Source organism: Vibrio sp. H11 (assembly GCF_004804295.1).
Taxonomy (GTDB): Bacteria; Pseudomonadota; Gammaproteobacteria; order Enterobacterales; family Vibrionaceae; genus Vibrio; species Vibrio ostreae.
The window spans coordinates 1-57,671 of record NZ_SSHN01000011.1 but is presented as its reverse complement, the minus strand read 5'-3'; the positions used below and the strand labels follow the sequence as shown (position 1 = coordinate 57,671).

Sequence of the window (57,671 nt, the reverse complement as noted above, 5' to 3'; positions counted from 1 at the left end):
ATTTGTCTCCGTCTTGCGCCACAAGGGATCCAAACCCTGCTGGTCAAGCGCCGCAACCCCAATCGCCCGGATTGCGGCAAATGGGCGGTACCGGGCGGCCTGGTGTACGATGAAGACATGACGGCATCCGGCGGCGAACCGGCCGATGAGGATTTTGAATCCGCCCGGCGCCGGATCTGCCGCCAGAAAGTGCACACCTTTCCCAACTTCATCAGTGACCCTCTGGTAGACGGTAACCCGAAACGCGACCCGGACGGCTGGAGTGTGAGCATCTCCCATTACGCCCTGCTCAACCCGTCCAATGTGCGTCAGATTGAAGACTTTGGTATCGACAGTGAGCGCGCGGGCTGGTTTGATTTAGCCCCGCTGCTGCGCGGCGAGAAAGAGCTGGCCTTTGACCATGTGGCGCAAATTCAGCATGCGTGGAAAAAACTGCGGGCCGCCGTGGAGTACACCTCGGTGGTGCTGTTTTCGCTGGAAAAAGAGTTTCTGGTCGCCGACATCATCGAAGCCTACGCTAAATTCGGAGTGGAAATGAACCGCATGACGGTCAAACGCCGCCTGATCGATACCGGAGTGATTGTCAGCGCCAATAAAATCGCCGCGTCCTGCAAAGGCAAAGGGGGCAAACCGGCCACCATTTACCGACTGGCGAGCAATGAAGTGATTTACTTTCAGACCTGCCTACGCGGCTGACGGAGCGCTGACTTTCCCACGGGCATTTCGCCTATCCGCTCTGATGCTGCTAAACTTTTGCGCAATACCTTGCTTAAAATTCAGCCCTTGACTATTGCGTAACTTAAAAAGCTTTGATAATGATCACATTCGTTGTTGAAGTTTTGATCACCATCCTAATTTAAGCTTCAACGACTGCAAACACGAAGCCGGATTCAGACACCAGGTCTCTTATTCTCCCGACTTTCCGCACTCAATCACATTAAGAACGCTATGACGCCTTTTATCGCCGCTTCCGGCGGCTGGCTGCTGATGATCAGCCTGGTAATCTCTCTTTGTGCCCAGATGACCGGGCTTATCAGCGGCTATTGGGCCGGCGTACCTATCTGGATCGCCGCCGCTCTGTTTATTCCTTATATTAAGCCCGCGCAAAAAAAACAGATTGTCCTGCTGCTGGTGATTGGTCTGGCCGGCCTGATTTACGGCATGAGCCACGGTGCCGATATGCTGTATGTCCGCAAAGCGCTGGAAGCAAACCAGAACGTGGTCACCATGCTGATCGGGGTCGGCTTTCTGCGCATTTTTGCGGTGCAAAGTGTACGCAGCGGCGAAACGCTGCCGCAAGGTAAATCCGCCCTGCTGCGTACTTTGTTTGGAACCCATCTGTTTGGCTCCGTCCTTAATATGTCTTCAGTGATCATTGTCGGCGATAAGATCGCCGCTCAGGGTAGGCTTTCCACCACCCAGGGGCTGGTGCTGCTGCGGGCATTTGCCGCCTGTGCATTCTGGTCACCGTTTTTCGCTTCCATGGGTCTGGCGCTGATCAGTGCGCCCGGTGCCCAGCTCAGTACTCTGGTCGCCTACGGTATTCCGGTAGCCTTAGTTGCCCTTGGCCTGAGTGCCTGGCACATCTGGCGTCAGCCTGACAGCGATTCACTGGCCGGTTATCCGGTCACCCTGTATTCACTATGGATGCCGGCCCTGCTGGCGGTGATCGTGATAAGCGCCCATGAGCTGTTTCCGCACGTCAGCGTGCTGTCATTAGTCACCCTGACCGCGATTACCTTTACCGCTGGCTGGCTGCTGTTGAAAAAGGGCAAACCTGGTGTGCGCATCGCGCGCAATCACATTAATGTCGGTATCGCCAGTTCGTGTGGCGAAGTGGTGCTGTTTGCCGCCGCAGCGATGCTGGCCTCCGGTGTCGCGGCGACGCTGATGGCGCTGGATATTCAGCTCGCACCAGCCCATTTCGGCGCCTTTGAAGCCTGTATTACGGTACTCGTACTGATTGTTCTGGCGATGACCGGCATGCATCCGGTCACCAGTGTGGTACTGGCCGGCAGTATCCTTGCCCCTTCGGTCACCGACCCGAATCTGCTCGGCATGACGCTGCTGATGGGCTGGTCGCTGGGTATTACTCTGTCGCCGTTTTCCGGTATTCAGCTCAGTATCCAGTCACGCTATGCAGTGGGCACCAAAGCGCTGCTGAACGCAAACTGGCGCTATATCGGGATGATGTATCTGGTGTGCAGTGCGATGATCGGCTGGTACAGCCTGTAACCTGTGTTGCTCTCATAGATACCATTTGACCCGAGCGCCCTGCGTGGCAGCCGCCACTGACAATCCACCGTCCACCACCCCGGCATCGGAAACGGCGCTCGCCTTGTCGCCTGTTGCCGTGATCAGCGCACCACACACATCGGTGTGCCAGCGATCGGGTCCTGATGGATTTCCGCATCCAGCTCAAACACACTGGCCAACAATTGCGGGGTCATTACCTGCGCCGGACGGCCTTCACTGACTATGTGTCCGTCCTGCATTACGATCAGATGATCGCAGTAACGACAGGCCTGATTAATATCATGCAACACAGTGACAATGGTTTTGCCCTGCTGATTTAAGCTGCGCATCAGCTTCATCAGTTCAACCTGATGGTTGATATCGAGGTACGTGGTCGGCTCATCCAGCAGAATAAAATCGGTGTCCTGCGCCAGGGTGAGTGCCAGCCAGACCCGCTGGCGCTGACCACCGGACAGATCTGACACCGCTTTATCCGCAAAAGAAGCAACACCGGTCGCCTGCATCGCCTGCTCGACTATCTGCTTGTCTTGGGCCGAGAGCTGGCCCCAGAAACCGGTGTAAGGACTGCGCCCGTAAGCCACCGCCTCACGCACTGTCACGCCTTCCGGCGGCTCCTGTGACTGCGGCAGCAGCGCCAGATGCTGCGCCAACGTACGCGATGCCACCTGTTCAATCGGTTCACCCTGCCACAATACCTGCCCGCTCTGCGCTTTGAGAATGCGTGACAACGTCTTGAGCAAGGTCGATTTTCCGCAACCATTCGGGCCGAGCAGTGCGGTAATTTTACCCGATGGAATATCGACATCGACGCCTTTCACGATCGGGCCTTTGCCGTAGCCGACAGTCAGATTTTCAGTACTTAAACGCATCGGTTATCTCATCTTAGTTAGCAGGTATAAAAAGTAGGGCGCGCCAATAATAGCCGTCATAATGCCGGCCGGCAGCTCAAGGGGCGGAGCAATGATGCGCGCCGCCAGGTCAGCGACCAGCAGCAGCAAAGCCCCCACCAGCATCGCGGTCGGCAGTAAGTTCTGATGCCGACCGCCGACCAGTTGCCGTGCCAGATGCGGTGCCACCAGTCCAAGGAAACTGATCGGTCCGCACACGGCAACCGCCGCCGAAGTCCAGATCACTGCCACCAGCAGCGCCGCAGCGCGTACCCGGTTGACCGAAATACCGAGGCTGAGCGCACGTTCATCGCCCAGAGTGAGCAGATTCAGGGCGTGACTGAGCCACAGCATGACAGGCAACGCGGCCCACCATGGCCACAACAAAGTGAGCTGATCCCAGCCGCGTCCCCATAAACTGCCGGTCAGCCACAGCAGAGCATTGTTGATTTCCAGTGGCTGGGTCAGGATAAGAAAGTCTATTCCGCTGCCGTACAAAGCAGCCAGTGCGACACCTGTGATGGCCAGTTTGACCGGAGCGGTCTTGCCGCCGCACACCAAAGCCAGCACCAGTGCCGAGGCCATACCGCCACACAAAGCGGCCAGCGGCAGCCAGTAGACTGACACCGTCGGCCATAAGGTCATCAGGGCCACCGCCGCCAAACCAGCGCCATGGCTGACACCGAGAATATCCGGCGATGCCAGCGGGTTACGAATCACGCCCTGGATCAGTACCCCGGCGCTGGCCAGCATAGCACCAACCAGAATCGCGATGACAATCCGTGGCAGGCGATAATCATGAATGGTGAAATAGTGCTCACTGCCGGGAAACAGACCGTCCCACACCTGCGGTAACGGAATATGTACCGCGCCAAGACTCAGGCTGGCCACGGACAGCACAACAATCCCGCCCAGCAGCAGGCATTGCGTTTTGATTAAGGAATTCATGCGCGATTTCTCACCAGATACAGAAAGCAAGGTGCACCGATCAGTGCCAGAACAGCACCGGCCGGTGTTTCGGTCGGAAACACCACCACCCGGCTGATGATATCGGCCAGCAGGGTCAGCATCGCACCAATCAGCATTACCACCGGCAACAGACGCCGGTGATCATAGCCCACCAGTAAACGCGCCATATGCGGCACAATCAGGCCGACAAAAGCGATCGCTCCGACCGTGCTGACACACAAGCCAACCAGCACCAGCACTGCCAGGCCAATCAGCACCCGCAGCAGAGTCAGATTAACGCCTAAGCTTTTGACCCGCTCATCGCCCATCGCCAGCACGTTAACCTTGGGAGCCAGCAGCATACTGAGTACCAACGCTGCGCTCAGGCCCGGCCAGCTCATCTGCCAGGTGTCCCAGCTGACATGAGCAAACGAGCCCGCCAGCCAGGCCATCACACTGGCGGCCTGATCTTCCTCCAGAATGACGCTGGCTTTGGTCAGCGCGCCACACAGGGCTGAAATTGCAATCCCGGCCAAAACCAGCTGACCGCGCTCTGAGCCCATTTTCCAGGCGCCACCAAGCAGCATCACTAACCCCCAAGCCGTGAATCCGCCGATCATAGCCGCCACCGGAGTCGTCAGAGCTGAAGACGCTGCAAATACGGTGCTGACCAGCGCCATACCCAGTGCCGCGCCGGCATTGACGCCAAACAGGCTCGGTGACGCCAGCGGATTGCGGGTCAGCCCCTGCATTAATGTACCGGCGCAGGCCAGACTCGCACCAACCAGTGCTGCCTCCAGCACCCTTGGCAGACGAATTTCGCGCACAATCATGTGCGCCATCACCTGCTCATCCGGCGCCCACAAGGCCGTCAGCGCTGCAGCGCCCGAGACCGGCACCGCCGAAAAGGCAAACAGCGCCCACCAGGCAACCAGCAATAAAAACACAACGAGCGTGGCAACCACGCTCGTCTGTTTTAGCTTGTCAGCCCGGCTCATCAGGAGTTAACCAGTTTAACCAGATCGGCCGCCATATATTCCGCCGCCAGGATACCGCGGCAACGCGCCCACAGGTTGCCGTCAACGTGCAGCAGATGCTTGGCGCGCACTGCATACAACAGTTTCCACAACGGTTGCTTTTCCCAACGGGTAATGATGCTGTTTTGGGTGTAATCTCCTACCACCAGATAACCGGGGTTGAGTGCCAGCAGTTGTTCCAGACTGATCTGACGCGACGCATTTTCGTTTTTCAGTCCGGCCGGAGAATCGAGGCCCAGGGCGTGAATCACACCGCCAGCGTAAGAGTCCGCTGAGTGAGCGTAAAAACCGTTTTCACGCGCGACACCAAACTGCACCACAGGCTGTTTAAGTGTCGACAACTGCCTGGCGTAACCTTGCATGGTCTGCTGGTGCTCAGCCAGACGTTGCTGCATCTGCTTATCTTTACCCAGCACTTGACCAATAATCGCTGCTGATTTGAGGTTATCCTGATAGGTTTCGCGGCGTGAAGGCAGCAGCAGCGTAGGCGCAATTTTCTGCAAATCACGGTACACCGATGAATGACGATCGACATCAGCAATAATCAGATCCGGTTTAAGCGACGCAATCACTTCCAGGCTTGGCTGGGAGCGGGTACCAACCGATGTCCACTGCGCTAGCTTATCGCGTACCGCAGGCAGCAGGCGATTGGGGTCATTATCATCGGCAATCCCGACCGGGCTGACATCCACCGCCGCCAGAGCATCAACAAAAGAAAACTCCAGCGTGACAACGCGCTGCGGTACATAATCTAAGGTGAATTCACCGTGACTGTCCGTCACGGTCACGGCAGAGGCCATAAAGCTCACCCAACATCCCATTAGCACCAGACTACGTGCTATCCAACAAGACCATTTCATATCTATTTCCTAATTTTCGTGATCATCAGCACCTTAATGCCGCTCTCGATTGTACTGATTTCGATTTCAGATGAAACGAAAATTGCAGTGAGAATTATTTTTAGTTACTCACTTAACTTACTCTTAATGAGCCACAAAAAAGTCCGGCTAATGCCGGACTTAGGTTAAAAATCGTAGCTTGCGGTCAGATAAACCCGACGCTGCTCGCCCGGGAAATGTCCGGTACGATCGATAAAGCCACTGACGGCATACTTCTTATCAAACAAGTTCTTTACGTTGAGCTGGAACAGCCAATCCTGCCAGCGTGTCTGCCAGGAAGCATCAAACACAGTATACGCTTTGACTATCTGGCCGCTCTGGTTGTACTGCTCGCTGACATGGTCGGCGCCGAAACCCACCGACGAATCGATCGCCGTCAGATCGTAACGGGTCCATAGCCCCAACTGATGGTGCGGCGCGTTCGCAAAGCGGGTTCCCACTGTGCCGCTGATACCATCGTAAGCCTCTTTGACCCGGGTATCGTTGTAGGCATAGCTCAGATTCGCAGTCCAGTTATCAGTGACATCGGCCAGCATATCCACTTCCACACCCTGGCTGCGCACCTTGCCAAACGCCACTGAGCGTGTATCGTCATCCGGGTCTGCCTGGAGAATGTTCTCTTTAGTAATATGGTACAGCGCCAGATTGACGTTTAGGGCATTATCGAACCAGTAACTGCGGACCCCGGTTTCAAACATCAGGCTTTCTTCCGGATCAAACGGACCACCGTTAGACGACGCCTGATCCGCGGCATCCTGCGGGACAAATCCGGTCGCGACCACGGCATACGGGTGCCATTGCGGGTTGATTTTGTAAGTCGACCCCAGACGGTAGGACATGCCAGAACCGGTATAGTGCTCTTCGGTCGAGTTCTTGATATCGTTCACTTCATCCTTAAAGCCGTCAATGCGCAGTCCGGCCAACACATTCCACTGCTCGCTAATCTGCCATTGATCTTGCGCATAGGCGCCATAACGTTCAGAGCGTGAATCGGTCTGTTTAGACAAACTTAAGGTATAAGCGGAAGTGTCAGCACCATACACCGGATTAGTCAGACTCAGGCCACCCACACTTTTGGCGCGGTAATAGACATAGTCTTCATCAATGCGGTAGTAGTCTCCGCCAAACAGCAGCGTGTGATCACCCAGTAGCGCAACGAGATTCGCCGATACCGAACCTGCTTTATTATCGCGAACCTGATCGCGGAACTGACGCTCGCTCCAGTCAGCCACGCCATCACCATCAGTATCTTCCAACCCGTTCGGCTCATGGTATTTCTGATCTTCACTGTTTTCATAGTAACGCAACGTTACATCACCGCTCAGCCAGTCGTTGAAGCTGTGGTCAAGACGCAACTGATATACCTGCGCTTCCAGATCCTGAAAATCGGACGCTTCGTTAGCGTTCCAGTCGATGTCAGCCAGAAAGTTACCCGCATCATCGGTCGGGATACCACGCAGACGGGCACCGCCGTAATGCTGGATAATATCGGTGAACTGAGCCGTGACCGTGCTGTCTTCGCTCATGTCCCAGCTGTAACCAAGATCAATGATGCGGTTGCGTACATCAGTATTAGTGCGGGACGGATTTTCATGATCCTGGTAAATCGCCACACGATAGCGCTGGCTGGCATCATCGTTAACCGGCCCCGACAGCTCAACGCCGCCACTGACAAAATCCTGGTTGCCCGCCGTCACAGAAACACGGCGCTGGGTAGTATAAGCCGGTTTCTTGGTGACATAGTTCATCACCCCGCCCGGTTCGCCACTGCCCATCACAGCAGAGGACGGACCTTTCAGCACTTCCACCCGTTCGATATTAAACAGTTGTGGAATGGCAAAGCCGTTAAACGGGTCTCCGCGCACACCATCATAAAGAATTTCATCCTGACGAAAACCGCGGAACGTCACCCCGGAATAGGAATACTGGCTGACACCACTAACAGAGCGATACAGATCCGTTATCTGACGCGCGCCCTGATCTTCGATCAGTTGTTGCGGCAATACCTGAATAGATTGCGGCGTGTCGTCAATCGCGGTCGGCGTTTTGGTCGCCAGGCTGGTTTCATTCGCCCGGTATAAAGAGAGCGCACGACCATAAACCGTCATAGTGTCTTGATCGGCAGAGCTGGTTTCAGCATCGGCAGAAGAAGTCACAGGCTGTGTGGCAAGCTCGATTGAAGTTGCATTATCTGCGGCAAACGCTGCGGTGCCCAATCCTGGCGCACCTAACCCGGCAACAATAGCCAGGCAAAAAGGATGAAGTTTTGTTGGGGCTTTCATTAAATTTATTATGATGTGGTTCGCAAAAACAGGGCAGGAATGTAACTAATTTTCATTTGCATTACAAATGGTACATGCATTCATCATGGGCATTATTTCGCCGTGCAAAATAGAAATGCTGATTATTTGTTCGATATTTTTGAAGAAGTCGGACAACTTTATCTTATCGATAAAAGTGTGACGTAGATCTAATATTTCTTCCAAGCACTACGGTGCTCAACAAACTTAAATCAAGAGGAAATGAACCATGACTAAAGTCACTTCAATCATCACAGCTACTCTTCTTTCAACCACTTTTGCCGCTGGTGCAATGGCTGCCGATCTGAGCATGGATGTCGCTACTCAAGATAACCTGGCAAAGGTATCTCTGACTCAAAATGGTCAGGCTGTGGCAAACTACCCGGTTCAAATTCAAGGTCAGACTTACCTGACTTCTGAAGATGGTACGCTGACTTACAAAAACTACGCACCAACTGCACGCACGCTGAAAATCGTCGCGGAAGACAGCGCAGGCAATCTGATTGTGAAACAGGGTTTCGTTGCTCGCGATGACGGCTAAGCCGATATTTATGAGAAAAATGGAAGGAATATTCAATGGATTTGAATAAGACTATTTATCTTCGGCAGCGGAGGACTTCCCGGTCCGGCTGCCGATTTTCTCCCCCAAGCCGAAATTTCACCCCGGCTTTCATGTCATTATTTGGCATCCCATCAATAAAATCATTTCCCTTTCACCCAAGACTTCAATCTGATTCAATGCGTTAATGCTGCTGGTTAGCGGCAACCTGCTCACGTTCCTCCACTCGGTTGGTGCTTTCCTTTTGTGCTGGCAGTGGTTAAATTGGTTGTCTGATCCTTGGCATTGAATTCGCGATGAAAATTATCATATTGCACGGTTTGTATATGCATGGCCTGGTTATGCAGCCACTGAGCCAGCGTCTCACCAAACTCGGCTATACCACTCAAGTGCTCAGTTACAACAGTGTGGCCATCGATGCAGGTAAAGTGTTTCGCGCTATTGATGCGGCACTCGATTGCAAGCAGACAAATATTCTGGTTGGCCATAGTCTGGGTGGCTTGATGATTAAACATTATCTCGCTTCACGTCAGCCTTCAGCACAACAGATTAGCCATGTGCTGGCGATTGGCTCCCCCCTGCAAGGCGCGTCGATCGTCGCTAAGATTCAGCAACTCGGTTTGGGTGCTTTGCTTGGCAACTCAGCCCGTTATGGTCTGCAAGCTCATGAGGATAAGTGGCGATTTCCGCAGAAGCTGGGCAGCATTGCGGGAACTGTGCCTATCGGGATGCGCCGTTTGCTGATGGGCAATGAGCCGCTGTCGGATGGGACGGTCACGGTGGAAGAGACTAAAATCGATGGCATGACCGACCATATTGAAACCCGCACTACCCACACCAGTATGATCTATAACGACTATATCGCGCGCCAGATCGATCACTTTATACGCAGCGATACATTCAACCCAGACCTCTAGCACTTTCCTAAACACCAAAAAAAACCGGATAAGCGAGCATGGAGTGAATCGCTTATCCGGCAACCAGGTGATTGGCTTGCGCCTTATCGTCTAAAAAAGCTAAAGCGCCAATATCTGTGGCGCAAAAAGCCTGCTGTCACCGCTAATCAAGCTCGGACGACGATATTCATCCAAGGAAAAATAGTCACTTCCGAGCAACAACCACGGGCATAGGGCAGTGCGAACCATGTGTCCGGCAAAGAGCAAACGGCTATCAGTGTTTCGCTGTCAGCACTTTGCGGACTGGAACAGCGGCAGTTATGACCTCTGCTGCTGTTATCAATGGACCCCGCCACTATAACCCTCTTCAAGCGGTCAGGCAGGCTGCTTTTGGCTATTACTCTGATAGAGAAAAACGATAACGCCGCGGGTGAATACACGGGTGCTTATCGATAAGGAGACACATAGGTACGGTGGTATAAACGACCTTAGTGCCGTACAGCACGTTTAACTTAACGTCGCGTGATAACCGTCCACCAGCCAGTTCTGGAGCAGATCGAGCATGGGATTATCACTCTGCTTGGGAAACAGAATCGAGTAGTTGTAGCCGGACGGCACCGCATCACTAAAAGGTGAGACCAAGCGGTGCATCGCCAAATCCTGCGCGGCCAGTGTTACATCCCCCACGGCAATACCGAAGCCTTGCTGCGCGGCATTCATCGCTTGGTCCAAGGTAGAAAAATGCTGGTTACTGCGGCTTGATAAGCCGCGCTGACCATGATGGGCCAGCCACAACTTCCAGTCACTTTGCTCACTGTTAGCATGCAGCCAGGTCATTTTGGTCAGCTGTTCTAACGACAAGGTCTCCTGCCCTTCGGCAAGCAGTTCCGGCCGGCAAATTGGCGTCAGCCGCTCTTCAAACAGTAACTGGCTGACCAAATTTGGCATCTTAGTCGCTTTGCCATACAAGATTACCGCGTCATACCGATCAAAGTCAGGCTCAGGATGATGCTTAATGGTTGAGGTCAATGCCACATCAATTTCAGGATGCGCTTCCTGAAACGCCATCAGCCGCGGCAGCAACCACGAAGTCACACAGCTCGGCGCATTGAGTTTAATACTCGACGGCGTGCTGGAGACATCATCAATCGCCATACGCAAGCGGCGCAAAATATCTTCAGCGTGCGGGACAAACTTCAACCCCTGCTGAGTGAGGCTCAACCCGCGCGCATGACGATAAAACAGTTTTACTCCCAGCAACTCTTCCAACGACTGGATCTGCCGGCTGATCGCCCCCTGGGTCAGATTCAGGGCGTCCGCAGCTCGGGTAAAATTCAGGTACTCAGCCGTGGCCAGAAAGGCCTGCAGGGTTTTGGTAGAAGGAAGATGCATAGTTCGCCTTTAGCCATGATTTTTTATCATGGCTAGTATGTGTTTATTTCGATTCCTTTTACAAATACTTTTTGTTTGAATGAATCATCTGTTGATTAATTTGCAAATAAAATCACTTTAAATGCAATTAACAGCATAAAAAATCATTTAATGCGACTAAATAATAGCAGCCAGAGGGCATTCATGTCATCCATCGCATCTACACTGGCACCAGAGGCCATAAAAAAATTAATACCTTACCAGTCTGCTCGCCGGATTGGTGGCGCGGGTCGGGTCTGGCTGAATGCCAACGAACTGGAGCACGCAGTGCACTACGGTGAATCGTCACAGAATTTCAACCGTTACCCGGATTTCCTGCCGCACGACATTGCCAGGGCTTATCAGGATTACTGCCAGGTCACTTCACCTGTGGTTGCCGTGCGTGGTGCCGATGAAGCGATTGATCTGCTGATCCGTACTTTCTGTCAGCCAGGCAAAGACAAAATCGTCGTCTGCTCGCCGACTTATGCCATGTATGAATTCTGTGCCGATGCACTGGCGATTGAAACCTTGCATGTACCGCTGGTTGGCGATGCATTTGAGTTGGATACCCAGGGCGTTATCGCTGCGGCTAAGCAGGCCAACCTGGTTTTCCTGTGCTCACCAAACAACCCGACCGGTAATCCGCTGTCGCAACAAGCGATCATCGAGATTCTGGAAGGCACGCAGCAAGATGCCCTGGTAGTGGTTGATGAAGCCTATATTGAGTTCGAAATTGACCAGAGCGTGGCAGCACTGATTGCGCGTTACCCGAACCTGGTTGTGATCCGTACGCTGTCAAAAGCATTTGGCCTGGCGGCGGTACGCTGCGGTTTTATCATCGCCGATGAGAGCGTCATGGAATACGTTGCCAAACTGATTCCACCGTATCCAATGCCGGATTCAAGTGCCACTATCGTACTGGACGCCCTGTCCGAGCAAGGCCTGCATAAAATGCGTACCGTAACCAATCAACTGATTGAAACCCGCGATTGGTTTATCAGCCAACTGGGTCAGTACGATTTTATTGAAAAAATTTACCCGTCCGCGACCAACTTTGTCCTGCTGCGCACTCGCGCCGGAGAAACTCTGTTTGCGTATCTGCTCAAGCAAGGTATCGTGACCCGTAATCAAAGTCATGATCCAGCGCTGAGAGACTGTGTGCGTATCACTATAGGTAGTCAGCACAGCATGCAGGAAGTTGTTGCCGCACTGAACGAATATTCGTCACAATCATAGATGTACAGAAAAGGAATTTACTCATGAAAAAATTTGCTGTTGGCCTGGCTTGTATTGCCACCCTGTTCTGCTCTGCGAGCTTTGCTAAAGAAGTTCGCCTGGCATCCGACTTCACCTATCCGCCGTTTAACTACAAAAACAGTGAAGGTCAGCCGGTCGGTTTTGATATCGAAATCGCCGATGCGCTGTGTAAACAAGCTCAACTGGAGTGTACCTGGGTATCACAAGGCTGGGATTCCCTGATCCCTAGCCTGCTGGCACGTAAGGTTGACGTGATTATGGCGTCGATGCGTATTACCGAAGAGCGCAAGAAGAAAGTCCTGTTTACCAACAAGTATTACCAGACTCCGGCCCGCTTTGCCGCCAGCAAAGACGCGACCTTCACCATTGATAAAGAAGGTCTGAAAGGTAAGGTGATCGGTGTACAACGTGGTACCACCGTTGACCGTTACGTCACGGACAAATTTGCCGATGTGGCAGAGATCAAACGTTACGGCGGCCAGGATGAAGTTTACATTGACCTGCAAAACGGTCGCCTGGATGTGACTATGGCAAACGCCGATCAACTTGGCCTGGCGTTCCTGGACAAACCAGAAGGTCAGAGATTTGAGTTCAAAGGCGAAGCAGTGACTGATCCGGCCTACATTGGCTTCGGTACCGCCCTGGCGCTGAGAAAACAGGACCAAGCGCTGGCAGAGAAGTTTAACAAAGCGATCGCGGAGATTCGCGCCAACGGCACTTACGACAAGATTGCGGCCAAGTACTTTAACTTCGATATCTATGGCGCAGACCTGTAACCGCTGCGGCGCCAAAGAACCGCTTATAAGCACAAGTTCACTGCATAACTAAGCGTATATTGACCTGATCGATGATGATTAAGCCACGCACTGCGTGGCTTTTTTTATTTCCCTTCAGCAATGCTTATTCATCACCCCGGCCAGATTTCAGCCCAAACCACTTATTCTGCATGCCAATTGGTCTTACTTTTTATTGTGATTTTACTCACAAAATATTTACTTAGCAGGCTAACTAAATTATATTACTTAGCCTGCTAAGTATTTAAGGCCCATTATGATCCAAGACATCAACAATCTGTATGAATTGACTCTGGCCGAAAAGCTCGCCCGCGTCTCCCGCCTGTGGAAGATGGTGGCAGATCGCGAACTGTCTCCTTTGGGGTTAACTCACCCGCGCTGGACCGCTTTATGGAAGCTACAGCGTCTGGGGGACAACATCAGCCAGAAACAATTGGCGGATTCCCTCGAGATTGAACTTGCTTCATTAATGCGTACTTTGAAACAGCTCGAAGAGCAATCACTGATAACCAGACATCACTGCATAAGCGACAAACGGGCACGCATCATCTCGCTCACCGATGAAGGCCGTTTATTGATTCAGCAAATGGAGACGCGCATTCTTCAGGTCCGCCGCCAACTGCTGAGCGAAATCAATGACGATGAGCTGATGAAGTTGAGCCAGATCCTGGAACAGATCTCTGAAAACGCTCTCGAAGCCCTTAGCACTCTGTCAGACCAACCTTCAATTTAAGAGACATTTAATTCTATGACACCCGATCAAAAATTCGCTCGCTGGATCAAATACTCCTGCATTGGATTTGTTTTCGTCTTCGCGTATTTTCTTATTGCCGACCTCACCATGCCGTTGACGCCACAAGCCTTAGCGACCCGAGTGGTGACTAAAGTGGCTCCGCGTATCAGCGGTCAAATTACGGCGATTCACGTGGAAAACAACCAAGTGGTGCACAAAGGTGACATCTTGTTCGAGATCGATCCGCAGCAGTATCAACTGGCCGTTGACCAGGCTCAGCTCAACCTGGAACGCGTCATGCAGGATAACGATCAGCTGGATGCTTCTATTATCGCCGCCAAAGCCGATGTGGATGCCGCTAAAATCGTGCTTGAACAACGCGAACGTGAATACCGTCGTTTAAACACGCTGTTATTGCGTAACGGGACATCGCGTCAATTACGTGATGACGCTCTGAGTGCCGCGACCGCGGCTAAAGCCAACCTGGCGGCAAGTCGTGCGCGTCTTAAAGAACTGGAAGTCAGCCGTGGTGACATTGACGATGACAAAAACGTCAATATCCGCGTCGCGCAAAACCAACTGGCTCAGGCAGAGCTCAATCTGTCTTATACCAAAATAATCGCAGACAATGATGGCATCGTAACCAACCTGCAACTGGATACTGGTACCTACGCGGCGGCCGGTAACCCGCTGCTGGCACTGGTGGATAACCAAGTGGATGTGATTGCGGACTTTCGCGAAAAGAGCCTGCGTCATTTCGGTCACAACAGCCAGGCAATGGTGGCGTTCGACAGTAAACCGGGTCAGGTTTTCACTGCTGAAGTTGGTACGATTGACGCTGGTGTAAGCTCAGGCCAGTTTGATGCCGACGGCCGTCTGGCAACCCCGACCACATCAAACCGCTGGGTACGCGATGCGCAGCGTATGCGCCTGCACCTGATCATGCACGATGAAGAGCTGCAGAAACTGCCCGCTGGTGCACGTGCGACGGTACAGTTGCTGCCAGAATCTCCGGTTCTGAACTTACTGGCGAAAGCGCAGATCCACTTTCTCAGCACCCTGCACTACATCTATTAATCGGGAGATGGTATGAGACTTTGGGATCATCCATTATCAGGAAATGATTTGCGCCAGTGTCTGCGTATCGCGACCGGCGCCACGCTCGGGTTTACTTTTAATAAAGTCATGGGCTGGGATAACGGGGTGTTTTTTACCGTTACCCCAATGCTGCTGCTCGGTATGATTCCAGTCATCAGTGCCCATGCCGCACGGCAGGTGATGGCTTCTGCCGTGGTGTGTGGCCTGGAGGTCGGTATCCTGGGCGGCCTCTTTGGCGGTCACCCGGGCATGATGACCATCATTGCGTTCTTCCTGTTCCTGAGTAAATTTGCCTGCATGTCCAAGGGGCCGCTGTTCCTGTTTGGTGCCAACAGTGTGATTAACCTGAGTATCATGCTGCATTTTGCCAGTTACCCGACGACCGATCTAAATGTTCTGATCACGGATAACATCGTAGCCTGTTTCCTGTCAGTACTGATTGCCTATCTGGTGACCTTTTTAATTCCGGATCTAGAACCGCGTCAGCCACCCCCACGCCCAGCCGAACCGAAAAAGTCGCACCGTCTGCGCCATGAAGCACTGATGGGCTCGGTAATGGCAACACTCTCATTTGTGGTGTTTCAGATTGCCGATCTGCAGGACTCACTGTCTGCTCAGGCCACCACGGTTCTGATGCTGTTTCCGATGCACTGGAACGGCGCTATGGGTTACGCACGTAAACGAGCAATGGGTACCATCATGGGTGTGACCTTTGGTCTGATAAGCCAAATCTTACTGTATGACTGGTCAGATACCCTGCTGTTCGTGATCCCGCTGCTGTGGATTGGCCTGATGATTTTTGGTTATATGCACTGTAAAGAGTCGAGTGGATCCGGTGCCGGTTTCGGCGGTATGACCACGTTAGGCATTCTGTTCGGGCAGTACCTGGCTCCGGATGGCGATTTGGTCTTCAGTGCCCTGTACCGGGTCAGCAGTATTTTTGGGGCGATCGTGATCACCCTGACGGTTGCCTACGCTGTACACCGTATTCTGAACCGTTTTGAAGCGACCCGCTTTGGTCCGGTAGAAAGTTAGACTGAAAGCAACGTAGCGCCAAACATCCCCATGATGCTCTGCAGCCTGTGTTCAGAGCATCATTTTTTTGCGCCCGTTCAGCCTTCTTTATCCGCCATTGGCATCTTAAAACCGTGCTCAGCTATACTAGGTCTTCTATTCCGATGACCAACAAGGATCCCGGTTCGTCATGATGCATCCGACCCAAAGCTTCGTGGAAGCTGGCGTGCGCTATACGCCTCACACCTTTTCTGTCCCTCTGGACTACCAGCAACCGAAAGCGGCTCAAATCCAAATCTTCGCCCGTGCGGTGACCGCCGCCAATGGCAGTGATGAGAATAAACCCTGGCTGGTTTACTTTCAGGGCGGGCCAGGCTTTCCTTCGCCTCGCGCCAGTGCCAGCAGCGGCTGGATGAAACGTGCTCTGCAGCAGTTTCGCGTCTTGCTGCTCGACCAACGCGGTACCGGGCTGAGCAGTATGGTCAATCATCAAACCCTGACTGGCCTCAAACCACGCCAGCAAGCTGACTACCTAAGTCACTTCCGCGCCGACAATATCGTGCGTGATGCCGAATTCATTCGTCAGCAATGGAAGATTGAGCGCTGGGCAATATTAGGCCAAAGCTTTGGCGGCTTCTGCTCCCTAACGTATCTGTCGCTGTTTCCGGACAGTCTGCTACGCAGCTATATCACCGGTGGCGTACCTTCATTGTCACGCCATTCCGACTGCGTTTACCGCGCTACTTTTCAGCGTACCAAAGAAAAGAACGCCGCCTTCTTCACCCAGTTTCCCGAGGCGCAGAAGTTATGTCAACGCATCGCCGATCACCTGCACGATCACGAAGTACTGCTGCCAAATGGTCAGCGTTTTACCGTCGAGCAATTCCAGCAACTCGGTATTCGTTTCGGGATGAGTGACGCGTTTATGCCCACTTACTTCAGTCTGGAAAATGCATTAATTGAGGTTGATGGTAAACCCACCCTGCGCTACGAGTTTCTACAACAGATGATGATGGAGCAAGGGTTTCACACCAATCCTATCTACGCCATCCTGCATGAAGCGATTTACTGCCAGGGCTTTGCATCAAGCTGGTCCGCCCATCGTATGCGCGATGCTTTTGCTGAATTTCACTATCAGCCGGGCAAGCCTTTTCTTTTCACCGGAGAAATGGTGTTTCCGTGGATGTTTGAGCAGTACGTCAATCTTAAGCCACTGCGTAAAGCCGCTAATCTGCTGGCAGAAAAAACTGACTGGGGCCATCTATATAAAGAGGAGGTACTGGCGCATAACCGGGTTCCGGTCAGTTGCGCGGTCTATGCGGATGATATGTTTGTCGACATGGATCTCAGTCGGGAAACATTACGCCAAATCGCAAATTCGCGCGCCTGGATCACTAACCAGTATGAACACAATGGGTTACGCGCCGATGGCGAACATATTCTGGATCGACTGATTGAAATGGGCGAACAGACGGCCGCGAATCTCAATCTCGATTTGCTGTAATTGGTAAACAGAGAAACTATCCTCTGCCGGTCACTATACAACTTAGAGTGCAGCCAGCACCACTGCCGCTTCAAGTAGGAAGGGGATAATATGGGAATAGCTATTTAGCGGTATCAACTTCGCGCCAGAGGATCACATAAATATTTTTTCGTCCTGCAGAAATCTGGTTAACACTTATATAAGGCGGCTCCCTATCCGGGAGCCGCGCCGGGAACCAGAGGAGGAAACCATGGAACAGGTATCACTGACCCAGCAGCTCTACTTATCGCTGATGCAACTGGATGATTTATTGGCGATAATGGATATCAACAGCCCGCAATACCAACAACTTTGCCAACAGCAGGCGGTGTTACGCAGCCAGTATTCGGAGTTGGTGGTCAGTGCCGTCAACGATACCAGCCGTATTGAGGAGCTGTTGCAGACCATGGAATGTCTGTGTGACGAAAGCCATCGGCTATGTGGTCAGCTGCATCACCGAAATATACAATGCCCGAATATCAATACTATTATCCAGTACGCCGATCAGGTCAGCGAAAGCCTCGATAGTATTACGGTATAGCCCACTCCCTTGCGGCTCGACTTCTCCCCGCCAACCGACCTGATTAAGCACCTCAAATACATCGATCTCATCAATAGATGAGGTCTTTTTATACGCTAAATAGCCGAAATCAGTGATGCCAATCGATTTCAATCGCAGATTGCTGTTTTTATCAGCACTCCAATCCACTGATAAACCAGCTAAAAATAACTCATCGGCGACAAAAAACTCCGCTTTCCCGCAGTGAAAATTGTTGCATTACTAAACTTATATGTTAACAGAAGGCGATTAGTTGCATTTTTTAACTGCTTATTTGTTATATCCCAGTAAAAAACACTGCACCAAAGGTGATACAGATCACGCAAAGGGGGCATTATTGTGAAATTGCTTTTTTATTTTCACTTCTGGCTGCTACTCTCCCGCTCGCTTTGAAATGATGTCGAAGTGGATAACTATAAGGAGTGTTCTTAATGAATACCAAGAAACCTATGTCGCTGACTGCCAGAGTCATTCTGGGTATGGTCGCGGGTATCTTGACCGGGTTTGCGATTCGCGCCCTATTTGCTGACAACGGATTTGTCGACGCATATATTGTTAACGGACTATTTGACGTTGGCGGCAAGATCTTTATTGCCAGCCTGAAAATGCTTGTCGTGCCACTGGTGTTTGTGTCACTGGTGTGCGGAACAAGTTCACTAAAAGATCTGTCAACGCTGGGCCGCATGGGCGGCAAAACACTGGCGTTTTATATCACCACCACTGCCGTGGCAATCACGCTGGCTCTGACTATGGGTGCCATTTTCCAGCCTGGTTCCGGTGCAGACCTGACCGCAGCAAGCAGCTTTAAATCTGCCGATGCGCCGTCACTGGGTCAGGTGATCATCGATATGTTCCCGACAAACCCTATCAATGCGATGGCAGAAGGTAAAACTCTGCAGGTCATCGTGTTTGCGGTTCTGTTCGGTATCGCTATCAGTGCTGCCGGTAAGCCGGGTGAGCGCATCGCGGCTCTGTTTGAAGACCTGAATGCGGTCATCATGAAGCTGGTTGCTCTGCTGATGAACATCGCGCCTTACGGTGTGTTCTTCCTGATGGCAAAACTGTTCACAGGTTTAGGCCTGGGCGCGATCATGAACCTGGCGGAGTACTTCGTGGTTCTGACGGCGACACTGCTTATCCACGGTTTCGTGACTTACGGCGTGATGCTGAAGAGCTTCTCTGGCCTGAGCCCGATCACTTTCTTCCGTAAAATGGAAGATGCGATCATGTTCGCGTTCTCAACCGCATCATCTAATGCCACCATTCCGGTGACGATGGAGACAGCGAAAAACCGTTTTGGTGTCGATAACAAAGTGGCCTCGTTCACTATCCCGCTGGGTGCAACCGTCAACATGGACGGCACCGCAATCATGCAGGGTGTGGCGACCGCATTCATTGCTCAGGCATTCAACATTGACCTGTCGATGGGTGACTACCTGACCGTCATTCTGACTGCGACGCTGGCTTCTATCGGTACAGCCGGTGTTCCGGGTGTGGGTCTGGTCATGCTGGCCATGGTTCTGAACCAGGTTGGCCTGCCGCTGGAAGGTATCGCCCTGATCATGGGTGTTGACCGTCTGCTGGATATGATTCGTACCGCCGTTAACATTACCGGCGACAGTTGTGTGACCTGTATTGTGGCGAAATCAGAAAACGCGCTGGATGAAGCCCGTTTCAACGACCCACAAGCTGGCGTCAAAGAGGAGCAGGTTCACCTTAAAGGTGCCTGATCGCTCAACGCAAGTTGATCTCTCAAACCCCGCATGCGCGGGGTTTTTTATTGCTTTACATCAGACAGATAGAGCTATCTCACACTCACGCTGAAAATTTGCTTCTAAAATTTGGTTACTTTCTATCAGTCGGAGAGCTGCCATGTCCCTTTTCAGACCGGTATTGATTCTGTTGACACTCCTGTTCTCTGCGCAAAGCCTTGCCTCCACCGAACCCGGCGCTTCCCTCGCCCTCACTCAATCCGGGATTGGTTATACCGCTCTGGCGCTGTTTACCGTCGCGTATATTCTGGTGATGCTGGAAGAGTACCTGCAGCTGCGCAAATCCAAACCTGTGCTGCTGGCCGCAGGAATTATCTGGGCCATGATTGGCTATGTATACCAACAGCATGGCGCGACAGAAGTCGCCCAAAAAGCACTGGAATACAACCTGCTCGAATATGCCGAGCTGCTGCTGTTCCTGCTGGTCGCTATGACCTACATCAGCGCAATGGAAGAGCGACGCCTGTTTGATGCGCTGCAAGCCTGGATGACCAGCAAAGGATTTAACTTTCGCGCCCTGTTCTGGCTCACCGGTTGGCTCGCCTTCTTCATTTCACCGATCGCCGATAACCTGACCACCGCCCTGCTGATGTGCGCTGTGGTGATGAAAGTGGGCGGACAAAACACTCAGTTTATCAACCTCGCCTGTATCAACATCGTGATCGCGGCCAATGCCGGTGGCGCATTCAGCCCGTTTGGTGACATCACGACCCTGATGGTATGGCAGGCCGGTCACGTGGCGTTTATGCAGTTTATGGATCTGTTTCTGCCTTCGGTCATCAACTATCTGCTGCCGGCGCTGGTGATGTCCTGGTTTCTGCCAACCGGCATGCCAGATGTTATCCATGAGCATGTCGAACTGAAACGCGGCGCACGTCGCATTGTCGGGTTATTTATTCTGACCATCATCACCGCTGTCAGTTTTCATGCCCTGTTCCACTTCCCGCCGGTGATGGGCATGATGATGGGCCTGGCCTATCTGCAATTTTTTGGTTACTTCCTGCGTCAAACGCTGGCCGGTTCATTGGCTAAAAAAGCCAAACGGGCCATTGCCAACGGCGATGAAGCTGCGTTGCGGAGGCTGGGCTCAGTGGTGCCGTTCGATGTATTCCGGCGTATCTCCCATGCCGAATGGGACACCCTGCTGTTTTTCTATGGTGTGGTGATGTGTGTTGGCGGCCTGAGCCTGCTCGGTTATCTGGGGCTGATCTCGGAGCTGATGTACAGCCAGTGGGATCCGATGTGGGCCAATATCAGTGTCGGGGTACTTTCCTCGATTGTCGATAACATTCCGGTCATGTTTGCCGTCCTGACGATGGAACCGACCATGTCGATCGGAAACTGGCTGCTGGTAACGCTCACGGCCGGTGTGGGCGGCAGCCTGCTGTCTATCGGTTCCGCGGCCGGAGTGGCCTTAATGGGCGCTTCGCACGGCAAATACACCTTTATCAGCCACTTAAAATGGTCGCCGGTTATTGCGCTGGGCTATGTAATGAGCATACTCGTGCATTTATGGCTTAATCAGGCGCTGTTTGCCTGAACATTGCCAGCTTGCAGTTGGGTGATCAATGCCCTCTAACTCGAGCAGATACGCTTTGCGCTCCACACCCCCGGCATAACCGGTCAGTTTGCCGTTTTTACCAATCACACGATGACACGGTACAATAATCGAAATCGGATTTTTGCCATTGGCCAGCCCGACCGCCCGTACGGCTTTCGGGTTATCGATCGCATCAGCCAGTTGCTGATAACTCCGGGTCTCGCCAAAAGGAATGGTGCCCAGTGCCTGCCAGACCGCGCGCTGGAACGGCGTTCCGGTCGCCGCCAGCGGTAAATCAAACTCACGGCGCTGGCCGGCAAAGTATTGATCGAGCTGACGCATGGTTTCCACCAGAAGAGGAAATGCCGGATTACACTCGCCCAGCTCATCCGGCTGAGTGGTCTGGGTACTAAACCAGGCACCGAGCAGTCCCTGCTTAGAGGCTTGCAATGTCATCGTCCCAAGCGGACTTTGATAATGGGTATATTGATGCATATTACGGCTCCTGCCATCAGATAAAATGAAACAATCACTGGTTCCAGCATTGGAAAGTGGCGTAGCTGCCCCAGGGGGCAACCCGCTCCGCGGTCAATCCGGGGTGCAATGCCAGCGCTTTTTTGACAATCAGGTCCCCGCTCAGAAAGCAGTTAGTGTCGGACTGGCCACGTAATCGCGCATAATCCACCGTCCAGGGACCAATGCCTTTCAGGGCCAGCCATTCATCGACGGCTGCGTGCGGATTTTGCTGCACAAAGCCAGCTAAACGGGAAAGCGTCTCTTTGCGACTTTGCGGCATACGCAGGAAACTTAAATCTGCACTGGCCACTTGCTGTGGGTCTGGAAAATACCACGGACGCGGCTGACGGTAATTGAGCGTTCTCACTAGCAGGTTGAGTTGACCGATCGCCGCTTTAATAGATACCTGCTGCCCCAGAACGGCACGCACACCGGCTTCCCAGGGACTCCACACGCCGGGTATCCGCAGTCCAGGGTGAATCACTAACTCAGGGGCTGCCTTAGCAAGCTGGGCTTCAATCGCCACCATATCCGCATTGAGATCAAACACCCGCCGCCAGATACTGACCAAATAACGCAAATCCCGCAGCGATTCGAGTTCAAATTCAATCTCCATATGGGTATCGGATGCACAACGCGCGGCGAACCAGGCGCGGCTGCCATTGAGCATGACATGGCGCTGATAACGATCAGCCTGCACTTGTTCGATGCCGTCTATCGCCCGTAGCTGATAAAACGCCAGCATATGCTGCCAGTCAAACGGACCACGGTAAGCCAGTGACACCGTATTGGTGGCACTGGCGCTGCCCGGTTCACGCCGCACCTGACTCGGCGTCAGGCGCAGACACTTCTGAAACGCATCATTAAAGCGCCGCGTGCTGTTAAAGCCACAGGCAAACCCGATATCTGTTACCGACAAATGGCTGTGATGGAGCAACTGCTTGGCAAACATCAGTTGCTGATACTGGGCATACTGTTTCGGTGACATTCCCAAATAGGTTTTAAACAACTGGCGCAAATAGCGTTCACTGATGCCGAGCCGTTCCGCTAAATCTGCCAACGATTTGCCCTGCAACGCGCCATGATCAATCAGGCTGACCGCACGCTGGAAGGTCGTTTCGGTTCCCTTCCACGCCCATGATGCGGGCGCGCTATCCGGGCGACAACGCAAGCAGGGCCGGTAACCAGCCTGCAGAGCCTGTGCCTGATGGGCAAAATATTCCACATTCTCTTCTTTCGGCAATGTTGCCGGGCAAATCGGCCGGCAGAAAATACCGGTCGATTTCACCGCGATATAGAAACGACCATCAAAACGCGCATCGCGGCTCATTCGCGCCCGTTGGCATTGCTGAGGCGTCAGTTTAGTTTGGCTGTACAGAGTCATGATTCGGCTTCCTGATACGATATGTCCAGTGTACGACGCACCACACGGAAAACTAGCCATTTTCGGCACTGAATGATCAAAACGGAAAATAACCGATCTCACCCGCAATCTATTAGCCACTGAAAGTCATTCAATTTTTTTGAACTAGTATGTCGATCTAAAGCCACTATCAAAATTGCCTGGCTCATCTAGAATTACTCCATCGGCACGCAGAAAGACTTGAGCGCTGTACACACTTATTTCACATTATCGAATGTTAAGGAACACGACAATGAACGCACTATTAAAAAAACTGATGAGCACTAATGCAGGTTTTGCCCCACTGGCACTGCGTATCCCAATCGGGATCATTTACATGGCCCACGGCTCACAAAAACTGTTTGGCTGGTTTGGTGGTTACGGCCTGGAAGGTACAGGCCAGTGGATGGCTTCAATCGGTATCGAACCTGGTGTTCTGATGGCGTTTCTGGCCGGTAGCGGTGAGTTCTTTGGTGGTCTGTTACTGCTGATCGGTCTGCTGACCCGCCCTGCCGCGTTTGTCACTGCCTTTGCGATGATTGTCGCTATCCTGAGCGTTCACATTGGTAACGGTCTGTTTATTGCCAACAACGGCTACGAATTTGGTCTGGCTCTGCTGGCAGCAAGTGTATCACTGCTGATTTCAGGTGCCGGTAAAGCGAGCCTAGACTCAAGCATCAGCCAAAAATAACGCTGGTGGTGAAACTTCGCGTTGGCACGGGGTTTTATGTTTCTAATCCTTGTTGTCTAGCTGAATAATAAGAAACGGGGCGAGTTGTTAACTCGCCCCGTTTTTCTATTTACACGTTTTCTTTTTACCCATCAATCGGGCTTAATTCACTTCACCCGCTTTCTGCAAGCTGAATGCGGTCAGCGGATCAATGTTTTTAACCAAACCTTCAACCTGAGTAATCGCGTCAACCGATGAACTATTTTTACGGTAGCTCAGGTAGATCGGACGATGCCAGTCTTCGACCCCGGCGACACGATGCAATTGGCCTGAATTCAGGAACGGTTCCACCACTGAAGCGGGCATGTAAGCACTGCCACCTTTTTCCAGAATAAAATCCAGTGCAATGCGCGCCGTTGAGGTGCGCAGAAACGGTGCAGGCGCTTTGGGGTGCCTGTCAGCGTGTTCGGATGCAAAACGTGAGCCCCAGTCGACATAGACGTATCTGTTGTTAAACACGCTGTCTGCGGTGTCCGGACGGGTCGAAACCATCACCAGCACCAAATCGGCGACTTTCTTGCACTGTAGCTCTTCTGCTTTGATCTGGTCAAACGCAAAGCCCATATCCAGGGTACGTTCCAGCAAATTACGGCTCAGCTGCTCACGCCCCATCACTTCAGCCATAAAGCCATAACCGCTGAAAGCGTCAGTGATCACGCTCAAGCAGTTTTGCAGATAAGCATCCCAGATGTTGGGCGTACCGCCAATCGTCAGTTGCAGCGCTTTACCGTTATCCAGCGACAACTCAAATTTTGCCTGTTGCAAGGTCGCGACCATCACTTCAGCGTAGCTGACCAATCGTTCACCTGCCGAGGTCAGTTTGATGTTGTTCCGGTCACGGGTAAACAGTTGGGTATCGAAATAATTTTCGAGTTGTTTAATTCGCGCACTCACCGCCGCCTGAGTCAAATAAAGATTCTCTGCGGCCCGGCCAAAATGGCGTACTTTGGCCAATTCAAGAAAGGTGCGAAAGACTTTTACGTCCATATTGAATCCTCTGATATTCCTCGTGAAGATTAACAAGGAAGTACAATAATGACGATAAAAAATTTTTGTTTTTCTTTTCTGGATTTTACGCCTAACTTTCGCCGTGAACCACGGCAACGTAATGGTAGCCAATAGACACACGAGGTTGACATGTCTGAGACAGTATTTCGTCTAGGAAAAAAACATTTTTTCGATACTAAGAAATTCCCACGAGGCTTCGCGAAATCTGGTGATTTCACTCTGGGTGAAGAAACCCTTCTGACCCAATATGGTGACACCATGCTGGGTCTGGAATCCGGCGTATTACAACCAGAAAACGCCGAAGAGCAGCGTTTCCTTCAGGTACTGGATAATCCGGATCTGGCCGAAAGCAAAATTGAAAAGGTATGGATGAAGTATGTCCGTCTGTCGCGCGGTCGTAAGCGTTTCCACACGCTGAACGGTCGTAACAAGCCAGATGCGGCAGACGACTATACCGATGATGAGCCAAGCCTGACTGAAGAAGACTAATTTAGCGGGGCTTTGTCGTTACCGCAGCCCCTGTTTCTCACTGACGTTTTCTCACTAACGTTGACGTCTTCTTTAAGGGTCACCCATGGCCAACCCGGTTTCTAAAGTTTACACTTTGGAAGAGATGCTCTCGCTGATTCAGCGAGGGCAACCTTTTTCCGGCGAGCTCGACTCCGCTGGCTGTTTTATCAAGATAGAACAATATCTGCCGGTGGTGTGCACCGCCATTCATGCAGGTAACCGCCTTCGCGCCGAATTGCAGCCCCTGTGCCAGCTTTCCGCTGCGCAGCGTCGTCTGGAAGAGGCGCCGTTTTCCGACCAACTTATCGCCTCCCAGCCCATCACGCTCTGGAGTCTCGACTCGCGTTTTGAGTACGACCTCAATCGTGCCCGCACGCTGAGCACACGCTATAAGTCGGCCTGGAAGCGACCACTCAATGATCGTCAGCGCACCATCAGTCACGAAAAGCACGCCCAGTTTTACCGCCTGTATGAAGCGCTGATTGCCAAGCTGGAATCCATGTTTGGTATGGTGATTGTGTTCGACCTTTATACCTACCAGCCGACGTCGACCGAGCCGTCCGCGCCGGTATTTAATATCGGCAGCGCACAAATCGATATGCAGCGCTGGGGTAATGTGGTCAAACGCTTTACCAGCGAGCTCGGCAAAATCCAACTGCCGCACATCGAGAGCGATGCGGCAGTTGATGCGGTGTTTGAAGGGCGCGGCTATCTGATCGCGCATACCAATGCCCATTTTGACCGCACTCTGGTTTTGCCGACCGAAGTGAAAAAAGTGTTTCTTGATCCCGACAGCGGCACCGTGTATCCCTTAGTACTCGATGCAATGAAAAGCGGCCTCAAGCAGGCATTCAGCGAAACCAGCGCCTATTTCCAGCGCCGCCATAACCGGCGTCGTACCACCAAAGCGAAAATGCTCAGCTCGTCGATTGAACCGGCGGTACTGGCTATCGACAAAGCGCTGTCCAAGCTGACGCGTAAAGTTGAGACACTCAAGTACATCAACCCGACCAATATGACCAGTGAACGTAAACGCTTTGATGCGGCGCCAAGCCGCTACCAGCCGGACTTTCGCTACAAGCAGTTACCAATTCACGCCAATGAGTTTAAACACAAGCTCTATCAGTTGCCGATCGACACCATTTCCGATCCGGATCTGAAACAGCTGTACAGTTCAGTGGTGAATAAACTCAGTGAAAAGATAGATCTGCTGACCAGTATCGGCCAGGACAGTTTTCTGTATAACTCGCTGCGTTTCTATGGCCGGCCGGATGCCAATGCCATCAGTAATGCCCAGTTCCTGCTCTATGCCAAAACGCTGCCGGAAGAAAAAGGCCCGCAGTATAACGCAGAGCAGGCCGCCGAAGTCATGCTGCAGGCCGCAAAAGCGTGGGGCATGAAATGCAATGTCACGCCGACCGCCTCGCTCGCAGCGCGTGCCATGGTAAGCGGTCAGAAACCGCCGACCCTGTATCTCAACAGTAAAGTGACCTTCTCGCATGCTGAAGTACAGCGTCTGATTCAGCACGAATTGGGCGTACATATGGCGACCACATTCAACGCGCGCAGCCAGCCTTTGCGTATTTTTTCGATTGGTCTGCCGGGAGCAACGGAGTCGCAGGAAGGTCTGGCGATTTTAGCAGAGTACAAAGCGGGCTACATGTCACATGATCGACTGCAAACACTTGCTACCCGCGTGCTGGCAGTGGATTCTATGCTCAAGGAGCAGAATTTCTATCAGACCTTTGATTATTTGGTCGATGAACTGGGCCAGGATCGTGACAGTGCATTTGTCACCACGACACGGGTGTATCGCGGCGGTGGCTTTACCAAAGACCACCTGTATCTGGAAGGATTTCTGCATACCCTGTCCCAGTCACAAAAACGCAGTATAGATAACTTGCTGGTGGGTAAATGCAGCCACGAATATCTGGATTTGATTGATGAACTGGTTGAGCGTGGCTGGTTACTAAAACCAAAACATCGCTACGATGATAAAGGCGTGGAGCCGGAACCGATTCTCAAGTATCTGATTGACTCGTTGCGCCACCGTTAATCCCTGCGGCTGTTAAACGCAGTTAAGCAGCATACCGTCAGGCATCATCACCGTGTACCGAATCTTTCTCCCAAAGCCCCGCAGCGCAAAGTGCCCGGGGCTTTGTTTTACTGCGCACAACCCATTTTTGCTTCTCAGAACAAATGCCGCTCCGCTTTACGACTTCGCATCACTTTCCCAGCATCGCGACTTTCTTGAGGAAAGAGTCACGCAAATGCTCCTGATCGTACTCAAGATGATAGGTATTGTGGAATCCGACTTTCAGCTCTACCCCGTTCCCGCGCAGGTAGACGTTATAGCCGTCATAATCTGAGAACGCTTCAATACCCTCATAAATTTTGCCATATTCGGTCGGGGTCCCGTTCGCCATAACCTTTTCATAAGCGTGCAAAATTTTGGTCGGGTCTAGTTCATTTTTCATCGCTACCGCTCCGTTATTCTGGTTCATATCAAGTATGGATAACGATTGTGTGCTTCGCCAATCCAACCCGGCAAAACAGTCACAACACGCACATTTAACCGAACTTATTTTTACTTGTGAAATTTCACACACTAAAAACAAAAGTTAATGCAAAAAAACCGATGGACAGGTTCAACAACGTGCTATTTACGAGCAAAAAGGTAAACATGAAAACATTAATGACAAATTTCGCCTAAAAGGATAGCGAAAAACCAATACTTTTTTTATACTGTGAATTAACCAAGTTCATCACAGCTAATTTTTGCAGTAAGGGTTACAACATGAGACTGATTCCATTAAACAACGCTGCCCAGGTCGGTAAATGGGCTGCCGCACACATTGCGAAACGCATTAATGATTTCCAGCCGACAGCGGAGCGTCCTTTTGTTCTCGGCCTGCCAACCGGTGGCACACCACTACTGACTTACCAGGCACTGATTGAGCGGTATAAAGCCGGCGATGTCAGCTTCAAACATGTGGTGACTTTCAATATGGATGAGTATGTGGGTCTGCCAAAAGATCATCCTGAGTCATATCACTCATTCATGTACAACAACTTCTTCAATCATGTGGATATCCAGCCACAAAACATCAACCTGCTCAACGGTAATAGCGATGACCACGATCTGGAATGTCAACGTTACGAAGAGAAGATCAAATCTTACGGCAAAATAGATCTGTTTATGGGCGGCGTGGGTAATGACGGTCACATCGCGTTTAACGAACCGGCTTCATCGCTCTCTTCACGTACCCGGATCAAGACCCTGACCCACGATACCCGTATCGCCAATTCACGCTTTTTTGACGGGGATGTCTCACAGGTACCTAAGTATGCGTTGACTATCGGTGTCGGCACGCTGCTCGATGCCAAAGAGGTGATGATTCTGGTGACCGGCCATAACAAAGCGCTGGCACTGCAGGCCGCGGTTGAAGGCTGCGTCAACCACTTGTGGACCGTATCCGCGCTGCAACTGCACGCCAAAGCTATCATGGTCTGCGACGAACCGGCGACTCAGGAACTAAAAGTAAAAACGGTAAAATACTTCTCTGAGCTGGAAGCGGAAAACATTAAGGGCTTTTAAGCCGGATGGATGACAAATACACCAAGCCCCGCCAAAGCGGGGCTTGTTTTTATCAACCTTCTGCAGCGACTTTAACTTCGCTGATGTCGACCAGCTCAGCCACTCTCGGCTGGGAAGCGGAGTGGGTAACGCCATTAAAACGGCCGCCCTGTTCAATACTGAGATCATCGCTGTAAATATGGCCGTTGACACGTCCTTTGCTCAGGATCTCAATTTTGTCAGCATGACAGGTGCCCTCAAACTCACCATTAATGATGACATGTTCGGCAATGATATCGCCGCTGACATAGCCACACTCACTGATGACCAGGGATTTCTCAACCTGGATCTGACCTTCGATTGAACCATCAACCTGAATATTACTTTCTAACCGGAGTTGTCCACTAATTGAGCAACCCTTTGCGATGAGAGTTGTAGCTGAGTGCTGACTCTTAGCTCGACTTTGTTTACTAAAGATTCCCATCGGATACCTCTTACTTTGCTGAAGACCGACTCGAACTCATTGACGCCCCAATCGACAAAAGGTCTTGGGTCTAATGAGCGGCCGACAAATCGAATTTCATAATGTAAATGCGGACCCGACGAGAGGCCGCTATTACCGGAATAACCTATCAGATCACCTTTCTGGATAAACTCCCCGCTTTGCACGGCAAACTTACTCAGGTGTGAGTAAGAGCTGGTAAAGCCATAAGAATGTTGCAGACGTAGAAAGTTACCCGAGCCTTTATTGCTCGGCCGGGTGACCAACACCACGCCATCCGCCGGCGCATATACCGGAGTGCCGATGTTGACCGCAAAATCCTGGCCACGGTGAAACTTCACGTTCCCCGTTACCGGATGAACCCGTTTACCATATCCTGACGAAATTCTTGCATCGTTAACAGGCGCACCACTGGGGATTTGGGTTAACATCACCATTCTGACTGAAGAGGTGATCGCGGCGGCATCCAGGCGTGATTCCAGCTCGGCACCGCTGTCATCAACACCAAGGACTTTTTCCAGTTCGCCGAGACGATCAGACACCAGCTGCATTTTTTCTTCACGTTCCAGCAGGTCGCTTTCCAGATTGTGTTTGAGCGATTTGAGCGAGACGACTTCTTCATTGAGAGACATCGACTGGCTTTCCAGCTCCTGTTGTTTCAATTTGGCAAAATCGACTTCGCCGACCAGATAGTAAATCGCACCGCCGGTCGCCAACGCGCCACAGAGCAGAGCGTAACCTGCCCCTTTGAGGCAGTGTCGATACCATTTGCCAAGATGAAAGTGTCGTGTTCCGTGAATAGACGAAACCGAAACAATGACGTTTTCTTTCATGTGCAAATTCTAATTGTCATTATTGAAAGTGGCAGAATACTAGCAAGGAACGGTCATTGACTGAACTCTTTACCCCTGGCGCACTGCGCCACTTCCGCTGTTATTGTTCAGTTTGAGAAGCAGCGCAAAAACCGTTCACACCGTCAACCAAACCCTTTAAATTCAGATTAATAACTGATTAACACTCTTACTGATCTCACAACCCGCTTCCTGCCCGTTCAACCGGCATTGGCTGGTTTAGGGTTCGTGGTGCATCGACTAAGCAGAGCTTGCGGCCACTCTTTTACAGGCGACCCATTTCCGGCACCGATTTAATCGCCTGCCGATACAGGCAAGCGAGCAGAAGATGAGCCAAAACCGTTCCACACCTGCAAACAGCCTCTCGCTTTTTGCTCGCTGTGCTCATGCCGCGCCCAGAGCCTGTCATAGGCCATTGATGGATTAATGAACACATCAAGTATGGTGGTTGCGATCGCTGTAACTTGCCTGTCGTAATTTCGTATCTAAATTACATTTTCATCAACAGGATTATTGCCTATTTATTTCGACTTTTGAAATAAATAGTAATGAGTGATGTAGATCACTTAGCGTTTTTAACCAAGCTAATAAACAAATCATTTCGTGATCTTTGTCACTTTATTTTTATTTTATAAAATATCATAAATGTGACATCAAGCATCAAAAATACATTGCAAAACTTAATTACAGTGTTTTGTAGCAAAATTACATCATAATTAAATGATCATGATCACTAAAAAAGAATTTGGATAACCCTAATTTGGTGATCCTTATCACTAAAAACCCGCCCTACATTCCGACTGAAATTTGTGTGTTAGATTAATTGTGTACTCATTAATCAACGGTTTTTGGCGAAACCGTTACAACAACAAAATTTCATCAGAACATCGAACGGGGAAAACATATGTTATCACCAGAAGCGAAGGTCAAGGTACAGAATTTTGGCCGGTTCCTGTCCAACATGGTAATGCCGAACATTGGTGCGTTTATCGCCTGGGGTTTCATTACCGCATTATTTATTCCAACGGGTTGGTGGCCAAACGAAACACTGGCATCCATGGTTGGTCCTATGATCACTTACCTGCTACCACTGCTGATCGGTTATACCGGCGGTAAAATGGTTGGCGGAGATCGCGGTGCGGTCGTCGGTGCTATCACCACTATGGGTGTTATTGTAGGTACCGATATCCCTATGTTTATGGGTGCAATGATTGCAGGCCCTCTGGGCGGTCTGGCGATCAAAAAATTCGATGCGGCTATCCACGGTAAAGTGAAAAGCGGCTTCGAAATGCTAGTCAACAACTTCTCAGCAGGCATCATCGGTATGCTGTGCGCGATCATCGCTTACCTGGTTATCGGTCCTGCGGTGAAAACGCTGTCAACCGCACTGGCTGCGGGCGTAAACGTTCTGGTTGATACTGGTGTCCTTCCTCTGACTTCCATTTTTGTAGAGCCAGCGAAGATTCTGTTCCTGAATAACGCGATCAACCACGGTATTTTCTCACCACTGGGCATCCAACAGTCTGAAGAAATGGGTAAATCTATTTTCTTCCTGATTGAAGCAAACCCGGGTCCGGGCTTAGGTCTGCTGCTGGCTTACATGATGTTTGGTAAAGGCAGTGCGAAACAATCCGCTGCAGGTGCTTCTATCATCCACTTCCTGGGCGGTATCCACGAAATTTACTTCCCATATGTTCTGATGAACCCGCGTCTGATTCTGGCCATGATTGGCGGCGGTATGACCGGTGTATTCGTTAACGTGATGTTCAACTCTGGTCTGGTTTCACCAGCATCACCGGGCTCTATTTTTGCCGTGCTGCTCATGACGCCTAAGTCAGCCTTCGTTGGTGTGATTCTGTCGGTTATCTGCTCTGCAGCAGTATCGTGTGTGATTGCCTCTCTGCTACTGAAAACTCAGAAACAGACAGCGGACGATGACGACTCGCTGGAAAAAGCGACCAACCAGATGCAGGGCATGAAAGCGACGTCGAAAGGTCAGAGCGCTCCGGTAGCAGACATCGATATGGCAAACGTACGCAAAATCATCGTCGCGTGTGACGCAGGTATGGGGTCAAGTGCAATGGGTGCCAGCTTGCTGCGCAAGAAGGTCCAAGCCGCTAACCTGAACATTGATGTTACTAACCTGGCGATTAACAGCCTGCCTGGCGATGTGGACATCGTTGTTACCCACCGCGATCTGACGGACCGTGCCCGCCAGCATGCCGCCAACGCGTACCATATTTCGCTGACCAATTTCCTCGACAACTCCCTGTACGACAGTCTGGTTGCCAAGCTGATGACAGCCATGGACAGCGGTAACAAGCAGGAAGAGGTTGTGCAAGAAAGCGCAGCTGAGCAAGGCGGAACACTGAAACTGTCCAACGACAATATCTTTCTTGGCCTGCAACCAAAGAGCAAAGAAGAAGTGATCAAGTTTGCGGGTGAGCAACTGGTGAAGCTGGGCAACGTCGAGCCTCAATATGTGCAAGGTATGCTGGAGCGCGAAAAACTCGTGTCGACCTACCTGGGTGAATCGATTGCGGTCCCTCACGGCACTATCGAAGCCAAACAGTATGTGAAGAAAACCGGCATTGTTTTCTGCCAGTTCCCGGATGGCATCCAGTGGGGTGAAGAGGAAGACGATATCGCCAAAATGGTGATTGGCATCGCCGCTCAGGGTGATGAACATATTCAGGTTATCACTGCCATCACCAACGCACTGGATGATGAAGAAGCCGTCGAGTTACTCAAGAGCACCACCAATCCGGACGATGTGCTACGGATTCTGAATGGCTAACTCCTAACCACAGCCATGCTCCTTTAAGACGAAGGCCGGTCTCCCCCGACTGGCCTTATTTATTAGATTGCTAATTTTATTGGGTGGAAGAACAGTTATGAAAGCGTTACATTTTGGCGCCGGCAACATTGGCCGGGGATTTATTGGTAAGCTACTGGCAGACGCAAATATTCACGTCACCTTTGCCGATGTCAACGACGTGGTGGTTCAGGCACTGAGTGAGCGTCACGAATATCCGGTCAAAGTGGTGGGTGAGACTTGCGTAGTGGAAACCGTGACCGGTGTGGATGCGATTAACTCAACTGACGCAAAGATTGTCGACTCCATTGCAGAAGTTGATATCATTACCACCGCTGTCGGGCCGACCGTGCTGAAAATCATTGCAGGCACCTTGGCTCAGGGTCTGGAAAAACGCCTCAGTCAGGGTATCACTACGCCGCTGAATATCATCGCCTGTGAAAACATGGTACGTGGTACCAGCCAGCTGAAAGAGGCGGTGTTTGAAAAACTCTCCGCACAAGCACGAGCCGACGTTGAAAAACGGGTTGGCTTTGTCGATTCGGCCGTAGACCGCATCGTACCACCGGCAGAAGCCGGTGAGACCGATCCGCTGGCCGTGACCGTTGAAACCTTCAGTGAATGGATTGTCGACGAAACTCAGTTTAAAGGTGAGATTCCGGCTATCGCAGGCATGGAACGCACTGATAACCTGATGGCCTTTGTTGAACGTAAGTTGTTTACGCTCAATACCGGCCACTGCGTTACCGCCTATCTTGGTTGCCTGAATGGTCATAAAACCATTCGTGAAGCGATTGAAAACCCGCAGATTCGTGCCGAGGTTAAACAGGCAATGCAGGAAAGCGGCGAAGTGCTGATTCGTCGTTACGGCTTTGATAAAGACAAGCATGCCGCCTACATCGAGAAGATTCTCGGTCGCTTTGCCAACCCTTATCTGGTGGACGAAGTGGACCGTGTAGGCCGCCAGCCAATCCGTAAACTGGGTGCCAACGATCGCCTGGTGAAGCCGTTACTTGGCACCATCGAGTACGGCGTGGACAACCAAACATTATTAAAAGGCATTGCGGCCGCGCTGAAATACACCAACGACAGCGACCCGCAAGCTGTAGAGTTGCAGCAATCTATCCGTGATCAGGGTGTGCGTAAAACACTGGCACATTACACTGGCCTGGATGAACACAGCGTGGAAGTAGAGACCGTTGAGTCGTTATACAACCAGCTTTGATGATGCAGCTAGATTGGAGGGCAGTTTGCCCTCCTTCCTGAGACGTAGCTTAGAATCATATATGGTAGATAAAATTAACGAAACTGAGATCCTGGAACGACTGAACGATGCACCATCAGTACGGGGTTTTTTCATCCAGACCGTCGAAGTATTCAGCGAAGCCATTGACGCCCTGATGCAACGCATCTTTCGTAAAGATAATTTTGCGGTGCAGTCAGTCGTCGGGCCTTTGCTGCAGGACACCGGCCCGCTGGGCAACCTGTCGGTACGTCTCAAATTATTGTACGGTCTGGGCGTTATTCCGGACGATGTTTACCATGATATTGAAAGTGTTATTAAACTGCGCAACCAGCTCAACAGCGATGGTGCCGAGTACAGCTTTACTGATCCCAACATAGTGGCTGCCATTCAGGCGCTCAATCTGGTTAAAAAGATGGGTATGGTCCAACTCAGCCCACTTGACGAGCCGGAAGATGACATTGATCTGGCCTTCTATAACCTGCATCTGCAACGTCAGCAGCAAATCATCAAGTCAGGAATGTCACTGGCGATCATTGAAATCTGTAATACGCTCAATCGTGACAGCCCATTCTGAATGAGTCAGCTCATCAGCCTTCATGGCCGTTCTCGCGGTCACCATTCCGGGTTACATGCGTGCCTTACCGTGGATCATTGACCTAATTTCTCTGTGTTGATCTAAGATCCCAGTGTTGACATAACACCTTCCGGCCTGCTGAACACTACGTCTTTTTCACCTTGTATCGAGCTCTCTCAAGCGTTAGCCTTGATTTTGTTATCAATTCTCAGAGAGCTCATCATGAAAATCGGCCTGATCGGTCTGGGGGATATCGCCCAGAAAGCTTACTTACCCGTTATCGCCCAGAAAGCTTACTTACCCGTTATCGCCCAGTGGCCTGGCGTCGAAGTCATTTTTTGTACCCGTAACACTCAGACTCTGGCCGAGCTGGCCAGTCGCTATCATGTGACACACAGCTGCACTGACTACCGACAGCTCATCGACATGCAGGTCGATGCGGTGATGATCCACGCTGCGACAGCGGTCCATCCCGAAATCGCGGCATTTTTCCTCACCCATGGCATCCCAACTTTCGTGGATAAACCGCTGGCAGACAGCGCTCACGCCTGTGAAACCCTGTATGAAGTCGCCGCTCAGCACCGCCAGCCTCTGTATGTCGGCTTTAACCGCCGTCATATCCCGTTGTTCAATCAGCACCTTGCCGGCGTGCAGAGCGCCGCCCGTGACGATCTACGCGCTCTGCGCTGGGAAAAGCATCGCTACAATCATAGCGGTGATGTCCGTACATTTTTGTTTGATGACTTTATCCACCCGCTCGACAGCGTCAACCTGTATGCCAAAGCGGACATTGAGGATGTGTACATCACCCATCAGCTCAATGCGACGAAACTGGCCCGGGTGGATGTTCAGTGGCAACACGGCCAAACCCTGTTGCATGCCTCAATGAACCGCCAGTTTGGCCAAACCAGCGAGAGGGTCAGTGCGCAGTTTGTCAATCAAGGCTACGAATTTGACTCTTTTGTCGCCGGTAAGCACTGGCAGGCCAACCAGGAGACCACACTGGCGTTAAAGGACTGGACGCCGATGCTGACCGCAAAAGGCTTCGCCCCTATGATTCAGGACTGGCTGAACGTGGTACAAAGCGGCAAGCTCGACAGCGCCGTCGTTAATCGCAACATTGCCAGCCATCAACTGGCGGAAGCAGTATGCCAGAAAATACTCAACCAGATGCGCTGATCTCGATTGCGATGTGCTAACCCTGCTCAGAGAGACGGTCCTGCTGATGCCCGGCCCCAATCGGCTGGTGTCGCCTATACTTAGGTTGCTGTTGATGTCCAACACTCACTCAAGGAGACGGTATGGAGCTACGTAATAAAGCCGGTCAGGTCACTCATCTGGCTGACAACCTTACCCTGAAAGAGGTGCGTGATATGGGATTTACCATCGACCTGTGCGATGAAACATATGATCGCGAGGAGCATTGGCGCACCCAATCTACCCCGCAAGGTCGTCAGAGAGACTATCCCGACCAATCCTGACCAGCGGCCAAGTTAAAAACGGGGATCACCAAGCCGGGTATAATGCCCGGCTTGTTATTACAACCCAGTTTATTTCAACCCAGTTTATTTCAACCCTGTTTATTGCAACCCTGTTTATTGCAACCCTGTTTATTCCAACCCAGTATAACGGTTTGGTTGCATGCTGATGTTTCTTGGCTGAATCACTATTAGCAACACTAATAGTTTGAGTAGTAATCCGGTTTGTTTGCCATGTTTCAATAGTGTTAAATCCTTCTTAACGAAAGGGGAGAAGCATGAACATTATTGAGGTTTTACAGCCTTGGGTCGCTGAGACTATTAGCATTCGCCATACTATCCACCAGCATCCTGAGCTGGGGTTTGAAGAAAACCACACCCAGGCTCTGGTGGTGGCTGAGCTGCAAAAATATGGCGTGGATGAAATCTGTACCGATTTTGCCAAAACCGGCGTTGTCGGTGTGATTTATGGCCAACTGGGCGACGGCAACACCATCGGCCTGCGCGCCGACATGGATGCGCTGCCCATTCATGAAGAGAACACCTTCGCACACCGTTCCAGCCATCACGGTAAAATGCACGCCTGTGGTCACGACGGCCATACCAGCATGCTGCTGCTGGCCGCACGCTATCTGGCGTCCACCCGCCAGTTCCGCGGTAAAGTGGTGCTGATTTTCCAACCGGCGGAAGAAGGACGTGGCGGTGCGGAAACCATGATTGCAGACGGCTTGCTGCAACGTTTCCCGCTCGATGCCTGTTACGCTCTGCACAATATGCCGGGCCTGCCGGAAGGCCATTTCGCCTTTAAAACCGGGCCGATCATGGCCAGTTCCGATCGCCTGTTTGTCACCATAAACGGCCAAAGCGGACACGCCGGACTGCCGCATACCACCCAGGATCCATTGCTGGTTGCCACCCATATTTATCAGGGCATCCAGGGCATGGTCAGCCGCCGTTATGATCCGTTCGATCCGATTGTTGTTTCCGTCACCCAGTTGCACTGTGGTGAAACCACCAACGCGATTGCCGATCAGGCGCATATGAATGGCACCTTTCGTACCTTGCGTCAGGAGACGCGTGATAGTCTGGTTGACAACCTGACACAGTTGGTCGAATACAGCGCCAAAGCACAAGGAATGAGCGCCGAGTTTAAACTGGGCCCGATCTCTCATCCGCCGACGGTCAATACCCCGGATGAAACGACGCTGGCAATTAAGGCCGCTCAGGCCGTGGTCGGCGCCGATAAGGTCAATCCTGGCTGCGAAGCCAAGCTGACCAGCGAGGATTTTGCTTTTTTCCTCGAGAAAGTTCCGGGCTGTTATGGCTTCCTTGGCAATGGTAGCGGCGAACACGGCACCCGTTGCGTTGGCCTGCACAACAAAGGCTACGATTTTAACGATAATTTATTGCCGATTGGCGCGGCCTATTTTATTCAATTAGTCGAACAGCAATAGCAGGCTTCAATCATAGTCAATTATTTAAATATCAATCAATTATATAAATAGCAGTAAAATGGACCATGGGGGAATGATTCCCCCATTTTCACACAGGAGTGTACTGACCATGTCGACCGCAATTTCTCAAAAAACGGCGTCGCGGACGTCGATGATTGATCGCATCGAGCGATTCGGGGATAAGGTTCCCCACCCGTTCTATCTGTTTATTTTTCTCTGTCTCGGCGTGATGGTGCTGTCCTGGCTGCTCTCGATCAACGGTGGCAGCGTCACTCACCCGTCCAGCGGTGAAGTGGTGCAGGTTAAAAACCTGCTCAGCGGCGACGGACTGGTGTATATCCTCCAGTCCACAGTCAATAACTTTGTCTCATTCAAGCCTCTCGGCTTGGTGCTGTGCATGATGCTGGCAGTGGGACTGCTGCAGGAAGTAGGCCTGGCCGACAGTGCCATTAAGCACTCCCTGCTCAACGCGCCGCGCCAGTTTGTTACCGCCTCCATTTTTATTACCGGCATTATCGGTAACCTGGCGTCCGATGCCGCTTTTATCCTTATCCCACCGCTGGCCGGGCTGATTTTTGCCGCCACTAACCGCAACCCGATTGTCGGGATTGCGGCCGGTTTTGTTGCGGTCGCAGCAGGCTTTACCGCCAATCTGTTCATCGCCGGCACCGATGTGCTGCTGTCCGGCATTTCAACCGAGGCGTCAAAAATTGTTGAAGCGGTAGAAGTCAGCCCGGCGGCCAACTGGTACTTCATGCTGATTTCAGTGCCTATTCTGGTGGTGACCGGAACCCTGCTGACCGACAAATATATCGAGCCACGTTTTGCCCACAAAATGCCGGCCAAAGCCGACAATGATGAGCTCTCCTTTACCGTCACCGAGCAGCAGAAAACCGCTCTGCGCTGGTCCGGTATTGCTTCGCTGCTCTTTATCGCGGTTTTAGTGGCCCTGATTTGGCCGGAAGACTCTGCGCTGCGTAATGCTGAAGGCGGTCTGGTACCGTCACCATTTCTGAAAGGAATTATTCCGGTCATTATGGCGTTCTTCATCATGAATGCGGTGGTGTACGGCTACAAAGCGGGCACGATTAAAAGCGCCAGTGATGTGCCGGATTTGATGAGCAAAGCGCTGAAAGGGGTCGGTGGCTATATTGTGCTGGTATTCGTGATTGCTCAGTTCATCGCCTGGTTCAAATGGTCGAATCTAGCGATTTACATCGCGGTCAATGGCGCAGAATGGATCTCGTCAGTGGATATGCCTAAGCTGCTGATGATGGCCGTATTTATGATTCTGGCCGGGCTGATGAACCTGATCGTATTCAGTGGTTCGGCACAATGGGCGATTATGGCGCCGGTGTTTATCCCGCTGTTTATGCTGTTGGGCGTTGAGCCACAAGTAACGCAGATGGGCTACCGGATTGCCGACTCCACCACCAATATTATCTCACCGACCAATCCGTATATTCCGATGGTGCTGGCGTTAATCGCCAAATACAACCCCGAGGTGAAGTTTGGCACCTTCCTGGCCATGATGGTGCCGTATGCTCTGGTCCTGTTCTCCGTCTGGGGCGCCTGTTTCCTGCTCTACATGGTTTCCGGTCTGCCGGTCGGTCCGATGTAAGCGACCGGCGACGCAAGTTCAGGCCACTAGCATAAAATGGGGGCATCTTCGGATGTACCCATTTGCGGATCCGCAGCCAGTAAATTGGAATCGCCGACATGCTGTTTGAGGATCAGGGTGAATTCATCCACCAGAGCGCGTTGCATCTCTTTGCGCGTAATCAGCCCCACCAAACGATACTGAACCGGTTTAACAATCGGAATAAAGCGAATATCCGCACTGTGATTTAATCCGCCGATGGTCGATGACAAAATCGCACACCCCAGCCCGCTGGCGATCATGCCCAGCAGCGTTGACGTATGCGACGCACTGAATTCCGGATCGTAAGTCAGACCAATGCGTGAAAACGCCTCGTCCGCCAGGGTACGCAGGCTGTTGCCCGGACTGACGCCAATCGAGGCAAACTGATGCGCCTGCTCCCAGCTGATGGCATCGAGCTCAGCCAGCGGATGGTCCTGACGACACACCAGGCACAGATAGTCACGAAACAGGAGATCAAAATTGAGATCGGGGTGATTGGGATTGGTGTTAATGCCGATATCGGCCCGTCCTTCCAGTACCGAGTGCGTGATATCGTCGACCCGCTCTTCGATCAGACGAAAAGTAAAGTCCGGGTAACGACGCTTGAGATCATTGAGTGTTTTCGGCGCCAGTGAGGCACACAAAGTATAGAGTGATGACACCACCAGAGACTTGTTGTAGCCATGCTGACGGTCGTGATTCTCCTGCACCAGTTTATCGAGACGGTTAACAATAAAACGCGCCTCCTGATAGAGGTGGTTACCCGCTTCCGTCAGCTCGATTTTACGCCCCTTACGCTGATAAAGTTCGCTCGCCAGTTGCTGGCTCAGCTTCTTCATCATCTGGCTCAATGCCGATTGGGTAATGTGCACCTTTTCAGCGGCATAGGTAAAATTCTGCTCTTCAGCCAGCGCAATAAACGCTTTGAGCTGACGATAACTGATGTCCATATTCGGTCGCTGTCCCTTCCTCTGTGCAAGCCCGCTATTATACCCGATTTTACCGTACACACGGGCACCATAATTGAGAACAGTAGCAGATCAGTCGAGCACTTCAACCGCACCTCCTGTGAGAGAGGAATAAAGTCTCATACCAAGTATTAAAGATTCATACTAAAATGGCAGCGATCGCAGTCGATACGCTACCATTCTTAAATCGAAATGCCCCAAAACTGTTTAGCTCAAGATTCCTGACCACTTTCTCATGTCATTTCTTGACCTACATATACTAATAGCTGATTATGAGCCTAGTTGAATTCTTATGATTATACAGACATGTTCTGCAATTTATGAGTGGAAGGAAGAATAAGACCTATAGAACAGTATGTTGCTTCTTTGGTTTCTGTATTTTCTGAAAATATTATAAAGACAATGTCTGCTGAAAAGACACTGTTATACAAACGGAGGTAACTGTGAGTTTAGAAGAACTTAATCTCGAAAATCTTCCCCTTCAAAATGAGCTGGTTAAATCTGCTTGTTCTGCGTTTATTTCCGAAGACAACGTGGTTGCCGCAGTGTTATTAGGCTCATTGGCTGCAGGTAAGGGTGACCGAGTATCTGACGCTGACATTTTGATTCTTACTCAAAATGAATTCCATAAATCCACACAAGAGTGCTTCTCGGCTTTTGAGCGTGGTAAAGAAATTTTCTATCGTAATCAAGGCTTTCATAACGAGAATGCTTACTTTACAAAATACATTTTCACGGATTTAACCAGCACAGAGATTCATTGCCTAGATCTAAGCGAGCCTTTTGATATCTCCAGACCTTTCAAAGTACTATTTGATAAAATGGGTGCTGTGGAGTCAAGATTAACCGATGCTCCTGCACCAAAGCACGAAGACTTTCTTGTATATACAAATGGTGACCAAGGACTAATCTGGGAACTGCTAGAGTGTATAAAGTGGTTAAGTCGAGGTAAAAATGAACTAGCCAAATCTTACCTTAAGAAATTAGCGGATAAGCTGTAACAGTTTGTATAACAAAGTATTTAAGAGTGATTCGCAACGCTTGGCGTTTTCGCTTCGCTCAAGTATAGCCAAGCGTCTCTCACACCTTAATGCGGCGTTAGGTGCTTGGAGAAAATCATGAACTCAAAGGAAGTCGTCCTAGCTTTTTGGGATGCGATGAAAACAAACGACTTTGCTAAAGCAAGCGAGTGGCTTAGCCCTGGCTTTGAGGGTTTCTGGCCGCAGTCTGGTGAACTCATTATTGGCCGAGACAACTTTACGGCTATCAATTCCTATTACCCAGCGAATGGTATTTGGGAGTTTACAATTCACTCTGTAGTTTGCGATGGTGAAACAGTTGTCACTGATGTATCAATTACAGATAGCGTCCAAAAAGCACGAGCTATAACTTTTCATACCGTTGAAAATGGCTTGATAAGTAAGCAAAAAGAGTTCTGGCCAGACCCAATGGAAGCACAGGCATGGCGGGCAAAATGGGTCAGATTGGTGCAAGATTAAGCTACGCACCTAACAAACAATTTAAGAGTGATTCGGCACGCGTGGCATTTTTAGTATGCATTGGCTTTAATGGTTAAGGTGGTATGCGGCAACATCGGTATTGCGTGCCTCACACCTTAATTGGGCGTTATGAGGCATATGGATATTCAGCTAATACAAATAGAAAGTGATGAATTTGAAAGTCTGTTTTCTGTTGTGAAACAGGGACTTTATTCGCATGTTGATGCCGTCTTTGGTTGGTGTGATGAGTTTCAGGTAAATCGTTTACAAAGTGACTATGAGCCGCATTGGTTTCACTGGGTTTACCTGCATGAGACGCGAGTTGGAATGCTATGCTTCAAGCCTTACGATAATGCACTTCATGTACATTTACTCATTGTGTTCCCAGAATTTCAAAATCAAAAATTGGGTGAAAGCGTCATGAATATGATTCACAAAAGAGCGCGAGATCAAGGGCGTAGTCACGTAACCTTATCAAGCTTCACTAGAAATGAGTCAGCGGTAAGGTTTTACAAATCTCTCGGCTATAAGGTGACTGAATGCGATGAAAACTTCCTTTCTTTGTCGCTTCAAGTTGCCTCATAACAAGCAATTTAAGAGGGATTCTCAACGCTTGGCATTTTTGCTTCTACTTCAATTTTAGTGTCTACGGTACAATGCTTTAGGTTGGGTGGTAGCATTGTTCCCCCCTTAATTGGGCTATGCGCCAAGGAAAAATATGCCCGAATAATGACTTCAGACAGTGTTTTTTATATGCAACTGTTGGATAATTCGTCGAACTAAAATGTTATTATGATAAGAGTATGAAGAACCTAAAATCGTTGTTACCGTTATGTTTAATCCTGCCACTCTCTGGCTGTGTTGCTCCAACATTAAAGTTAGTAAATCATGTAGGGCCAATAACGTATGACGCACCTTCAGAATATAGTTCCAAACAAACTGAACAGGGGCTTATCGTCGTAGCTTTTCGAAGTGTTCATCGCTTCCTTCCGGATACTCAAGCTGACTATCAAGAGTGCGCGGATGTCTTGAACTCAGTCGCTAACAAGTATGAACCTGTAGCTTGGAACGCCGTTAATATTACGGCTCATGAATACAACGGTGTAACCGGTATTGCCAACACAACGTGCACTTTCACCTATAAAACGGAAGTTTAGAGATGGCAGCGAGTAAGCGCATAACAAACTATTTTAAGAGTGATTAGCAACGCATGGCATTTTTACTATGCGTTGCACTTAGCGATTAAGGTGGTATGCGGGAGCTTCTGTATTGCGTTCCTCACATATATGGTAGGAGTCTATGAACAATAAAGCGTATCAATATGAAAGAATCGAAATACCAAATAGCAGTGTACTCGATTCGGCTGAACAGTTTTACGACGGTGCTGAGTTTTTGAGGCAGTTACCGCCAATGTCCGGCGTTTTACTTCCTATGATCACCAATGCTGCACTCGCTATCGAATTGTATATTAAATCACTGTGTGTCCGTTCAATTATCAAAGATTATAAAAATTTTGGAAATGGCGTGTATGGTGGAAGAGTTACTGAAAAACCCTTAACAACAGGTCATTATTTAAGCTCATTACTCCTTAATGTTGGCGATGAAGTTATAGACAACATAGAATCTTTACATGCTGAGGGAGCAATAGAATATTCATTCTCCGAGTTGGTACAACTTGTCAAGCCTTACGATAAGTTGTTTGTGGAAGCGCGTTACGCTTATGAAAATGATGCTCTTTCAAATTTGGATATTACAGGTCTATTTCATTGTTTAACGACACTTCGTTTTACTATTCAAAAGATAACTAGAATTGAGCGAGTTTTGGCATAAACAAATAATAAGGATTAAACGCTACGTAGCCAGTGCTTGATCCCGATTATTGAATAAGCCCGATGTCTCTATATAAATAAATCTGCGTGCAAATTTAGCCGTACCAGCGTCTTGTTCTGCTCCAGTCATACTCAACACTCTCGTAAGCGATTTTTTCCATACTTTTATTAATTCATGCTTTGTTAAGTTAGCAATATTTCTAAAACGGAAATGTCCAGAAGTAAGCTACAACGAGTATGATACTTTACTACTCGGCTGTAGCTCGATTCGGGCGTAGTAGTAGCAATTAGTATGAATTTTTATTGTTTAGTCATGTTTAATCTAAAACGGTACCAGCAGGGCTTCTTGACTGTTCAGTATGAAACTTTATTACACCTCCGTTGCGAACCTAATAAGGACACGCACCGTTCACTGCGTGCAGCTACAGCGGTTCAGACTGAGCGATAAAGAAAAACCGGGTCCAGGACCCGGTTTGATTTTAACTAGCCGTTAGTGGAAAAGCTCGGTACCAAAACGCAGTTTTCGGCTGTGGCTGAACTCCATCAGTTGGTTGAAAGCGTCTTTGTCGAGGCGAATCAAGGTCTCATGGTCTCCGGACTCAAGATACACATGATCCAGTTCCATCAGCGAGGAATCACACACCATATTCATATGGTATGCACTCCCCAGCGGTGGTACTGCGCCGCGATCGCAGTCGTCAAACATCTGATAGATATCGCGTTCCTTCACCAAATGGTACTTGGCTTGGAACTCGTCGTTCAGCACCGACAAACTGACTTTAGCATTCGCCGGTAATATGGCCATTAAGTGTTTGCCATCATGATCTTCCAGTACCACGCCTTTCGCCAGATGCATCGGTTGAACAGCAGCAGCATGAGCACTGTGCAGAGAACTGTTGCTATGGCGATGCACAATCCTGCGATACGGAATGTGGTGATCTTTTAAATAATGGTCCATTCGGGTATGTACAGTCATACTCACCTCCGCATGTCCTGTCCCCGTATTGAGTATAGAAAAAGACCCTGTATTTAGCAGGGTAAAAAATAGCGCGTCCAATCAGATCAACTGACTGCATATCAATAAGATATGAATGTCACCGCATACAAAAAAGCCTTCCGAAGAAGGCTTAATATAGACACGGTATCGTAACAGTCAGGCAAAACATACCTGCGCCCAGCGCGCTAAACCTGCAGTGACCGAACCAAAGTAGTTACCACTGACCACAGGCACAGTCGGTAATACTTGCTCAACCCCGGCACGCAGAATCGGTGACCGCGCAGAACCACCGGTCATAAAGATGGCATCCGGCGTGACACCGCCTTGTTGTACCGCCTCTCTAACCAATTCAATCATCTTACTTTTCGGCGCTTCAATCGCTTCGATCATCGCATCGCGCTGCACCTCTATCTCGAGTTGCTCAGCAAGAACCTTGAGCTGTGCCGTTACACTCGCCTGCTCTGACAAAGCAATTTTGACCTCTTCCCCTTTTTTCACCAGGCTGTAACCCAGAGTGTCATGATACACCGCAAGCAGGCGGGCCAGTTTCTCCGGCTCACGCGCTTCTTTGTGCAGACGTTTCAGATCAGCCAGATTTTCACGGGCGAAGAATTTGCTCTGCGCGCTGACATCATTAATCGCAATCGGATTCCAGAACTGAGTAATCGGCATTTCCAGTCCGGATTGTGTCTGGCTGCCATAGCCAAACGGCGCCATCAATTGCTTGAAGGTCAGATGGATATCCAGATCGTTCCCGCCAACCCGCTGCCCGCTGTGGGCAATCAGGCTCTCAGTGCGATCTGCTTTACCACGCCAGGTTGGTCCCATCTGAATCAATGAGCAATCGGTCGTACCACCGCCAATATCGACTACCAGTACCGTCTTGTCTTCATTGAGAGTCGCTTCATATTCCAGCCCTGCCGCCACCGGTTCAAACTGGAATTCAACACTGCCGAAACCTGCCCGTTTAGCAGCTCGGCGCAGGATCTCTTCCGCCTGACGGTTAGAATCTTGCCCCCCGCGGCCATGGAAGTTAACCGGGCGGCCAATCACAGCATCACGGATTTCTGCCTCACTGCGCATTTCAGCCTGGCGCTTGATGTTGTCCATCATGGCGCAGACCAGGTCTTCGAAAAAGCGCAGCTGGATATCATGCAGGCCCATCGCACCCAGAAAAGATTTCGGCGATTTAACGTAGTAAACCTCATGCGGATCAGACAGATAAAGATCCAACGCAGCCTGACCAAATACCAGGTCATCCGGCTGCAGGTCGATATCTTCATCGCGGTTAGCCGCTACCGAACGACGCAGCAACTGCTCACCCAGCGTATCCAGCGGTTTAATCTGGCGATGGCGAAACAGATGTTCCGAGACACTATCCCGGGTCGGTGCCGCCAGGGTTGAGGGGATATAGAGACTGTCACCTTCCACAGCGATCAGTTCCGGCTCTGTCCCCTGCATTCTGGCGACCGAACAGTTGGCCGTACCGTAGTCAAACCCTATGAACATCTGCTAACTCCTACTCTTGTACCAAAAAGGCCGGCGATACTACCGCATGCGCAGGACGAACTCCAGTCACGCTTGAACCAGCACAAGGATTTTCCCCTGCTCAGGCAAACCGAGTTCTCCTGAGGCCAACAGCGTCGATTTCTAAGAGCAAAAGAGTCCTGTCGTTAGCTCCGGTGCAACCGGCAGGCCTATGCGCGACTCTCGCTTAGCTGTCACCCTGCATTGCTTGAATTTTCGCCCCATTGCCCAAACGTGAACCGATAAGCACTTCATTACTTATCAAATAAGCACTTACCAAGGAGGCACAGTGATCACCTGTCACGTCAGATACGTTATCGACCCGAAAAAAATCGCTCAATTTGAACGTTATGCGCGGATGTGGATTCCGCTGGTGGAGAAGTTTGGTGGCACACACCATGGCTACTTTCTACCGGCCGAGGGCGCCAACAATATTGCTCTGGCCCTGTTCTCATTTCCGTCCTTAGCCGCCTATGAACAATATCGTCACGACTCCGTCGCCGATCCTGACTGCCAGGCCGCTTTTGAGTATGCCGAGCAGACAGATTGCGTACTGAGTTATGAACGCAGCTTCCTGCGCCCGTTGCTGGCGCAAGACACAAAATAACATCAGTGCCTGCGCAACGTCGGTCTGCATCATATACACTTTGCAGAGGCTATCGCTAAGCCCTTATTGCGAAACAAGAAAGGATTCACTATGACCACACTGCGCATCAGTTCCTGTTCTCTCAACCAGACTCCAATGGACTGGAGTGGTAATCTGGCCAACATAAAACGAGCCATTGAACTTGCCCATCAGAGCGGTGCGACGCTGCTGATCACGCCTGAACTGTCGATATCCGGTTACGGCTGTGAGGATTTCTTCCACAGCCCGCATGTCGCCCGGCGCGCCCTTAAAAGTGTCGGCGCTCTGGCCCGCTTCATCCCGCGCAGTATGGCGGTCTCCGTCGGCCTGCCGGTGATGATCAACAACCGCATTTATAACGCGGTCGCCCTGGTGACCCGCAAAGGCATTCACGGCATGTCGTTAAAACGCAATCTGGCAGCCAATGGCCTGCACTATGAGCAGCGCTGGTTCACGCCCTGGACCGGCAGCAAAAACAGCGCAGTGCAACTCGACGGGATGCAAACAGCAACACCGATTGGCAACCCGGTTTACCAAATCAACGGGGTAAAAATCGGGTTTGAAATCTGTGAAGATGCCTGGGTTGCCAACCGCACTTCAGAGCGCTTTTTTAACCAGGGGGTCGATGTCATCGCCAATCCTAGCGCCAGTCACTTCGCGATCGGTAAGTTTCGAACCCGTAAACGCCTAGTTGAAGAGTCCAGCCGCGTCTACTCCGCTTGCTACGTGCTGTCGAATCTGTCCGGCTGTGAATCAGGCCGAGCTATCTACGATGGCGGGGCTATGATTGCGGTCGACGGAATGCTGGTTGCCAAAGGAGAGCGTCTGCACATGAGTGATGTGGAAGTCATCTGTGCCGATGTCGATTTGTCACGCAGCCGTATTGGCCAGATCAGTAACAGTCAGCGCTACTTTGAGGTGCATGATTTTGATTCCGAGCAGACCATTGAGGTTGGATTAAGCGACAGCGAATTGATGCACAAACTGACACCGACACCCTTGAACCAACCCTGGGAGGAGAGCGAACACGAAGAACATGAAGAAGCGTTGCGAGCCATCGCCCTTGGCCTGCGTGACTGGCTGAAAAAAACCGGCACTAACGGTTACGCCTTATCGCTCAGCGGCGGCGCCGATTCCGCCCTGGTCGCCAGTAGTGTGTACTGCTCCGTGGTGTTTGAACTAAGAGAACGCATCGCGAAAACCGCAGCAGGCAGCCAATGTCGGTTACCAGCACATCTGAGTAAATTTCTCACCAGCCAGCGCATCAGCGAATTTGACAAGCACTCAACGGGCGCAGATTGCCAGCAAGTCGTACTGAAAACCGCGCGCGCCATCATGGCCAATATGCTCACCACCGCTTATCAGGCCAGCGCCAACAGCGGGCCGGTTACCCGGGAAGCGGCGCAGAAAGTCGCACAATCTTTTGGCGCAAAGTTTCTCAGCCTGGATATCAGTGCAGCAGTTGATAACTACCAAGCGATGGTAGCCAAAGCCACTGCGCTGGACCTCAACTGGGAGGAACATGATATCGCCCTGCAAAATATTCAGGCACGGGTGCGTTCTCCGAGCATCTGGTTTATCGCCAACCTCGAGAACAAGCTGCTGCTGACCACCAGCAATATGTCTGAAGGCGCGGTCGGTTACTGCACCATGGATGGCGATTCATCAGGCGTGCTGGCGCCCATCTGCGGCGTCACCAAGACGCGTATTCTCAAGTTACTGTTGTGGCTTGAGCGCCACGGCTTCTGCTATCAGGATGGTCAAACCATGAAGCTCAGTGCCTTGTCCTACATTAATAATCAGCGTCCGACCGCTGAGCTTCGCCCGGGAGAGCAGCGCGATGAGGACGACTTAATGCCGTTTGATGTCTTGGATCGCATGGTATTTCTCACCCTCGAAGCCGGGATGCCACCCCATGATACTTTTGAAACAATGACCGAAGAATTTACCGCGATAGACAAATCGCTGATGGCTGATTACACCGTGAAGTTTTTCAAATTGCTGTTTCGCAATCAGTGGAAACGCGACCGACAGGCACCGGGATTTCATATTGAAGTCAACAGCCTGGATCCGAAGACCTACAAGCGTTTTCCCCTGCTTAGTTCTGGCTATCAGGAAGAACTGGCCTACCTTGAATCCGGTCAGTACCAGTACTTGAGGTTAGATCTGCCGGGGCTGTAAAGCCCTCTGAATATGACCTTTGCTCCCGACAGCAAAGGTCATATTGTCCGCGGCAGGAAAGGGATTATGACTGCTTACTTTTCATCAGCAGAAAATCTTCCACCGCTTGCACCACTTCGGCCCGGTTGATGTATTTCCCGATGAAATAGGGCGGAATAAAAAACACCAACAGATAGAAAGATTCATGCAATAGTAATGAGGCATGGCCTGAATCATGATGAAGATAGGCAAACAACGCAGTCAGATCCAACAACAGACTAAACAATGCCAGCACCGTAGAAAGAATCAAAACTAACCCCAGCAGATCTCTGAGAAATACTTTGAATGTGGTCATCTTTACTCCCTCAAATAAACCAATCCCATCCAACCTACTCCTGTTCCAGCGGCTATTTTTTGATTTAAAATAATATTTATATTTGAAGCCATGCAAAATTAGATTGACTAACTGCTGCAATTTCATCCGCCGAGAAAATATTCCATCCACTAAGAAGTCACAACCGGTATGATCACTGCGCTGCAATATCCGTACGCTAGCCTGCTCAGGCCAAAACCTAATCCATCGGCTGAATTATCAATAAATCTCGCCAATCCAACCCAGACCTCTTACTATGGCATTAATGTTAATGATATGGATGTAAAGCAATGGAATCGTCACTATCGAAAAAATTCACCCAGCTGTTTCTAAAGGTTTACCATATTATCGAGGCCGTCTTACTGGTCGCGATAACACTGGCGACGTTATTCGCCATCGCCAATGAATTTAAGCATATCTTTACTGCCCAGGCGGTATTGTTAACCGATATTCTGCTGATGTTTATCTATCTGGAAGTGCTGACCATGGTGCACCAGTTTGTCTCGCACGGTAAAATACCGGTTCGCTACCCTATCTATATCGCGATCATGGCTATCGCTCGTTACATCACTCTGGGGATGAAAGAGATTGATGGGGTATTTATTGTCTGGCTGTCTCTGGCCGCGTTGATTCTGGCGCTGGCAACCCTGGTGATCCGAGTGGGTCATCATTACTGGCCGTATAAACCGACCCGCAGTGGTTTCGCCGCCTACTTTGATAAACCGGACAGCGAAGTCACACCGCCTAATCCGGACAAACGCTCATCCTGATATCCTGTTATCCGGAATAAGATACAAAAGCGCCCGGACTTATGCTTTGCGTCCGGGCGTGTTTACAAGGTTCGTTATTTCATTCCTGTCTAGTTTTTTCGTATAGCGTGAATTCTGCCTTACCTTGCTGGCTGCTGCCATGTTCTGCTTCGCATCACTATCCGCTCTTCATCCTGTTTACACTCTGAATTTCGACACTTGTTCATCCAGTTCACGGTACAAATTCGATAATGCTCTAAACTGGCGATGAATCTGTTTGGACGCCTGGTCAACCCCATCGGTCTGGTCTTTCATGGCGATCATGTTCTTGTTGATGTCATTCGATACCGTCGCCTGCTCCTGAGTCGCCAACGCAGTCTGTTCCGACAATTCACGTACATTGTTCATCGACCGGCTCAGTGCATCAAACACCTCAACAACCTGGTTAAAGCTATCGACGGTCTGGCTGGCATTTTCCTTACTCATTTTAATGCTGGTAAAAGCCTCATTGACGCTGTGTGTCAGGTGGCTGATCATCTCTTCAATCTTGTTGGTGCTCTCACCGGTTTGCGTGGCCAGGGCGCGAACTTCATCCGCCACCACCGCAAAGCCCCGCCCGTATTCACCGGCACGCGCCGCTTCAATCGCAGCATTCAGAGCGAGCAGATTGGTTTGCTCAGCAATTCCGCGAATAACCTCCAGTACCGATGAAATAGACACTGAATTGTTCTCCAGATCCTGGGCTTTATTCATGGTCACTTCGATATTACGTACCAGCTCGTCAATACTTTTGTGCGATGAACTGATCACGCCCCGCCCCTGCTGAATATGCTCGGTAGCATGGCTCGATTCATTGGAAGTCTCAGACGCCACATTCGCCATCTGCTCATTGGACGCCGACATCTCGCTCGCCGCACTGACAATCGAATCACTGGAGTCAACCAACACCGGGGTAATCTGATTCACGGTATCAGCGACTTTTTCCAGCTCATGGGTCGAGTCCCCCACCGCCGCGCTTTTTTCCTGAATAATGCGCATGATCCCTTGCAGATTAATAACAAACTGATCGAATTCCCGTGACAGATCGCCCAGTTCGTCTTTGGATTGCGAATTGATCCGCGCAGTCAGATCGCCGTCTCCCTCAGAGATCTCCTTAATCCGCCGTGATACGCTGTTGACGTTTTCGGTGATGCGCTTGGGCATGTAATAACCAATCCCGAACGCAATCACAAAACCAACGGCAACAATGATGAGCGCCAGACGCTGGTAACTCGCCACTTCCTGTGCGGTTTCCTGTTCAATCAGACGGGCGTGCTGGCGAACCGCTTCTCCGCCCCTGTCCAGCAAATCACGAATGGCAGCAAAACTCTCCTCACTCTGACTCAGGATATCCTGATGCTCCGGCGATAACGCCAAAACTTTCGAATCAAGCAAGGCTTCGCTGCGCTTAAACCAGGCAGCAAAAATCTCGTTAAACCGGGCATACGGCCTGACATAATCGGGCTCATTGGACATCAATGTCATGTAAGATTGCACCCGCCCCATTGCTTCTAACGCATTCTGCTCAAATTCTTCACGGTTTTGAGCCTGATCTCCGATATGGGTCAGCGCTTTCTGCTGAGCCAGTCTCGCCTGATAAAGATCGCGGTCAGCATTGAGCACTTCGGCAACGGCCTCCAGATAGCGCTTCATCAGCTCATAGTCAACGACAGCACCATCTGTTGCAACTGCGTGAGCCCTGAGCTCTTTTTCAGCCACATCGAGTAAATGGCGTAACGAGTAAAAGTCTTGATCGATGGACTCCATTTGAGCAATCAAAGTCTGATTGGTGGTATACATCTGGTTGAGGCTATGGCTGCTTGCCATCCAGGTCTGATACAAGCCTTCAAAATTGCTAAAAGGCGCAATCAGTTGCGGTTCATCTTTGAGTAATTGACGAAAGCGCTGAAAGCGGTCAAAAACTTGCTGAGCATTCTCATCAAACACTTTTTGCTGCTCGGCGCGATTACCATAATTGGATAACATTTCCGCCTGGGCCAGCCGCGCCTGATAAATATCCCGGTCAGCATTCAACACGGTGGCGATCGCTTCAAAATAAGACTTAGCCTGCTTATCCATCGCGCGTTCTTCTATTTTAGTGATGATCTGCATAAAGCCGACCGCCGCCAACACCAACACCGCCAAAATTAAGATGGGTATCATCATCTTCAACCGAATTGAGTGAACTCGCATGCCAACCCCTTCAAGGAAATAAAATTAGTATAAAAACTCGCCGTTATTTTCGAATTGAGTGTAGTTAGACATATGTGACTTATCAAATATATAGATAGCGTACAACACATGGTTAAATCGGATTGGGTCGCCGGCAATACCTAATGCCAACCAGCGCGTGATTCAGTATAATTTGCGGTTTTCTCCTGACCGGATATTTACCATGTCTCACCCTGCTCATTCCGTTATCGTGCTCGATTTTGAAACCACCGGCCTCTCACCGAATATGGGTGATCGCGCCATCGAAATTGGAGCAGTGAAACTGGTGGATGGTGAAATCAGCGCAACATTCCAGCGCCTGATGAACCCCGGTGTTCGGATCAGCGGCTTTATTGAAAGCTATACCGGTATCAGTAACGCCATGCTGAGCCAGGCAGAGAGTGCAGCAGAAGTGATGGCGGAATTCACCGACTTTATCGGTGACAGTCCACTGGTAGCCCATAACGCCAGTTTTGATAAGCGTTTTCTGGATGCAGAGCTGGAACGGATTGATACCCGCTATGGCGGTCAATTTGCCTGTTCAATGCTGATAGCCAGGCGCCTGATTCAAGACGCACCTACCCACAAACTGGGCGATTTAGTCCGCTTTAAGCAGATTGAAAATGACGGTACCTTTCACCGTGCGTTGGCGGATGCGCAAATGACAGCGCGTTTGTGGCTGCTGATGCTGGACGAACTGAATGTAGCCGGCGTGCATAATCCCAGCTTTGCTCTGATGCAAACTATTGCTACCACCAGCAAACCGTCTATCCCTGCCCTGCTCAGACGCAGCGCAGGCTTATCAGCCACCGATTGATTGGCAGTCAGAGCGTGCAGAGCGGTCATCGCAGCGACATGCACTGCGATGCCTGACTGGCATTTTATGGGGTTAAACAGGAATGATAAGACGGAACACGGGATGTTCATTACATCCCGCCGTTCTAGAATGAAAAACTCAGCAAGACAACGTTTTGCGCCCCCAAAGACGTTTAAACCAGTGCCAGGGTAACCAGATCAGAGCCGCCAGGACGATAAACAGCATGAGCAACCAGTGTGGTAACTGCAGCAACCATTTGGCCAGCAGCCGCAACAAATCACCTTTATAGGCGAGTTTTGCTGCCCGGCTGACATACTTGGTAAATCTGACCGCACCGAGATTATCCAGCACTCTCAACCCGCGCTGGCCGAATGTCGCCGCCAGCATTATCGTGCTTTTACCCAGTTGCGGCGCCCGATGGGCCATCTGCAGCGCCACATCGCCACCCAGGCGATACAGCATGGCGCTGTGCTCGCCGAAGGTCTGCACAAATCGAGCCATTCTGCTCAATTCGGCCTGATTACCGGTACGACTCAGCAGCCGCAGCCCACCACTTGTATTGGCCAGCACGCTGACATCCCCCAACAACTCAGAAACACCAGCCAGGCTTTTTGACTGCCGGGCCAGTTTAGCTTCACTGGTCAGGGTTTTAGCCAGCCAAGGCGGTAATTTGCCTACTTTTCTGGCCGCTTTGAGTGTGACCAGCGCACTTTTACTGGCGCTGCTGGCCAGCAACACCGGAGTCGCAGCGCCGGCGGTTTCTAACGTACCAACACCACTCATGATTTGAGCGGCACTGGCGAGCAGTCCGAGCGACGCCAGTGCAACCAGAGTGTCATCCACTTCTTCGCCCCGAACAAGATTCAATCCCTGTCGGGTCAAATCACGTACATCACCAATCACAAGAAAATCCGTCACTACCGCCGCGGTCAGACCAATGGTTTCATCACTGGTTCCGTCCACTAATCCCTGCTGCAATTTCGCCAGTTGATAGCGCCATTCACTGCGGGTATCTGCAATACTGGCCGCCAGAGACTGGGCTTGGGGATCGGAGCTGACATAATCATACTGCATAAAGAAGCCGAGATACTCAGCAGCCTCTGCATAATGCTGTGCGGCTACCAATTGACGAGTGTATGGCAGAGGGTCCATGCGGGCCATGGCGAGCACAGCAAGCTGCGCCTGCTGCCACATGACGGCGGCCGACACCAGTGCCAACAACAGTAACATCACTTTTCCTGCTCGTTTGATCATCCGCGTACCTCTCACCACACTAACGCCATGCTACCAATCAACCCGGCCAAACGACAATCACCTCGCGCCAGCACAGGCTGGTTTACAATGTAAATCATTCAACCAGCTCACAATTTTCCTACACTAACCTGAGAGCGCAATCAACGCGGGTTACACTTACAACAACACATCAGGCAAGGCGGATTCTATGGCAGACAAACTTTCCACTTCAGCGCTGGCGAAACAGAGAAATCTCGATGCCAAGCAGTTGTTCGCCGATTTGAAAAAAGCCGGCTACATCAACCGTTGTGAAGATCAGTGGATCTTAACCGACCTCGGCGCCAAATTCGGTGGCGAGTACGCCCGGCACCCTAAATTCGGACCTTTTATCGTCTGGCCGAACAATTTGCTCATCGATCTGAGCGCCACCAGCGGACAAACCATGAGCGCGACGCAGGTGGGTGACTATTTCAAACTCAATCCGAAGAAAATCAATCAGCTGTTCAGTGAGCTGGGCTGGATGACAAAAAACGATGCCGGCTGGATTGCCACACCATCCGGTTTACGAGTCGGAGCGCAGCAGAGAGAGGATAAAGGTTCTGAGCAAAAGTTTGTCGTCTGGCACGACTCTATCCGCCACAACCCGCATTTACGCCAGTCGGTGATTGAATTTCTCGGTCAGGACGCCAATGAACATGCGACGGATCAATCGTACGCCAGTTTTCGCCACAAGTTTGCAGCCAAACACCGCACACTGGACGGCCATTACGTGCGTTCGGTCGGAGAGCTGTTGATCGACAACTGGCTCTATCTGGCTGGTTTAGTGCACGCCTATCAGCGCCCGCTGCCGATTGAACAAAATGTGATGAGTGACTTTTATCTGCCGGCCGGGAAGGTGTACATCCAGTACTGGGGCTCCGACGGCGCTCCCACTGAGGAGACACACCGCCAGCAAACCCGCGCTTTATATACTGAACATCAATTCAACCTGATTGAAATTGATCCAGATGAAGTGCAGCAGTTAGACGATATTCTACCTGCACGGCTGCGTACTTTTGGTATTCACGCTTATTGAGCGATCCGCTCACTGAGAGTTAGCGGCGCTGACCATATCTGGCGCGCATTGCGACCTCTTTTGGCACCACCGTCTGACCAATCGGCGCCAGGGAAATCACCGCCAGTTTGAGATGTTGCAGCGCAAACGGAATACCGATGATGGTAATGAAACACGCCACGGCTGAAGCCAGGTGGCCCAGCGCCAGCCAGATCCCCGCCAGCAGAAACCAAATCACATTACCAATCACACCAAATTCGCTGGTACCGATATCGTATTCACCACTCAGTTCACGCCGTGAAATCGCCTCCTGACCGAACGGGAAGAAGGAAAAGGTCCCGATCACAAAACAGGCCCGTCCCCAAGGGATTCCGATAATGCTGATAAACGCCAGCAAGCCGAAAAACCACCACGCCAGGCCCATCACCACGCCGCCGCATAAAAACCAGATAATGTTACCAATTGCTCTCAGCACTGACTGTTTACCTCTCTGTCATCAAGATTGTTGTTCGTCTTTTCATTGTAGGCGAGTCATCGATTATCCGGGAGTATGATTAACACACGATGAACGCCAGAAGGTACACGTAGAGTAAACACTTACATCAGGCCTTTCATCAGCGCGGTCAAGCCACTCAGTAAACACAATACCAGCGCGCCGGATCGGATTTTTTCTTTCGGCAGCGTCTGAGTCGTTTTGCGCGCCAATACGTAACCGAGCCACGCTGACGGGATAAGCGGAATCGTGATCAGTAAGTGGTGCACGGTCAGAAAGCCGGTCGGGATCTGAACCAACAGTGAGATGATGGAACTGAAAACAAAAAAGGCCGATAAGTTGCCGCGCAACTGATTGGCTTCCTGATGCTGCAACAGCAAAGCCATCGGCGGACCACCAATCGCGCTGCTGGTACCAAAAAAGCCCGAGAAGAAACCGGCAACGCCCATCCTGGCCGGAGTCGGCTCAATTCGAAACGGCAGCAGGCTGACCGCTACCGCAAACAGTACCAGCAGTCCAAGCCATAAAGTCAGTACTTCTGTGGAGACCCACACCAGCAGCATTCCGCCGGCAATCGAGCCCGGAATACGACCGATCAGCGCCATTTTCAGACCGCCGATGGAAATATTGCTGCGATGTTTGAATGCACTCAACAGCGAAATAAACAGTGCCACCAGACAAATCGGCGCTGGCACATAGTCAGGCGACACCATGATCAGCAGCGGTGCAGCAACAATCGCCAGGCCAAATCCAATCGCCGTTTGCACAAACGAACCGACAAAGATAAGAAACATAGCAAGAAGTACCGTACTGCTGAAATAGTCCATGATGATGCCTTTTTATAATCAGAATAAACTGCTGTTAAGCCGCGAACGCTAGAAAGAAATGAAAAAAGTCATGCTGTTGCATGACTTTTGAACGTTAACAGGTTAATGGATTTTCGCAATAAAAACGTGTCGCATTGAGATTTATTCAGTGCCGTTCATAGCCTGAGACACCCGTTTTCCTGTTAAAGCGCCCACCTGTGGGAGAGGAGTAAAGTTTCATACTAAACAGCCAAGTAACCCTGTTCGTACCGTTCTAAATGATACGTAACCCCAAAAAAGGATTCATACTAATTTCTACAACCAAGTCTGAATCGGGCTACCGCTGAATATTAAAGCATCATACTGGTTGTCTTCATCATCCGTTGTCATTACTGAGGGACCCTGACGGGATAAATACCAATCGACTTTGTCGTACTCTTATAGTCTAGTTCTCATGCGACATACTCGCCTTACACTTCGATATTCATGGATTGAGAACGCT

The 57,671-nt window shown here is 50.8% G+C and carries 53 protein-coding genes and 1 pseudogene (1 of these 54 running past the window's edge); 34 read left to right on the top strand and 20 right to left on the bottom strand.

All coding sequences use genetic code 11. The features are described from left to right. On the top strand, nucleotides 1-696 hold the 3' portion of the coding sequence (locus E6C74_RS16015) for an NUDIX hydrolase (RefSeq protein ID WP_136487056.1). 21 nt of this gene lie to the left of the window's left edge; 696 of the gene's 717 nt are visible here — the last part of the coding sequence; its start codon lies off the left edge, out of view; the stop codon is at nucleotides 694-696. 252 nt (nucleotides 697-948) lie between these two features. Further along, nucleotides 949-2,235, top strand: a complete 1,287-nt coding sequence (locus E6C74_RS16010) for a hypothetical protein (RefSeq protein ID WP_136487055.1) — start codon at nucleotides 949-951, stop codon at nucleotides 2,233-2,235. Nucleotides 2,236-2,357: 122 nt separating this feature from the next. Here E6C74_RS16010 and fecE read toward each other — a convergent pair whose 3' ends face one another. The 5 genes from fecE to E6C74_RS15985 all read right to left on the bottom strand — a co-directional run bounded on the left by fecE (nucleotide 2,358) and on the right by E6C74_RS15985 (nucleotide 8,309). Continuing rightward, the gene (gene fecE, locus E6C74_RS16005; RefSeq protein ID WP_136487054.1) at nucleotides 2,358-3,125 is read right to left on the bottom strand and encodes a Fe(3+) dicitrate ABC transporter ATP-binding protein FecE; all 768 of its coding nucleotides are present in this window, start codon (nucleotides 3,123-3,125) and stop codon (nucleotides 2,358-2,360) included. Nucleotides 3,126-3,128: 3 nt separating this feature from the next. Further along, complete coding sequence (fecD, locus tag E6C74_RS16000) at nucleotides 3,129-4,091, bottom strand: Fe(3+) dicitrate ABC transporter permease subunit FecD (protein WP_136487053.1); 963 nt, start codon at nucleotides 4,089-4,091, stop codon at nucleotides 3,129-3,131. Continuing rightward, a complete protein-coding gene (locus E6C74_RS15995; RefSeq protein ID WP_240798207.1) occupies nucleotides 4,088-5,056 on the bottom strand; it encodes an iron chelate uptake ABC transporter family permease subunit in 969 nt (322 codons plus the stop codon). Before E6C74_RS15995 ends, fecD begins: the two co-directional genes overlap by 4 nt. A 32-nt stretch (nucleotides 5,057-5,088) precedes the next feature. Further along, entirely contained in the window at nucleotides 5,089-5,988 is a 900-nt protein-coding gene (locus E6C74_RS15990; protein ID WP_136487051.1) for a Fe(3+) dicitrate ABC transporter substrate-binding protein, read from the bottom strand. 164 nt (nucleotides 5,989-6,152) lie between these two features. Further along, nucleotides 6,153-8,309: a TonB-dependent receptor gene (locus E6C74_RS15985; RefSeq protein ID WP_136487050.1), complete on the bottom strand. Its 2,157-nt coding sequence runs from the start codon at nucleotides 8,307-8,309 to the stop codon at nucleotides 6,153-6,155. Between the two features lie 247 nt (nucleotides 8,310-8,556). Between E6C74_RS15985 and E6C74_RS15980 the strand changes: the two genes are divergently transcribed. Beyond that, nucleotides 8,557-8,868 carry a hypothetical protein gene (locus E6C74_RS15980; RefSeq protein ID WP_136487049.1) on the top strand — a complete coding sequence of 104 codons (312 nt, stop codon included), beginning with the start codon at nucleotides 8,557-8,559 and terminating at the stop codon, nucleotides 8,866-8,868. A 314-nt stretch (nucleotides 8,869-9,182) separates the two neighbouring features. Further along, a complete protein-coding gene (locus tag E6C74_RS15975) occupies nucleotides 9,183-9,803 on the top strand; it encodes a triacylglycerol lipase (RefSeq protein WP_136487048.1) in 621 nt (206 codons plus the stop codon). A gap of 486 nt (nucleotides 9,804-10,289) precedes the next feature. Here the strand turns inward: E6C74_RS15975 and E6C74_RS15970 are convergent, their stop codons facing one another. Beyond that, on the bottom strand, nucleotides 10,290-11,174 hold the full coding sequence (locus tag E6C74_RS15970; RefSeq protein ID WP_136487047.1) for a LysR substrate-binding domain-containing protein: 885 nt from the start codon (nucleotides 11,172-11,174) through the stop codon (nucleotides 10,290-10,292). Nucleotides 11,175-11,357: 183 nt separating this feature from the next. On the opposite strand from E6C74_RS15970, the gene hisC reads away from it, so the two are divergent. The 9 genes from hisC to nhaD all read left to right on the top strand — a co-directional run bounded on the left by hisC (nucleotide 11,358) and on the right by nhaD (nucleotide 21,484). Next, on the top strand, nucleotides 11,358-12,431 hold the full coding sequence (hisC, locus tag E6C74_RS15965; RefSeq protein ID WP_136487046.1) for a histidinol-phosphate transaminase: 1,074 nt from the start codon (nucleotides 11,358-11,360) through the stop codon (nucleotides 12,429-12,431). Nucleotides 12,432-12,454: 23 nt separating this feature from the next. Beyond that, nucleotides 12,455-13,228 (top strand): ABC transporter substrate-binding protein, encoded by a 774-nt coding sequence (locus E6C74_RS15960; RefSeq protein WP_136487045.1) that lies wholly within the window; start codon nucleotides 12,455-12,457, stop codon nucleotides 13,226-13,228. A 274-nt stretch (nucleotides 13,229-13,502) separates the two neighbouring features. Next, nucleotides 13,503-13,979: a transcriptional regulator SlyA gene (slyA, locus tag E6C74_RS15955; RefSeq protein WP_136487044.1), complete on the top strand. Its 477-nt coding sequence runs from the start codon at nucleotides 13,503-13,505 to the stop codon at nucleotides 13,977-13,979. A gap of 15 nt (nucleotides 13,980-13,994) precedes the next feature. Continuing rightward, entirely contained in the window at nucleotides 13,995-15,056 is a 1,062-nt protein-coding gene (locus E6C74_RS15950; protein ID WP_136487043.1) for an HlyD family secretion protein, read from the top strand. Nucleotides 15,057-15,068: 12 nt separating this feature from the next. Next, complete coding sequence (locus tag E6C74_RS15945; protein ID WP_136487041.1) at nucleotides 15,069-16,112, top strand: DUF2955 domain-containing protein; 1,044 nt, start codon at nucleotides 15,069-15,071, stop codon at nucleotides 16,110-16,112. Nucleotides 16,113-16,281: 169 nt separating this feature from the next. Next, nucleotides 16,282-17,595, top strand: coding sequence for an alpha/beta fold hydrolase (locus E6C74_RS15940; protein WP_136487039.1), 1,314 nt, complete (start codon nucleotides 16,282-16,284; stop codon nucleotides 17,593-17,595). 229 nt (nucleotides 17,596-17,824) lie between these two features. Beyond that, a complete protein-coding gene (locus tag E6C74_RS15935; protein WP_136487037.1) occupies nucleotides 17,825-18,154 on the top strand; it encodes a hypothetical protein in 330 nt (109 codons plus the stop codon). A 449-nt stretch (nucleotides 18,155-18,603) separates the two neighbouring features. After that, nucleotides 18,604-19,902 (top strand): dicarboxylate/amino acid:cation symporter, encoded by a 1,299-nt coding sequence (locus tag E6C74_RS15930; protein ID WP_136487035.1) that lies wholly within the window; start codon nucleotides 18,604-18,606, stop codon nucleotides 19,900-19,902. Between the two features lie 142 nt (nucleotides 19,903-20,044). Further along, the gene (nhaD, locus tag E6C74_RS15925; protein WP_136487032.1) at nucleotides 20,045-21,484 is read left to right on the top strand and encodes a sodium:proton antiporter NhaD; all 1,440 of its coding nucleotides are present in this window, start codon (nucleotides 20,045-20,047) and stop codon (nucleotides 21,482-21,484) included. Here nhaD and E6C74_RS15920 read toward each other — a convergent pair. Next, entirely contained in the window at nucleotides 21,455-21,979 is a 525-nt protein-coding gene (locus tag E6C74_RS15920; protein WP_136487030.1) for a methylated-DNA--[protein]-cysteine S-methyltransferase, read from the bottom strand. The genes nhaD and E6C74_RS15920 overlap by 30 nt on opposite strands. A 34-nt stretch (nucleotides 21,980-22,013) precedes the next feature. Further along, on the bottom strand, nucleotides 22,014-23,384 hold the full coding sequence (locus E6C74_RS15915) for an AlkA N-terminal domain-containing protein (RefSeq protein ID WP_168797046.1): 1,371 nt from the start codon (nucleotides 23,382-23,384) through the stop codon (nucleotides 22,014-22,016). 271 nt (nucleotides 23,385-23,655) lie between these two features. Here E6C74_RS15915 and E6C74_RS15910 point away from each other — a divergent pair, with 271 nt between their 5' ends. Next, a complete protein-coding gene (locus E6C74_RS15910; protein ID WP_136487028.1) occupies nucleotides 23,656-24,093 on the top strand; it encodes a DoxX family protein in 438 nt (145 codons plus the stop codon). Nucleotides 24,094-24,234: 141 nt separating this feature from the next. On the opposite strand, the gene E6C74_RS15905 is transcribed toward E6C74_RS15910, so the two are convergent. Next, nucleotides 24,235-25,119, bottom strand: a complete 885-nt coding sequence (locus tag E6C74_RS15905) for a LysR family transcriptional regulator (protein WP_168797045.1) — start codon at nucleotides 25,117-25,119, stop codon at nucleotides 24,235-24,237. 150 nt (nucleotides 25,120-25,269) lie between these two features. Here E6C74_RS15905 and maoP point away from each other — a divergent pair, with 150 nt between their 5' ends. Together maoP and E6C74_RS15895 are read left to right on the top strand one after the other, a co-directional pair. Continuing rightward, complete coding sequence (gene maoP, locus E6C74_RS15900) at nucleotides 25,270-25,629, top strand: DUF413 domain-containing protein (RefSeq protein WP_136487024.1); 360 nt, start codon at nucleotides 25,270-25,272, stop codon at nucleotides 25,627-25,629. A gap of 85 nt (nucleotides 25,630-25,714) precedes the next feature. Beyond that, complete coding sequence (locus E6C74_RS15895; protein ID WP_136487022.1) at nucleotides 25,715-27,706, top strand: flavohemoglobin expression-modulating QEGLA motif protein; 1,992 nt, start codon at nucleotides 25,715-25,717, stop codon at nucleotides 27,704-27,706. Nucleotides 27,707-27,875: 169 nt separating this feature from the next. On the opposite strand, the gene E6C74_RS15890 is transcribed toward E6C74_RS15895, so the two are convergent. Further along, on the bottom strand, nucleotides 27,876-28,127 hold the full coding sequence (locus E6C74_RS15890) for a DUF3081 domain-containing protein (protein ID WP_136487019.1): 252 nt from the start codon (nucleotides 28,125-28,127) through the stop codon (nucleotides 27,876-27,878). Nucleotides 28,128-28,447: 320 nt separating this feature from the next. Between E6C74_RS15890 and nagB the strand changes: the two genes are divergently transcribed. Further along, nucleotides 28,448-29,248: a glucosamine-6-phosphate deaminase gene (nagB, locus tag E6C74_RS15885; RefSeq protein ID WP_136487017.1), complete on the top strand. Its 801-nt coding sequence runs from the start codon at nucleotides 28,448-28,450 to the stop codon at nucleotides 29,246-29,248. A gap of 52 nt (nucleotides 29,249-29,300) precedes the next feature. Here nagB and E6C74_RS15880 read toward each other — a convergent pair whose 3' ends face one another. Next, nucleotides 29,301-29,711: a polymer-forming cytoskeletal protein gene (locus E6C74_RS15880; protein WP_136487015.1), complete on the bottom strand. Its 411-nt coding sequence runs from the start codon at nucleotides 29,709-29,711 to the stop codon at nucleotides 29,301-29,303. Further along, nucleotides 29,615-30,562 (bottom strand): M23 family metallopeptidase, encoded by a 948-nt coding sequence (locus tag E6C74_RS15875; protein ID WP_136487013.1) that lies wholly within the window; start codon nucleotides 30,560-30,562, stop codon nucleotides 29,615-29,617. The genes E6C74_RS15880 and E6C74_RS15875 overlap by 97 nt, the downstream gene beginning before the upstream one ends. 922 nt (nucleotides 30,563-31,484) lie before the next feature. Between E6C74_RS15875 and E6C74_RS15870 the strand changes: the two genes are divergently transcribed. The 7 genes from E6C74_RS15870 to E6C74_RS15840 all read left to right on the top strand — a co-directional run bounded on the left by E6C74_RS15870 (nucleotide 31,485) and on the right by E6C74_RS15840 (nucleotide 39,768). Then, nucleotides 31,485-33,377: a PTS mannitol transporter subunit IICBA gene (locus tag E6C74_RS15870; protein ID WP_136487011.1), complete on the top strand. Its 1,893-nt coding sequence runs from the start codon at nucleotides 31,485-31,487 to the stop codon at nucleotides 33,375-33,377. Between the two features lie 97 nt (nucleotides 33,378-33,474). Next, entirely contained in the window at nucleotides 33,475-34,620 is a 1,146-nt protein-coding gene (locus E6C74_RS15865) for a mannitol-1-phosphate 5-dehydrogenase (RefSeq protein ID WP_136487009.1), read from the top strand. A 61-nt stretch (nucleotides 34,621-34,681) separates the two neighbouring features. Continuing rightward, nucleotides 34,682-35,215 (top strand): MltR family transcriptional regulator, encoded by a 534-nt coding sequence (locus E6C74_RS15860; RefSeq protein WP_136487007.1) that lies wholly within the window; start codon nucleotides 34,682-34,684, stop codon nucleotides 35,213-35,215. 222 nt (nucleotides 35,216-35,437) lie between these two features. Continuing rightward, complete coding sequence (locus tag E6C74_RS15855) at nucleotides 35,438-36,394, top strand: Gfo/Idh/MocA family oxidoreductase (protein WP_136487005.1); 957 nt, start codon at nucleotides 35,438-35,440, stop codon at nucleotides 36,392-36,394. A 122-nt stretch (nucleotides 36,395-36,516) separates the two neighbouring features. After that, the gene (locus E6C74_RS15850) at nucleotides 36,517-36,696 is read left to right on the top strand and encodes a hypothetical protein (protein WP_136487003.1); all 180 of its coding nucleotides are present in this window, start codon (nucleotides 36,517-36,519) and stop codon (nucleotides 36,694-36,696) included. 275 nt (nucleotides 36,697-36,971) lie between these two features. Further along, nucleotides 36,972-38,147, top strand: a complete 1,176-nt coding sequence (locus E6C74_RS15845) for a M20 aminoacylase family protein (protein ID WP_136487001.1) — start codon at nucleotides 36,972-36,974, stop codon at nucleotides 38,145-38,147. Nucleotides 38,148-38,256: 109 nt separating this feature from the next. After that, nucleotides 38,257-39,768: an AbgT family transporter gene (locus tag E6C74_RS15840; protein WP_136486999.1), complete on the top strand. Its 1,512-nt coding sequence runs from the start codon at nucleotides 38,257-38,259 to the stop codon at nucleotides 39,766-39,768. A gap of 26 nt (nucleotides 39,769-39,794) precedes the next feature. On the opposite strand, the gene E6C74_RS15835 is transcribed toward E6C74_RS15840, so the two are convergent. After that, nucleotides 39,795-40,739 carry a LysR family transcriptional regulator gene (locus E6C74_RS15835; RefSeq protein WP_136486997.1) on the bottom strand — a complete coding sequence of 315 codons (945 nt, stop codon included), beginning with the start codon at nucleotides 40,737-40,739 and terminating at the stop codon, nucleotides 39,795-39,797. A 461-nt stretch (nucleotides 40,740-41,200) separates the two neighbouring features. On the opposite strand from E6C74_RS15835, the gene E6C74_RS15830 reads away from it, so the two are divergent. From E6C74_RS15830 to E6C74_RS15805, 5 genes and pseudogenes are all read left to right on the top strand, one after another. After that, nucleotides 41,201-41,758, top strand: coding sequence for a nucleotidyltransferase domain-containing protein (locus tag E6C74_RS15830; protein ID WP_136486995.1), 558 nt, complete (start codon nucleotides 41,201-41,203; stop codon nucleotides 41,756-41,758). 117 nt (nucleotides 41,759-41,875) lie between these two features. Continuing rightward, a complete protein-coding gene (locus E6C74_RS15825) occupies nucleotides 41,876-42,256 on the top strand; it encodes a nuclear transport factor 2 family protein (RefSeq protein ID WP_168797044.1) in 381 nt (126 codons plus the stop codon). Then, nucleotides 42,232-42,376: pseudogene (locus E6C74_RS21275) on the top strand (DUF3265 domain-containing protein). Before E6C74_RS15825 ends, E6C74_RS21275 begins: the two are co-directional and overlap by 25 nt. A 9-nt stretch (nucleotides 42,377-42,385) precedes the next feature. Next, nucleotides 42,386-42,841 carry a GNAT family N-acetyltransferase gene (locus E6C74_RS15815; RefSeq protein WP_136486991.1) on the top strand — a complete coding sequence of 152 codons (456 nt, stop codon included), beginning with the start codon at nucleotides 42,386-42,388 and terminating at the stop codon, nucleotides 42,839-42,841. A 714-nt stretch (nucleotides 42,842-43,555) separates the two neighbouring features. Then, nucleotides 43,556-44,086, top strand: coding sequence for a hypothetical protein (locus E6C74_RS15805; protein WP_136486989.1), 531 nt, complete (start codon nucleotides 43,556-43,558; stop codon nucleotides 44,084-44,086). 489 nt (nucleotides 44,087-44,575) lie between these two features. Here E6C74_RS15805 and E6C74_RS15800 read toward each other — a convergent pair whose 3' ends face one another. Further along, nucleotides 44,576-45,061: a YbaK/EbsC family protein gene (locus E6C74_RS15800; protein ID WP_136486987.1), complete on the bottom strand. Its 486-nt coding sequence runs from the start codon at nucleotides 45,059-45,061 to the stop codon at nucleotides 44,576-44,578. 177 nt (nucleotides 45,062-45,238) lie between these two features. Next, nucleotides 45,239-46,591, bottom strand: a complete 1,353-nt coding sequence (yegD, locus tag E6C74_RS15795) for a molecular chaperone (RefSeq protein WP_136486985.1) — start codon at nucleotides 46,589-46,591, stop codon at nucleotides 45,239-45,241. A gap of 307 nt (nucleotides 46,592-46,898) precedes the next feature. Between yegD and E6C74_RS15790 the strand changes: the two genes are divergently transcribed. Then, complete coding sequence (locus E6C74_RS15790; RefSeq protein ID WP_136486983.1) at nucleotides 46,899-47,216, top strand: NIPSNAP family protein; 318 nt, start codon at nucleotides 46,899-46,901, stop codon at nucleotides 47,214-47,216. 90 nt (nucleotides 47,217-47,306) lie between these two features. Beyond that, nucleotides 47,307-49,415 carry an NAD(+) synthase gene (nadE, locus tag E6C74_RS15785; RefSeq protein WP_136486981.1) on the top strand — a complete coding sequence of 703 codons (2,109 nt, stop codon included), beginning with the start codon at nucleotides 47,307-47,309 and terminating at the stop codon, nucleotides 49,413-49,415. Between the two features lie 64 nt (nucleotides 49,416-49,479). On the opposite strand, the gene E6C74_RS15780 is transcribed toward nadE, so the two are convergent. Then, the gene (locus E6C74_RS15780) at nucleotides 49,480-49,749 is read right to left on the bottom strand and encodes a D-fructose-6-phosphate amidotransferase (protein WP_136486979.1); all 270 of its coding nucleotides are present in this window, start codon (nucleotides 49,747-49,749) and stop codon (nucleotides 49,480-49,482) included. Nucleotides 49,750-50,057: 308 nt separating this feature from the next. On the opposite strand from E6C74_RS15780, the gene E6C74_RS15775 reads away from it, so the two are divergent. Beyond that, nucleotides 50,058-50,537: a phosphate-starvation-inducible PsiE family protein gene (locus E6C74_RS15775; protein WP_136486978.1), complete on the top strand. Its 480-nt coding sequence runs from the start codon at nucleotides 50,058-50,060 to the stop codon at nucleotides 50,535-50,537. 177 nt (nucleotides 50,538-50,714) lie between these two features. Here the strand turns inward: E6C74_RS15775 and E6C74_RS15770 are convergent, their stop codons facing one another. After that, nucleotides 50,715-52,721: a methyl-accepting chemotaxis protein gene (locus E6C74_RS15770; protein ID WP_136486977.1), complete on the bottom strand. Its 2,007-nt coding sequence runs from the start codon at nucleotides 52,719-52,721 to the stop codon at nucleotides 50,715-50,717. Between the two features lie 229 nt (nucleotides 52,722-52,950). On the opposite strand from E6C74_RS15770, the gene E6C74_RS15765 reads away from it, so the two are divergent. Beyond that, nucleotides 52,951-53,583, top strand: a complete 633-nt coding sequence (locus tag E6C74_RS15765) for a 3'-5' exonuclease (RefSeq protein WP_136486976.1) — start codon at nucleotides 52,951-52,953, stop codon at nucleotides 53,581-53,583. Between the two features lie 138 nt (nucleotides 53,584-53,721). On the opposite strand, the gene E6C74_RS15760 is transcribed toward E6C74_RS15765, so the two are convergent. Further along, a complete protein-coding gene (locus tag E6C74_RS15760; RefSeq protein ID WP_136486975.1) occupies nucleotides 53,722-54,837 on the bottom strand; it encodes a hypothetical protein in 1,116 nt (371 codons plus the stop codon). Nucleotides 54,838-55,024: 187 nt separating this feature from the next. Between E6C74_RS15760 and E6C74_RS15755 the strand changes: the two genes are divergently transcribed. After that, nucleotides 55,025-55,891, top strand: coding sequence for a glycerol kinase (locus E6C74_RS15755; protein WP_136486974.1), 867 nt, complete (start codon nucleotides 55,025-55,027; stop codon nucleotides 55,889-55,891). A gap of 19 nt (nucleotides 55,892-55,910) precedes the next feature. Here E6C74_RS15755 and E6C74_RS15750 read toward each other — a convergent pair whose 3' ends face one another. Further along, the gene (locus E6C74_RS15750) at nucleotides 55,911-56,345 is read right to left on the bottom strand and encodes a YccF domain-containing protein (protein ID WP_136486973.1); all 435 of its coding nucleotides are present in this window, start codon (nucleotides 56,343-56,345) and stop codon (nucleotides 55,911-55,913) included. A 122-nt stretch (nucleotides 56,346-56,467) separates the two neighbouring features. Beyond that, nucleotides 56,468-57,190, bottom strand: a complete 723-nt coding sequence (locus E6C74_RS15745; RefSeq protein ID WP_136486972.1) for a sulfite exporter TauE/SafE family protein — start codon at nucleotides 57,188-57,190, stop codon at nucleotides 56,468-56,470. Nucleotides 57,191-57,671: the final 481 nt, after the last annotated feature.

Bases quoted from the DNA above. Each gene is read 5' to 3' on its own strand.
- slyA (WP_136487044.1), top strand. From the start codon at position 13,503: ATGATCCAAGACATCAACAATCTGTATGAATTGACTCTGGCCGAAAAG.
- E6C74_RS15945 (WP_136487041.1), top strand. From the start codon at position 15,069: ATGAGACTTTGGGATCATCCATTATCAGGAAATGATTTGCGCCAGTGT.
- E6C74_RS15960 (WP_136487045.1), top strand. From the start codon at position 12,455: ATGAAAAAATTTGCTGTTGGCCTGGCTTGTATTGCCACCCTGTTCTGC.
- E6C74_RS15950 (WP_136487043.1), top strand. From the start codon at position 13,995: ATGACACCCGATCAAAAATTCGCTCGCTGGATCAAATACTCCTGCATT.
- E6C74_RS15800 (WP_136486987.1), bottom strand. From the start codon at position 45,061: ATGACTGTACATACCCGAATGGACCATTATTTAAAAGATCACCACATT.
- maoP (WP_136487024.1), top strand. From the start codon at position 25,270: ATGTCTGAGACAGTATTTCGTCTAGGAAAAAAACATTTTTTCGATACT.
- E6C74_RS15850 (WP_136487003.1), top strand. From the start codon at position 36,517: ATGGAGCTACGTAATAAAGCCGGTCAGGTCACTCATCTGGCTGACAAC.
- E6C74_RS15990 (WP_136487051.1), bottom strand. From the start codon at position 5,988: ATGAAATGGTCTTGTTGGATAGCACGTAGTCTGGTGCTAATGGGATGT.
- E6C74_RS15845 (WP_136487001.1), top strand. From the start codon at position 36,972: ATGAACATTATTGAGGTTTTACAGCCTTGGGTCGCTGAGACTATTAGC.
- E6C74_RS15970 (WP_136487047.1), bottom strand. From the start codon at position 11,174: ATGCATCTTCCTTCTACCAAAACCCTGCAGGCCTTTCTGGCCACGGCT.
- E6C74_RS15770 (WP_136486977.1), bottom strand. From the start codon at position 52,721: ATGATGATACCCATCTTAATTTTGGCGGTGTTGGTGTTGGCGGCGGTC.
- E6C74_RS15745 (WP_136486972.1), bottom strand. From the start codon at position 57,190: ATGGACTATTTCAGCAGTACGGTACTTCTTGCTATGTTTCTTATCTTT.
- yegD (WP_136486985.1), bottom strand. From the start codon at position 46,591: ATGTTCATAGGGTTTGACTACGGTACGGCCAACTGTTCGGTCGCCAGA.
- E6C74_RS15805 (WP_136486989.1), top strand. From the start codon at position 43,556: ATGAACAATAAAGCGTATCAATATGAAAGAATCGAAATACCAAATAGC.
- hisC (WP_136487046.1), top strand. From the start codon at position 11,358: ATGTCATCCATCGCATCTACACTGGCACCAGAGGCCATAAAAAAATTA.
- nagB (WP_136487017.1), top strand. From the start codon at position 28,448: ATGAGACTGATTCCATTAAACAACGCTGCCCAGGTCGGTAAATGGGCT.
- E6C74_RS15825 (WP_168797044.1), top strand. From the start codon at position 41,876: ATGAACTCAAAGGAAGTCGTCCTAGCTTTTTGGGATGCGATGAAAACA.
- E6C74_RS15920 (WP_136487030.1), bottom strand. From the start codon at position 21,979: ATGCATCAATATACCCATTATCAAAGTCCGCTTGGGACGATGACATTG.
- E6C74_RS15880 (WP_136487015.1), bottom strand. From the start codon at position 29,711: ATGGGAATCTTTAGTAAACAAAGTCGAGCTAAGAGTCAGCACTCAGCT.
- E6C74_RS15870 (WP_136487011.1), top strand. From the start codon at position 31,485: ATGTTATCACCAGAAGCGAAGGTCAAGGTACAGAATTTTGGCCGGTTC.
- E6C74_RS15935 (WP_136487037.1), top strand. From the start codon at position 17,825: ATGGAACAGGTATCACTGACCCAGCAGCTCTACTTATCGCTGATGCAA.
- E6C74_RS15905 (WP_168797045.1), bottom strand. From the start codon at position 25,119: ATGGACGTAAAAGTCTTTCGCACCTTTCTTGAATTGGCCAAAGTACGC.
- E6C74_RS15775 (WP_136486978.1), top strand. From the start codon at position 50,058: ATGGAATCGTCACTATCGAAAAAATTCACCCAGCTGTTTCTAAAGGTT.
- E6C74_RS16010 (WP_136487055.1), top strand. From the start codon at position 949: ATGACGCCTTTTATCGCCGCTTCCGGCGGCTGGCTGCTGATGATCAGC.
- E6C74_RS15985 (WP_136487050.1), bottom strand. From the start codon at position 8,309: ATGAAAGCCCCAACAAAACTTCATCCTTTTTGCCTGGCTATTGTTGCC.
- E6C74_RS15755 (WP_136486974.1), top strand. From the start codon at position 55,025: ATGGCAGACAAACTTTCCACTTCAGCGCTGGCGAAACAGAGAAATCTC.
- E6C74_RS15835 (WP_136486997.1), bottom strand. From the start codon at position 40,739: ATGGACATCAGTTATCGTCAGCTCAAAGCGTTTATTGCGCTGGCTGAA.
- E6C74_RS15930 (WP_136487035.1), top strand. From the start codon at position 18,604: ATGAATACCAAGAAACCTATGTCGCTGACTGCCAGAGTCATTCTGGGT.
- E6C74_RS15915 (WP_168797046.1), bottom strand. From the start codon at position 23,384: ATGACTCTGTACAGCCAAACTAAACTGACGCCTCAGCAATGCCAACGG.
- E6C74_RS15760 (WP_136486975.1), bottom strand. From the start codon at position 54,837: ATGATCAAACGAGCAGGAAAAGTGATGTTACTGTTGTTGGCACTGGTG.
- nhaD (WP_136487032.1), top strand. From the start codon at position 20,045: ATGTCCCTTTTCAGACCGGTATTGATTCTGTTGACACTCCTGTTCTCT.
- E6C74_RS15980 (WP_136487049.1), top strand. From the start codon at position 8,557: ATGACTAAAGTCACTTCAATCATCACAGCTACTCTTCTTTCAACCACT.
- E6C74_RS15875 (WP_136487013.1), bottom strand. From the start codon at position 30,562: ATGAAAGAAAACGTCATTGTTTCGGTTTCGTCTATTCACGGAACACGA.
- nadE (WP_136486981.1), top strand. From the start codon at position 47,307: ATGACCACACTGCGCATCAGTTCCTGTTCTCTCAACCAGACTCCAATG.
- E6C74_RS15910 (WP_136487028.1), top strand. From the start codon at position 23,656: ATGAACGCACTATTAAAAAAACTGATGAGCACTAATGCAGGTTTTGCC.
- E6C74_RS15815 (WP_136486991.1), top strand. From the start codon at position 42,386: ATGAGGCATATGGATATTCAGCTAATACAAATAGAAAGTGATGAATTT.
- E6C74_RS15840 (WP_136486999.1), top strand. From the start codon at position 38,257: ATGTCGACCGCAATTTCTCAAAAAACGGCGTCGCGGACGTCGATGATT.
- E6C74_RS15940 (WP_136487039.1), top strand. From the start codon at position 16,282: ATGATGCATCCGACCCAAAGCTTCGTGGAAGCTGGCGTGCGCTATACG.
- E6C74_RS15765 (WP_136486976.1), top strand. From the start codon at position 52,951: ATGTCTCACCCTGCTCATTCCGTTATCGTGCTCGATTTTGAAACCACC.
- E6C74_RS15975 (WP_136487048.1), top strand. From the start codon at position 9,183: ATGAAAATTATCATATTGCACGGTTTGTATATGCATGGCCTGGTTATG.
- E6C74_RS15895 (WP_136487022.1), top strand. From the start codon at position 25,715: ATGGCCAACCCGGTTTCTAAAGTTTACACTTTGGAAGAGATGCTCTCG.
- E6C74_RS15780 (WP_136486979.1), bottom strand. From the start codon at position 49,749: ATGACCACATTCAAAGTATTTCTCAGAGATCTGCTGGGGTTAGTTTTG.
- fecD (WP_136487053.1), bottom strand. From the start codon at position 4,091: ATGAATTCCTTAATCAAAACGCAATGCCTGCTGCTGGGCGGGATTGTT.
- E6C74_RS15865 (WP_136487009.1), top strand. From the start codon at position 33,475: ATGAAAGCGTTACATTTTGGCGCCGGCAACATTGGCCGGGGATTTATT.
- E6C74_RS15890 (WP_136487019.1), bottom strand. From the start codon at position 28,127: ATGAAAAATGAACTAGACCCGACCAAAATTTTGCACGCTTATGAAAAG.
- E6C74_RS15855 (WP_136487005.1), top strand. From the start codon at position 35,438: ATGAAAATCGGCCTGATCGGTCTGGGGGATATCGCCCAGAAAGCTTAC.
- fecE (WP_136487054.1), bottom strand. From the start codon at position 3,125: ATGCGTTTAAGTACTGAAAATCTGACTGTCGGCTACGGCAAAGGCCCG.
- E6C74_RS15860 (WP_136487007.1), top strand. From the start codon at position 34,682: ATGGTAGATAAAATTAACGAAACTGAGATCCTGGAACGACTGAACGAT.